The sequence below is a fragment of the Hymenobacter arcticus genome (genome assembly GCF_054779975.1).
In genome coordinates, this window is record NZ_BAAGXF010000007.1 from 113,476 (window position 1) to 170,397 (window position 56,922).

Annotated in this window: 53 protein-coding genes (1 of these 53 only partly in view); 30 read left to right on the forward strand and 23 right to left on the reverse strand. The window is 60.2% G+C overall.

The genetic code is table 11. The features are described from left to right. The 11 genes from secA to amaB form a co-directional block, all read left to right on the forward strand. On the forward strand, positions 1-2,236 hold the 3' portion of the coding sequence (gene secA, locus ACYVGC_RS13575; RefSeq protein ID WP_460584374.1) for a preprotein translocase subunit SecA. The gene continues 1,178 nt to the left of window position 1, outside the view; the window shows 2,236 of its 3,414 coding nt (coding positions 1,179-3,414); its start codon lies beyond the left edge, outside the window; it ends in the stop codon at positions 2,234-2,236. A 164-nt stretch (positions 2,237-2,400) separates the two neighbouring features. Then, positions 2,401-3,939 carry a hypothetical protein gene (locus tag ACYVGC_RS13580; protein ID WP_460584375.1) on the forward strand — a complete coding sequence of 513 codons (1,539 nt, stop codon included), beginning with the start codon at positions 2,401-2,403 and terminating at the stop codon, positions 3,937-3,939. 21 nt (positions 3,940-3,960) lie between these two features. Next, the gene (deoC, locus tag ACYVGC_RS13585) at positions 3,961-4,635 is read left to right on the forward strand and encodes a 2-deoxyribose-5-phosphate aldolase (protein ID WP_460584376.1); all 675 of its coding nucleotides are present in this window, start codon (positions 3,961-3,963) and stop codon (positions 4,633-4,635) included. Beyond that, positions 4,616-5,197, forward strand: coding sequence for a hypothetical protein (locus tag ACYVGC_RS13590; RefSeq protein WP_460584377.1), 582 nt, complete (start codon positions 4,616-4,618; stop codon positions 5,195-5,197). The genes deoC and ACYVGC_RS13590 overlap by 20 nt, the downstream gene beginning before the upstream one ends. A 135-nt stretch (positions 5,198-5,332) precedes the next feature. After that, complete coding sequence (locus ACYVGC_RS13595) at positions 5,333-6,523, forward strand: M20 metallopeptidase family protein (RefSeq protein ID WP_460584378.1); 1,191 nt, start codon at positions 5,333-5,335, stop codon at positions 6,521-6,523. 219 nt (positions 6,524-6,742) lie between these two features. Next, positions 6,743-7,591 (forward strand): hypothetical protein, encoded by an 849-nt coding sequence (locus ACYVGC_RS13600; protein ID WP_460584379.1) that lies wholly within the window; start codon positions 6,743-6,745, stop codon positions 7,589-7,591. Positions 7,592-7,808: 217 nt separating this feature from the next. Continuing rightward, positions 7,809-8,255: an Hsp20/alpha crystallin family protein gene (locus ACYVGC_RS13605; RefSeq protein WP_460584380.1), complete on the forward strand. Its 447-nt coding sequence runs from the start codon at positions 7,809-7,811 to the stop codon at positions 8,253-8,255. A 218-nt stretch (positions 8,256-8,473) separates the two neighbouring features. After that, positions 8,474-9,994: a trypsin-like peptidase domain-containing protein gene (locus ACYVGC_RS13610; protein WP_460584381.1), complete on the forward strand. Its 1,521-nt coding sequence runs from the start codon at positions 8,474-8,476 to the stop codon at positions 9,992-9,994. Between the two features lie 202 nt (positions 9,995-10,196). Further along, complete coding sequence (locus ACYVGC_RS13615; RefSeq protein WP_460584382.1) at positions 10,197-10,625, forward strand: hypothetical protein; 429 nt, start codon at positions 10,197-10,199, stop codon at positions 10,623-10,625. Between the two features lie 90 nt (positions 10,626-10,715). Next, the gene (locus ACYVGC_RS13620; protein WP_460584383.1) at positions 10,716-11,138 is read left to right on the forward strand and encodes a hypothetical protein; all 423 of its coding nucleotides are present in this window, start codon (positions 10,716-10,718) and stop codon (positions 11,136-11,138) included. A gap of 53 nt (positions 11,139-11,191) precedes the next feature. Continuing rightward, positions 11,192-12,793, forward strand: a complete 1,602-nt coding sequence (amaB, locus tag ACYVGC_RS13625; RefSeq protein WP_460584384.1) for an L-piperidine-6-carboxylate dehydrogenase — start codon at positions 11,192-11,194, stop codon at positions 12,791-12,793. 66 nt (positions 12,794-12,859) lie between these two features. Here amaB and ACYVGC_RS13630 read toward each other — a convergent pair whose 3' ends face one another. After that, positions 12,860-13,042, reverse strand: a complete 183-nt coding sequence (locus ACYVGC_RS13630) for a hypothetical protein (protein WP_460584385.1) — start codon at positions 13,040-13,042, stop codon at positions 12,860-12,862. After that, the gene (locus tag ACYVGC_RS13635; RefSeq protein ID WP_460584386.1) at positions 12,999-13,397 is read right to left on the reverse strand and encodes a hypothetical protein; all 399 of its coding nucleotides are present in this window, start codon (positions 13,395-13,397) and stop codon (positions 12,999-13,001) included. Before ACYVGC_RS13635 ends, ACYVGC_RS13630 begins: the two co-directional genes overlap by 44 nt. A gap of 120 nt (positions 13,398-13,517) precedes the next feature. Here ACYVGC_RS13635 and ACYVGC_RS13640 point away from each other — a divergent pair, with 120 nt between their 5' ends. Then, positions 13,518-14,687: a hypothetical protein gene (locus ACYVGC_RS13640; RefSeq protein ID WP_460584387.1), complete on the forward strand. Its 1,170-nt coding sequence runs from the start codon at positions 13,518-13,520 to the stop codon at positions 14,685-14,687. A gap of 18 nt (positions 14,688-14,705) precedes the next feature. Here ACYVGC_RS13640 and ACYVGC_RS13645 read toward each other — a convergent pair whose 3' ends face one another. The 6 genes from ACYVGC_RS13645 to ACYVGC_RS13670 form a co-directional block, all read right to left on the reverse strand. After that, positions 14,706-15,248: a hypothetical protein gene (locus ACYVGC_RS13645; RefSeq protein ID WP_460584388.1), complete on the reverse strand. Its 543-nt coding sequence runs from the start codon at positions 15,246-15,248 to the stop codon at positions 14,706-14,708. Positions 15,249-15,294: 46 nt separating this feature from the next. Beyond that, a complete protein-coding gene (locus tag ACYVGC_RS13650; protein ID WP_460584389.1) occupies positions 15,295-16,029 on the reverse strand; it encodes a glycosyltransferase family 2 protein in 735 nt (244 codons plus the stop codon). Positions 16,030-16,070: 41 nt separating this feature from the next. Continuing rightward, a complete protein-coding gene (locus ACYVGC_RS13655) occupies positions 16,071-17,135 on the reverse strand; it encodes an NAD-dependent epimerase/dehydratase family protein (RefSeq protein WP_460584390.1) in 1,065 nt (354 codons plus the stop codon). A gap of 171 nt (positions 17,136-17,306) precedes the next feature. Next, complete coding sequence (locus ACYVGC_RS13660; RefSeq protein ID WP_460584391.1) at positions 17,307-18,374, reverse strand: Rossmann-fold NAD(P)-binding domain-containing protein; 1,068 nt, start codon at positions 18,372-18,374, stop codon at positions 17,307-17,309. Between the two features lie 221 nt (positions 18,375-18,595). After that, positions 18,596-19,201 carry a DUF4252 domain-containing protein gene (locus ACYVGC_RS13665; RefSeq protein WP_460584392.1) on the reverse strand — a complete coding sequence of 202 codons (606 nt, stop codon included), beginning with the start codon at positions 19,199-19,201 and terminating at the stop codon, positions 18,596-18,598. Positions 19,202-19,212: 11 nt separating this feature from the next. After that, on the reverse strand, positions 19,213-19,455 hold the full coding sequence (locus ACYVGC_RS13670) for a hypothetical protein (protein WP_460584393.1): 243 nt from the start codon (positions 19,453-19,455) through the stop codon (positions 19,213-19,215). Between the two features lie 140 nt (positions 19,456-19,595). On the opposite strand from ACYVGC_RS13670, the gene ACYVGC_RS13675 reads away from it, so the two are divergent. The 8 genes from ACYVGC_RS13675 (at position 19,596) to prfB (ending at position 28,259) form a co-directional block, all read left to right on the forward strand. Then, a complete protein-coding gene (locus ACYVGC_RS13675; RefSeq protein WP_460584394.1) occupies positions 19,596-20,186 on the forward strand; it encodes an NUDIX hydrolase in 591 nt (196 codons plus the stop codon). A 101-nt stretch (positions 20,187-20,287) separates the two neighbouring features. Beyond that, positions 20,288-21,061, forward strand: a complete 774-nt coding sequence (locus tag ACYVGC_RS13680; protein WP_460584395.1) for a lysophospholipid acyltransferase family protein — start codon at positions 20,288-20,290, stop codon at positions 21,059-21,061. A 92-nt stretch (positions 21,062-21,153) separates the two neighbouring features. After that, a complete protein-coding gene (gene gatC, locus ACYVGC_RS13685) occupies positions 21,154-21,435 on the forward strand; it encodes an Asp-tRNA(Asn)/Glu-tRNA(Gln) amidotransferase subunit GatC (RefSeq protein ID WP_460584396.1) in 282 nt (93 codons plus the stop codon). Positions 21,436-21,609: 174 nt separating this feature from the next. Beyond that, the gene (locus ACYVGC_RS13690; RefSeq protein ID WP_460584397.1) at positions 21,610-24,363 is read left to right on the forward strand and encodes a tetratricopeptide repeat protein; all 2,754 of its coding nucleotides are present in this window, start codon (positions 21,610-21,612) and stop codon (positions 24,361-24,363) included. A 15-nt stretch (positions 24,364-24,378) separates the two neighbouring features. Then, complete coding sequence (locus ACYVGC_RS13695) at positions 24,379-25,119, forward strand: ABC transporter ATP-binding protein (RefSeq protein WP_460584398.1); 741 nt, start codon at positions 24,379-24,381, stop codon at positions 25,117-25,119. A 224-nt stretch (positions 25,120-25,343) separates the two neighbouring features. Next, entirely contained in the window at positions 25,344-25,904 is a 561-nt protein-coding gene (locus tag ACYVGC_RS13700) for an ATP:cob(I)alamin adenosyltransferase (RefSeq protein ID WP_460584399.1), read from the forward strand. Between the two features lie 61 nt (positions 25,905-25,965). Beyond that, the gene (locus tag ACYVGC_RS13705; protein ID WP_460584400.1) at positions 25,966-27,033 is read left to right on the forward strand and encodes a branched-chain amino acid transaminase; all 1,068 of its coding nucleotides are present in this window, start codon (positions 25,966-25,968) and stop codon (positions 27,031-27,033) included. 148 nt (positions 27,034-27,181) lie between these two features. Continuing rightward, positions 27,182-28,259, forward strand: a protein-coding gene (gene prfB / locus ACYVGC_RS13710; RefSeq protein WP_460584401.1) for a peptide chain release factor 2 whose coding sequence is annotated in 2 segments (ribosomal slippage) — positions 27,182-27,241 and positions 27,243-28,259 — 1,077 coding nt in all. Because the reading frame shifts where the segments join, the coding sequence is not laid out codon by codon here. Between the two features lie 109 nt (positions 28,260-28,368). Here prfB and ACYVGC_RS13715 read toward each other — a convergent pair. The 5 genes from ACYVGC_RS13715 to ACYVGC_RS13735 form a co-directional block, all read right to left on the reverse strand. Further along, on the reverse strand, positions 28,369-29,964 hold the full coding sequence (locus ACYVGC_RS13715; protein ID WP_460584402.1) for a RagB/SusD family nutrient uptake outer membrane protein: 1,596 nt from the start codon (positions 29,962-29,964) through the stop codon (positions 28,369-28,371). A gap of 11 nt (positions 29,965-29,975) precedes the next feature. Then, positions 29,976-33,257 carry a SusC/RagA family TonB-linked outer membrane protein gene (locus ACYVGC_RS13720; RefSeq protein ID WP_460584403.1) on the reverse strand — a complete coding sequence of 1,094 codons (3,282 nt, stop codon included), beginning with the start codon at positions 33,255-33,257 and terminating at the stop codon, positions 29,976-29,978. A 574-nt stretch (positions 33,258-33,831) separates the two neighbouring features. After that, entirely contained in the window at positions 33,832-34,209 is a 378-nt protein-coding gene (locus tag ACYVGC_RS13725) for a transposase (RefSeq protein WP_460584404.1), read from the reverse strand. Then, positions 34,158-34,628, reverse strand: coding sequence for a hypothetical protein (locus ACYVGC_RS13730; RefSeq protein WP_460584405.1), 471 nt, complete (start codon positions 34,626-34,628; stop codon positions 34,158-34,160). Before ACYVGC_RS13730 ends, ACYVGC_RS13725 begins: the two co-directional genes overlap by 52 nt. A 169-nt stretch (positions 34,629-34,797) precedes the next feature. Further along, entirely contained in the window at positions 34,798-34,935 is a 138-nt protein-coding gene (locus ACYVGC_RS13735) for a transposase (RefSeq protein ID WP_460584406.1), read from the reverse strand. 150 nt (positions 34,936-35,085) lie between these two features. On the opposite strand from ACYVGC_RS13735, the gene ACYVGC_RS13740 reads away from it, so the two are divergent. Next, entirely contained in the window at positions 35,086-35,451 is a 366-nt protein-coding gene (locus ACYVGC_RS13740) for a hypothetical protein (RefSeq protein ID WP_460584407.1), read from the forward strand. 93 nt (positions 35,452-35,544) lie between these two features. Here the strand turns inward: ACYVGC_RS13740 and hslU are convergent, their stop codons facing one another. From hslU to lon, 3 genes are all read right to left on the reverse strand, one after another. Beyond that, positions 35,545-36,984 (reverse strand): ATP-dependent protease ATPase subunit HslU, encoded by a 1,440-nt coding sequence (gene hslU / locus ACYVGC_RS13745; protein WP_460584408.1) that lies wholly within the window; start codon positions 36,982-36,984, stop codon positions 35,545-35,547. A 106-nt stretch (positions 36,985-37,090) separates the two neighbouring features. Beyond that, positions 37,091-38,131 (reverse strand): PorV/PorQ family protein, encoded by a 1,041-nt coding sequence (porQ, locus tag ACYVGC_RS13750; RefSeq protein ID WP_460584409.1) that lies wholly within the window; start codon positions 38,129-38,131, stop codon positions 37,091-37,093. Between the two features lie 142 nt (positions 38,132-38,273). Next, positions 38,274-40,781 carry an endopeptidase La gene (gene lon, locus ACYVGC_RS13755; protein WP_460584410.1) on the reverse strand — a complete coding sequence of 836 codons (2,508 nt, stop codon included), beginning with the start codon at positions 40,779-40,781 and terminating at the stop codon, positions 38,274-38,276. A gap of 311 nt (positions 40,782-41,092) precedes the next feature. Here lon and ACYVGC_RS13760 point away from each other — a divergent pair, with 311 nt between their 5' ends. Beyond that, positions 41,093-43,072, forward strand: coding sequence for an OmpA family protein (locus ACYVGC_RS13760; RefSeq protein WP_460584411.1), 1,980 nt, complete (start codon positions 41,093-41,095; stop codon positions 43,070-43,072). A 26-nt stretch (positions 43,073-43,098) separates the two neighbouring features. After that, positions 43,099-43,398, forward strand: coding sequence for a DUF2695 domain-containing protein (locus tag ACYVGC_RS13765; protein WP_460584412.1), 300 nt, complete (start codon positions 43,099-43,101; stop codon positions 43,396-43,398). Here ACYVGC_RS13765 and ACYVGC_RS13770 read toward each other — a convergent pair whose 3' ends face one another. Both ACYVGC_RS13770 and ACYVGC_RS13775 read right to left on the reverse strand, forming a co-directional pair. Further along, complete coding sequence (locus tag ACYVGC_RS13770; RefSeq protein ID WP_460584413.1) at positions 43,399-44,367, reverse strand: glycosyltransferase family 9 protein; 969 nt, start codon at positions 44,365-44,367, stop codon at positions 43,399-43,401. It abuts the gene before it with no gap. Positions 44,368-44,447: 80 nt separating this feature from the next. Beyond that, positions 44,448-46,163, reverse strand: coding sequence for a helix-hairpin-helix domain-containing protein (locus tag ACYVGC_RS13775; RefSeq protein ID WP_460584414.1), 1,716 nt, complete (start codon positions 46,161-46,163; stop codon positions 44,448-44,450). Positions 46,164-46,375: 212 nt separating this feature from the next. Between ACYVGC_RS13775 and ACYVGC_RS13780 the strand changes: the two genes are divergently transcribed. The 4 genes from ACYVGC_RS13780 to ACYVGC_RS13795 all read left to right on the forward strand — a co-directional run bounded on the left by ACYVGC_RS13780 (position 46,376) and on the right by ACYVGC_RS13795 (position 49,914). Then, positions 46,376-46,843, forward strand: a complete 468-nt coding sequence (locus ACYVGC_RS13780) for a hypothetical protein (protein ID WP_460584415.1) — start codon at positions 46,376-46,378, stop codon at positions 46,841-46,843. Positions 46,844-46,859: 16 nt separating this feature from the next. Then, a complete protein-coding gene (locus ACYVGC_RS13785; protein ID WP_460584416.1) occupies positions 46,860-47,270 on the forward strand; it encodes an EVE domain-containing protein in 411 nt (136 codons plus the stop codon). A gap of 267 nt (positions 47,271-47,537) precedes the next feature. Beyond that, positions 47,538-49,154, forward strand: a complete 1,617-nt coding sequence (locus tag ACYVGC_RS13790) for a hypothetical protein (protein WP_460584417.1) — start codon at positions 47,538-47,540, stop codon at positions 49,152-49,154. A 187-nt stretch (positions 49,155-49,341) separates the two neighbouring features. Beyond that, positions 49,342-49,914 carry a ribonuclease HII gene (locus ACYVGC_RS13795; RefSeq protein ID WP_460584515.1) on the forward strand — a complete coding sequence of 191 codons (573 nt, stop codon included), beginning with the start codon at positions 49,342-49,344 and terminating at the stop codon, positions 49,912-49,914. Positions 49,915-50,029: 115 nt separating this feature from the next. Here the strand turns inward: ACYVGC_RS13795 and ACYVGC_RS13800 are convergent, their stop codons facing one another. The 3 genes from ACYVGC_RS13800 to ACYVGC_RS13810 form a co-directional block, all read right to left on the reverse strand. After that, a complete protein-coding gene (locus ACYVGC_RS13800; RefSeq protein WP_460584418.1) occupies positions 50,030-50,485 on the reverse strand; it encodes a response regulator in 456 nt (151 codons plus the stop codon). Positions 50,486-50,563: 78 nt separating this feature from the next. Next, positions 50,564-52,123 carry a sensor histidine kinase gene (locus tag ACYVGC_RS13805; RefSeq protein WP_460584419.1) on the reverse strand — a complete coding sequence of 520 codons (1,560 nt, stop codon included), beginning with the start codon at positions 52,121-52,123 and terminating at the stop codon, positions 50,564-50,566. Between the two features lie 18 nt (positions 52,124-52,141). After that, entirely contained in the window at positions 52,142-52,513 is a 372-nt protein-coding gene (locus ACYVGC_RS13810) for a CZB domain-containing protein (RefSeq protein ID WP_460584420.1), read from the reverse strand. Between the two features lie 105 nt (positions 52,514-52,618). On the opposite strand from ACYVGC_RS13810, the gene gcvT reads away from it, so the two are divergent. The 3 genes from gcvT to ACYVGC_RS13825 all read left to right on the forward strand — a co-directional run bounded on the left by gcvT (position 52,619) and on the right by ACYVGC_RS13825 (position 55,198). Further along, positions 52,619-53,731: a glycine cleavage system aminomethyltransferase GcvT gene (gene gcvT, locus ACYVGC_RS13815; RefSeq protein WP_460584421.1), complete on the forward strand. Its 1,113-nt coding sequence runs from the start codon at positions 52,619-52,621 to the stop codon at positions 53,729-53,731. Positions 53,732-53,897: 166 nt separating this feature from the next. Further along, complete coding sequence (locus ACYVGC_RS13820) at positions 53,898-54,617, forward strand: 2-phosphosulfolactate phosphatase (protein ID WP_460584422.1); 720 nt, start codon at positions 53,898-53,900, stop codon at positions 54,615-54,617. A 347-nt stretch (positions 54,618-54,964) separates the two neighbouring features. Then, positions 54,965-55,198, forward strand: coding sequence for a 2-phosphosulfolactate phosphatase (locus ACYVGC_RS13825; RefSeq protein WP_460584423.1), 234 nt, complete (start codon positions 54,965-54,967; stop codon positions 55,196-55,198). 38 nt (positions 55,199-55,236) lie between these two features. On the opposite strand, the gene ACYVGC_RS13830 is transcribed toward ACYVGC_RS13825, so the two are convergent. Then, positions 55,237-56,016, reverse strand: a complete 780-nt coding sequence (locus tag ACYVGC_RS13830; protein WP_460584424.1) for a hypothetical protein — start codon at positions 56,014-56,016, stop codon at positions 55,237-55,239. Between the two features lie 419 nt (positions 56,017-56,435). After that, positions 56,436-56,870: a hypothetical protein gene (locus ACYVGC_RS13835; RefSeq protein WP_460584425.1), complete on the reverse strand. Its 435-nt coding sequence runs from the start codon at positions 56,868-56,870 to the stop codon at positions 56,436-56,438. Between the last annotated feature and the right edge of the window lie 52 nt (positions 56,871-56,922).

The following is a 56,922-nucleotide window of genomic DNA, read 5'->3' on the forward strand; positions in this document are numbered from 1 at the left end:
CATCAAGTTCCTGAGTGAGTCGGGGATGCGCGTGATTTTGCAGCAGACCGAGAACCACTACTTGTCCGACAACTCGCGCCAGATGCCGGAGGCCGACAAGCCGTTGTTCTTCACCATTGACGAGAAGAATAACCAGATTGAGCTAACCGAAAAAGGCATTGACTTGATTACGGCGCAGGGCGAGGACCCGCACCTGTTCATCATGCCCGATATCGGCATTGAGATTGCCAACATTGAGAAGGCCGACGCCCTCACCGCCGAAGAAAAGCTGGCTCAGAAAGAGCAGCTGATGAGCGATTACCAGGAAAAGAGCGAGCGGGTACACACGGTGAACCAGCTGCTGAAGGCCTACACGCTGTTTGAGAAAGATGACCAGTACATCCTGAGCCAGGACGGCAAGGTGATGATTGTGGACGAGCAAACCGGCCGCGTAATGGATGGCCGCCGCTACTCCGACGGCCTGCACCAGGCCATCGAGGCCAAGGAAGGCGTGCGCATTGAGGATGCCAGCCAGACCTACGCCACGGTGACCTTGCAGAACTTCTTCCGCATGTACCACAAGCTCTCGGGCATGACCGGTACGGCCGAAACAGAAGCCGGCGAGCTGTGGGAAATCTACAAGCTCGACGTGGTAGCGATTCCGACCAACCGCGTGATTTCGCGCAAAGACGACCACGACAAAGTGTACCGCACGGTGCGCGAGAAGTACAACGCCGTAGCCGAAGAAATCCAGACCCTCGTAACGGCCGGCCGGCCGGTGCTGGTGGGTACTACTTCGGTGGAAATCAGTGAGTTGGTAAGCCGCATGTTGAAGCTGCGCGGCATCAAGCACCAGGTGCTGAACGCCAAGCAAAACCAGCGCGAAGCCGAGATTGTGGCCGCTGCCGGCTACCCCAGCACCGTAACCATCGCCACCAACATGGCCGGCCGCGGCACCGACATCAAGCTGCGCGAAACATCGCGCGAGTCGGGTGGCCTGGCCATCATCGGCACCGAGCGCCACGAAAGCCGCCGCGTCGACCGCCAGCTACGGGGCCGCGCCGGCCGCCAGGGCGACCCGGGCTCGTCGCAGTTCTTTGTATCGTTGGAGGACAACCTGATGCGCCTGTTTGGCTCGGAGCGCATTGCCAAGCTCATGGACAAGATGGGCATGGAAGAGGGCGAAGTGATTCAGCACTCGATGATTACGAGCAGCATTGAGCGCGCCCAGAAGAAGGTGGAAGAGAATAACTTCGGCACCCGCAAGCGCCTGCTGGAGTACGATGACGTGATGAATGCTCAGCGCGAGGTAGTGTACCGCCGCCGCCGCAACGCCCTGTTTGGCGAGCGCCTGGAGCTGGATATTCTCAACCTGATTTATGACGTGAGCGAGGACATCGCGGCCGGCCACAAGCTTACCAACGATTACGAAGATTTCAAGCTGTCCGTCATCAAGGACTTTGGCTACGACACGCACATCACGGCTCAGGAATTCAGCGCCCTGCCCGCCGAGCGCCTCACGCAAAAGCTTTATGATGAGGCCGCTAACTACTACGACAGCAAGAACGAGCACATTGGCCAGAACGCCCTGCCGATGATAAACGACCTGCTAAGCCAGAACACGCCCTACGAGAACATCGCCTTGCCCTTCACTGATGGGCACAAGCACACCCAGGTTATTGCCAACCTGCACAAAGCACAGGCTACCAACGGCTTGGATATCGTACGCCAGATGGAGAAAGGGGCTGTGCTCTCGACCATCGACGAAGCCTGGACCCAGCACCTGCGCCAGATGGACGACCTGAAACAGGTAGTGCAAAACGCGGTGTACGAGCAGAAAGACCCACTTTTGGTGTACAAGTTCGAAGCCTTCGAGCTGTTCAAGCGCATGCTGAGCAAGGTGAACCACAGCACCGGGGCCTTCCTCTTCAAAGCCGACGTGCCGGTGGCCGCCGAAGCCGGCTTTGCCGAGCCGAATTCTTACTATGAGGATGATATCGTGGAGCCCCTGCCCAAGCTCAAAGCCGAGAAAGCCATCTCGGACGTGAGCCTCGGCGCCGGGCAGGAGGACCTGGACCAGGCCGCCGAGTTGGGCCTCGCCCCGCCCATCCGCCAGGAGCCCGCCCGCAGCCAGAAAGTGGCTAATCGCAACGACAAAGTGAGCGTGCAGTACATGGATGGCCGCGTGGTGCGCGACGTGAAGTACAAGACGGTGGAGGAAGACCTCGCCGCTGAGCGCTGCGTACTGGTCGATTAACCTCGGCTAGCTAAGCAAACAAAAAGGCCCGCGCAAGCGGGCCTTTTTGGTATAAAACCAGTAGCTCAAGCGGTGCGGCAATGGTATTGCGGCTTGGCCTACCAATTGAAGGGAAAGACCAATAAGTTTATCTTAACCGCAGAATAGCTGAATTTATGAGCTGCATGAACAACCTCTTTCAAGTATTGCTTGCAGGATTACTATGGGTGGCGGGTAGCAACTTGGCCTGGGCGCAGGCACCGGCTTGGCAAACGCTGGTGGTTGGCAAAGGTGAATGCGGCATAAAATGCTTAGCGTCTGATGCTGCTGGTAATGTGTATATGGCTGGTTCCTTTGACGATACTATGCAGTTGGGCAGCCTGACTTTAACTACGAGCGCTCCGGGTGGTGCGTTGTTTGTGGCAAAGTGGAGCCCGGTCTTGGCCCGCTTCTTATGGGCTCAGCAGGCCAGCGCGCAAAGCCAAGTACTAATATCGCACATGGCGGTGCAGGGAGGCAACGTGTATTTGCTGGGCAGTTTGTGGGGCGATACGCTACAATTGAGCAAGACGGTACTGGTTACTGGAGGAAGTGTTATAAAAGGAAGCAACTTTATAGCAAAGCTGGTGGATGAAGGCACCAGCGCGCATTTTAGTTGGGTTAGTCAGCCAGGTAAACTAGCTGATGACCAAGCTGAGATTAGCGCACTGGCCGTGCATGGAAGTAGCATATTCGTGGCGGGTAATTTCCGGGATTCTACTACCGTTTTTGGTAGTAAGATGCTACATGCTTCGGCAGGTAGGGACTTGTTTGTGGCTAAACTGACCGACGAGAAGGACATGCCTCACTTGCAGTGGGTGCAAGAGGGAGGCCCAACTCCATATAAGTATGCAGGAGCGCTTGCCGTGCAGGGTAAGTTTATTTATGTGGCGGGTAACCTCCCGAAAACGGCTAGTAGCTTCGGGAATAAGCTGGTGGTTCGAGCCGGGCAGCGCAATGCTTACGTTGCGAAGCTGCGCGATGAAAAAGACCACGCGTCTTGGGTATGGGCTCAGCGAATAGGCAGTGCTCAAAACAACCACGTGGATGCACTAGCGGTGCAAGGTGCCTGCATATATGTAGCAGGCAACTACTTCCGCACTGGCAAGGATAAGCCGGTGACTTCAGATTCTACCCAACTGGCGGGTGAGGGCATCTACGTAACTAAGGTAGAAGACTCTGGCTCTGCCAGCCGACTGGTGTGGGCAGCGCAGGCAGGGGGCACAAGGAGCGACTTTGCCGAGGCCTTGGTGGTACGAGGCAAGAATCTATATGTGGCGGGCAGAACCAACAGCGATACCATGCGGCTAGGTTCTATTAAGTTGGTTAATACAGACACTACGCATTATTTTGATAATGCACTGGTAGCCAAACTCACGGATATGGGCGAGCGCGGAATATTTGCGTGGGTTCAGCAGGCCGGTGGTCAGAGTCAGGATGCTGCTACTAGCTTGGCTATAAGCGGTAAGCGATTATACGTAAGCGGGGTATTTTGCGGCGGCCGTATTGGCCGTACCGATGCGCTGCATACAAGCGGATTTTTAGCAGCCTTGACTGATAAGTCGCTGTCACCTACTTCCAAGATTATGTACCGAATCAAGCCTGTTTCAAAAGCTGCCCCAACTTTACCACGTAGCTCTTTGACTGCGCCATCCCAGCCCGTGCTTCGTTTTCCGCGGCCTTAGTTATCGCCTTACCTTTGCCCCATGCCCACGCCCAACCTTGCCGCTACTCTTGACCACACCCTGCTGCGCCCCGACTGCACGGAGGCGCAGATAATTCAGCTTTGCCAGGAGGCGCGCACCCACGGCTTTGCCAGCGCCTGCGTGCCGCCCGGCTACGTGCCGCTGGCCGCCCGCGAGCTGAGCGGCTCGGGCGTGGCCGTGTGCACGGTTATCGGGTTTCCGCTGGGGTATAACAACCCGCGGGTGAAGTTCAAGGAAGCCGAAATAGCCCTGGCCGAAGGTGCTACCGAGCTGGATGTGGTGCTGAATATATCGGCCTTAAAATCAGGCCAATACGATGCCGTGCGGGCCGAGCTGGAAGACCTGGCCGACCTGGCCGACGTGCACGACGCGCTGCTCAAAGTCATTATTGAAACCGCGTTGCTCACCGAGGAGGAAATGGAAACCGCCGCCCGACTCTGCGCCGAAGCCGGCGCGCACTTCGTGAAAACCAGCACCGGCTTTGCCAGCCGGGGCGCGTCGGTGGCCGATGTGGAGCTGCTGCGCCGGGTGCTGCCGGCCGGCATCCGTATCAAGGCCAGCGGTGGCATTCGCACGCGGGCGCAGGCGCTGGCCCTGCTCGCGGCCGGCGCCGACCGGCTGGGTACTTCTAACAGTCTGGCTATTTTGCAAGAAGATGCTACTACGCCTGCGTAACGCCGTGCTACTCCTGAGTTTGCCGCTGCTGGCGGCCTGCGCCGCCACGGCCCCCGCCACCACCCGCGCCCAAACGCCGGCCGATACCACGCGCCGCCCCGTGACCGCCGCCGCGCCCACCGAAGACGTGGCCAAGTACCGGCCCGTATTCGCGCTGCCCGCTGCGGGCGCCGCGGTGCCGCCTACTGCTGCTAAGCCTGCCGCCGCTACGCTACCCGCCAAAACTGCCGCGCCCGCGCCCACCAACCAGGTGAATGCCTTGGTAGAGCAGCGCCTGCGCGACCAGGCTTTCACCAACCAGAACGTCAAGTATATCAGTGGGTTCCGGGTGCGGGCTTACCTGGGGCTAGAGCGCGACCAGGTGATGAGTATTCGCCGCCAGCTTATCAGCCGCTACCCCGACGAAACGGACTACATCACCTTCAAGCAGCCCGTGTACCGCCTCTACATCGGCGACTACGCCACCAAGCTCGATGCCGCGCGCGGCCTGGCCCGGGTGCGCCAGTTTGTGCCCCGCGCCGAGCTGGAGCCCATGCAGGTGCTGCTGAACAAGACACCGTAATCCCTTAAAAAATAGATAAGAACGTCATGCTGAGCTTGCCGAAGCATCTCTACCGCGCCGTTGGGGTTACCAATCCTCACGGCATGGTAGAGATGCTTCGGCAAGCTCAGCATGACAACGATTTAGCGCCGTCCTATGCTTGATACCCTCAAAACCCGCGCCGCTGCCCTGGCCCCTGAGCTCTCCGCTTTGCGCCGCCACCTGCACGCCAACCCCGAGCTTTCCTTCAAGGAAACCCAAACGGCTGCTTTCGTGGCCGGCAAGCTGCGCGAGCTGGGCCTGGAGCCCCACACCGTGGCCGGCACCGGCGTGGTGGCCCTCATTGAGGGGCAGCCGGGCGGCCCGGTGGTGGCCCTGCGCGCCGATATGGACGCGCTACCCATTCAGGAGCTGAGCGATATTCCGTATAAGTCGCGGAATGCCGGCGTAATGCACGCCTGCGGCCACGACGTGCACACCACCTGCCTGCTCGGTGCGGCCCAGCTGCTCACCGAGCAGCGCGCCCATTTCAAGGGCACCGTGAAGCTCCTGTTTCAGCCCGGTGAGGAGCTGCTGCCGGGCGGCGCGTCGCTGATGATTGCCGACGGCGTGCTCGAAAACCCCAAGCCGGCTGAGATTCTGGGGCAGCACGTGTTTCCGCGGCTGCCGGTGGGGCAAATTGGCGTGCGGTCCGGCCGCTACATGGCCAGTACCGACGAGTTGTACCTGACCATCAGAGGGAAAGGCGGCCACGGTGCCATGCCCGAGCTCAACCTCGACCCCGTGCTGGTGGCCGCCCATCTCATCGTGGCCGCCCAGCAAATAGTGAGCCGCCGCGCCAACCCCAAGCTGCCCTCGGTGCTCAGCTTCGGCAAAGTCATTGCCAACGGGGCCACCAATGTCATCCCCGATGAAGTGTACATCGAAGGCACCTTCCGCACCCTCGATGAAGCGTGGCGCAACGAGGCGCACGGCCATCTGCGGCAGCTCTGCGAAGGCCTCGCGGCCAGCATGGGCGCGGTGTGCGAGCTGGAAATTCGCCGGGGCTACCCATGCCTCGACAACAACCCCGCCGTAACGGCCCGCGTGCGCGCCGCCGCCGAGCAGTATTTGGGGGCCGAAAACGTGATTGAGCTCGACCAGTGGCTGGCGGCCGAAGACTTCGCCTATTTCTCGCAGGCCGCGCCGGCTTGCTTCTACCGCCTGGGCACCCGCGCCGTGGATGGCCGCTTTGCCGCCTCGGTGCACACGCCCACCTTTGATATTGATGAGCAGGCCCTTAGCCTCGGGGCGGGCCTCATGGCCTGGCTCACCTTGCAGGAGTTGGCCGGGCCCGCTACGGCGTAGTGGGGAAGTACTGTAGTAATGGGTTGAGTATTTTAGAATTGCCGCAAAAGCAGCTGTCATTGCGAGCGCAACGCAGTGAAGCGCGGCAATCTTTCCTTGCCGTTCGCTTCGTTAGGTTAGTAACCCGCCCGTGAAGGAAAGATTACCGCGCTCCACTGCGTTGCGCTCGCAATGACGGACATTCTGTATGAAGTACACGACTGTTAACTACTTGATAATATGAAATTTATACTAGCTGCGACCTTGCTGCTCGCCACCACGGCCGCCAGCGCCCAAAATGCCCGCGTGGTGCAAAATCTGCGGTTGTGGCCAGAAGTGCAGGGCGAGGTAGCGCTAAAAAATGGCGATTACCTGCTGCTAACCCTGCGCGGCGAGCGTACGCTGGCCGATGCCTCCGGCTACCAGCCCCCGCGCCACTTGGGGTTCGATGCCGGGCAGGTGCGGGTGGGCTACGAGCACTTCTGGAACGCTAACTGGAGCTGGGGGGCTACGGCGCGCTTCAATGGCGGCAGCGGGCAGCTGCAAACCGGGACTATAACCGGCGAAACCCTGACGCCTGAGCTGCTGCTACGCCACCGCGCGCCCATCTTTGGGGGCATCACGTTTGGGCAGCGCCTCGGCATCGAGCGCATATTTCCGACGACCAGCTACGTCGGCAGCTCGGGGCCAAATAGCCAAACCTGGACTCGCCTGCGCGTAGACTTGGAGAAGCTGCTGCCGCTTACCAGTGAGGCCGCGGGCCTGGCCCTGCGCCCCCGCCTAAGCTACGAGGCCGGCACCCACCTGCGCTTTCAAAAGGATGCCAGCGACCCGGATGAGCGTACCATTCAGTACACCAGCCTGCGGGCGGAGGTGGGCGTGCGCCTGTCGCCGGCCATCGACCTCACGCCCTGGTTTGCGTACCAAACGGGGTATTTGGAGACGCTGCCCCAATATGACAGAAACGGGGTACAGACTTCGGGTGGCAAGCTCAATATCGTGTATCCCACGCTGGGGCTGGAAGCGCGGTTTACCATCTTGCCCAGCGGTGGCAAAGCTGACCGCCAACAGTTGCCGACCCAGCACTGATAGCTACTACGTCATTTTGGCTTGTTGCAGAAGTATTTTTAACTACATACCAGTCATGTTATCAGGTAATTGACTCTATTTCATATACTGCCAGGCTAAATTACTAAGGACGCCAGCCAAAATGACTGACTGGTACATTCGGCATAGATTTTAAGGAAAGAAGGTAGCTCCGCCGGGACTGGCGGTCGGCTGATATACTTCCCTAACTTTTCTTATCATGTCTACGCTTTTGTATAATACCCAGCCCGCTGTGCGGCCCGCCCGCGCCTTCAGTTCCTTGTTGAATGAGCTGCTGCACGATGCGCAGCCGGCTGCGCCCCAGCCTTCTGCCACCTTCGTGCCCGCCGCCGATATTTTTGAAACCACCCAGGGCTTTGCGCTGCACCTGGCGCTACCGGGCGTGGCGAAGGATGCCGTGAGTATTGAGTTTGAAAACAACCAGCTGGTAGTGAGCGGCAACCGCCCTGCCCCGGCTACTGAGGGCGACAACGTGCCCCAGCTGCGTCGCGTCGAAACCCGCTTCGGGAAGTTTCGCCGGGCTTTCCGCCTGCCCGAAACAGTGAACGTGAAAAATATCACGGCCGAAATGGCCGATGGCTTACTGCGCGTGACGCTGCCTTTTGACACCGAGAAGGTGACCAGGCAGCATATTGAAGTGCGCTAGCAACCAGTGAAAAAGGCACCCTGGCGGGTGCCTTTTTTGGTCTGGATATTGCCCTGTCACATCCAGGATGCAACTGCTGGGCAATGCCACAACTCTTTTTTGCGTTGCGTTTGCTGAAAGCTAAACTCTTTTCTATTTTCACGGGTAGTTACAGTGCACGGCCCGGTGGGCAGGTGCCCTCCTTACATTACTTTCTTTCCTTCTTTAATTCAACCCCAATGCAAGCTAAAAACATGATGCTCGGCCTGCTGACTTCCGCCGTACTGGGCGGTGGCGTGGCCGTGGGGGGTTATAAGCTACTGGAGACTGCGCCGGGCAACGGCGTGCAGACGACGGTGGCTTCTGACCCGCAGGTTCGTTATACCTCGGCCTTGCGCAGCAGCACCTATGCTGCGCCCGAAGGTCTCAACTTTGTGGCGGCCGCCGCCGCTACCACGCCCGCCGTGGTGCACGTGATGACCGAATACAAGGCGGAGCCGCAGCAGCATTCTTCGCAGATGCAGATGGACCCCTTTCTGCGCCAGTTTTTTGGTGACCAGCTAGAGGGCCAGCTGCACGGCCAGCGCCAGCCGCAGGGCGGAGGCGAAGGCTCGGGCTCGGGCGTGATTATTGCGGCCAACGGCTACATCGTGACCAATAACCACGTGATTGACAAGGCTTCCAAGGTAACGGTGGTGCTCGACGACAAGCGCAAGTTTGACGCCGAGGTGGTGGGCGCTGACCCCAGCACCGACCTGGCCGTGCTGAAGGTAAAGGCTGATAACCTGCCGTTTATCAAGTACGGCAACTCCGACGAGGTGAAGGTGGGCCAGTGGGTGCTGGCCGTGGGCAACCCCTTCAACCTGAACTCGACCGTGACGGCGGGCATCATCTCGGCCAAGGGCCGCAGCATCGGAATCCTGAGCCGCGAGCAGAACAGCATGGGCGTGGAGTCGTTTATCCAAACCGATGCCGTGGTGAACCCCGGTAACTCGGGCGGTGCGCTGGTGAACACCAGCGGCGACCTCATTGGCATCAACTCGGCCATCTCGTCGCACACCGGCTCGTTTGAAGGCTACGCCTTTGCCGTGCCCAGCTCCATTGTGAGCAAGGTGGTAGATGACCTGCTGAAATACAAGGTGGTGCAGCGCGCCCTGCTGGGCGTGCGCATTCAGGAAGTTGATGCCCGCCTGGCTTCGGAGAAGAAGCTGAACACCCTGAACGGCGTGTACGTGCAGGGCCTGGGCGAGAAAAGCTCGGCGGCCGCGGCAGGCCTGAAAATCGGTGACATCATCACCGACATCAACGGTGTGGCCGTGAACACGTCTTCGCAATTGCAGGAGCAGGTGTCGCGCTTCCGCCCCGGCGATAAAATCAAGGTGGGCTACCTGCGCGGCAGCGACAAGCAAGTGGCCACGGCTACGCTCTTCAACGCCTCCAACACCACGGCTGTGGTGCGGGAACTGGCAGTGGCTGACGCCATTACTTACGAGGGTGCCAAGGTGGCCCCGGTGTCGGCGAAGCTTCAGAACCTGCTCGGTATTCAGGGCGGGGCCCAGATTTCGGGTATCAAGAGCAGCAACTTCAAGGAAACCGGCATGGCGGATGGCTTCATCATCACGCGCATCGACAAGAATACCATCAGCAAACCCACCGATGTGCAGGCCCTGCTCGACGAAGCCAAGGATAATTCGGGGGCCCTCATCGAAGGCGTGTACCCCGACGGCCGCAAGGCGTTTTACCCCATCGGCCGCGAATAAGCAACCGCTTTGAAAAATGCAAAAGCCCTCCTCAATTATCGGGGAGGGCTTTCTGTTTTTAAAGCGGTTTTTTGTTGCTTCTAAGTACCTTATTATCAATAAGTTGTAAATAAGGCGTGATTGAGCTAACCAATTGCTAAGCGCCGGCCGCGCGTAGGGTAGGCGTACCTTCAAGGAAATCACCATCTTACTTGCTGCGGCTATGCCTATTTTGCCCCCCGATGTTCTCTCGCTTACCCACGAGGAGCAAGCTGGTCTGCTCGTTTGCCGCTGGCGGCCTGACGCGCCCAGCGAAGAGCTTTCGCTTGTGTTTGATGCACTGCTACAAGCTGCTTTAGGGGCAGATAAATGCCGGTTTTGGCTGTTCGACATGCGGGAGCGGGCCTGGCACCCGCCTGTTCTTGACAAGTGGTTTGAGAGACTGCTCTCGCAGCAGGTAGTGCAGGTATTAGGAAAGCCTGTGTTTCTGGCCTGCGTGGCCACCGAGCAAAACAAGGCCGACATTGAGGGAATAGCCATGCAGGTGCGCCTGCGGGCGCAGGCCCAGCACGAGTTCTACCCCTATTTCTTCGCGGATGAGGCCGCCGCGCGCGAATGGCTGCGCTACTACCAGGGTTTGGAAGGCCGCTAAGCGGAGACCATTCCTGCGTGGTAGCCGCCAGGTTTGGTTACTCCAGGCTCCTGAACGTAGTTTTACTGCCCTTCTCCTGCCCTTGTGCGTATGCCTGCACCCCTTACTTATTCGCCCGATAGCTTCAGCATCGAGTACCGGGCCGAGCAGCACCTGCTCGTTGGCCGCTGGCTACGCCCCGTGCTGCTGGAGGAACTACAGAGCCACTACGAGGCCATGCTTGCCGCCGCCCTGGCCCACGAGAACTGCCGCCATTGGCTGCTCGATGTGCGCCGCCGCCCCTACCGCGACGCGGCCGCCGCGCAGTGGTTTGGCGACAAGTTTGGGCCTCGCCTGCCGCAGGCACTGGGCCAGCCCGTGGTCATTGCCTACTTCGCCATGGTGAGCCAGGAGGTGGCCCGCGAAGATGCCACGCTGTGGTCTAACATGGTGCAGGGTTCGCTGCAAGGCAGCCGCTACTGCTACTTCAACCAGGAAAGCATGGCCCTGGCCTGGCTGGGCCAGCAGCCGTAGCGGGCGTGGCCGGGGCTGCTACCTTTGGGCTACGTACCCACCCCACTCCTCCCATGAAGCAGGCCCTCGAAGAAGCCACGACCCCCGACGTAACCGTGCCGCACCCCCACGCCGACCCCCACGGCATGCGCGACGTGCTGCGCCTGCTCGGCATTCAGCCCGAGAACCCCGCCTACTGCACCGGCCGCACCTGGGGCGGCGCGGGCAACGCGCAGAAAGTAATTGTGTCGCCGGCCGATGGCCAGCGCATTGCGGCCGTAGCCGTGGCCAGCGTGGCTGATTATGAAGTAGTTGTGAAAGCCGCGCAGGCGGCTTTCCCGGTGTGGCGGCTCATGCCCGCCCCCCAGCGCGGCGAGATTGTGCGCCAAATCGGCAACGAATTGCGCCACCACAAGGAGGCGCTGGGCAAGCTGGTGAGCTACGAGATGGGCAAGATATTGCAGGAAGGCCTGGGCGAAGTGCAGGAAATGATTGACATCTGCGACTTTGCCGTGGGTCTCAGCCGGCAGCTGCATGGCTTCACCATGCACTCGGAGCGGCCCGCGCACCGCATGTACGACCAGTACCACCCGCTGGGCGTGGTGGGCATCATCTCGGCCTTCAACTTCCCGGTGGCCGTGTGGGCCTGGAACGCCATGCTGGCCGCCGTGTGCGGCGACGTGAGTATCTGGAAGCCCTCGGAGAAAACCCCGCTGGCCGCCGTGGCCGTGCAGCACATTATCGGTAAAGTGCTGGCTGATAATAATATCCCCGAAGGTGTGTTCAGCCTCGTGCTGGGCGGGCCCGACGTGGGCGCGGCCCTGGCCCACGACGAGCGCGTGCCGCTAGTGTCGGCCACGGGCAGCACCCGTATGGGCCGCGCCGTGGGCGCGGCCGTGGGTCAGCGCCTGGGCCGCGCCCTGCTGGAACTAGGCGGCAACAACGCCATCATCCTCACCCCGCAGGCCGACCTCGACATGGCCATGCGCGCCATCGTGTTTGGGGCGGTGGGCACGGCGGGGCAGCGCTGCACTACCACGCGCCGCCTCATTATTCATGCGTCTATCTATGAGGAAGTTACCCAGCGCCTGCTGGCCGCTTATGCCAAGCTGCCGGTGGGCCACCCGCTGCAAGCCGGCACGCTGGTGGGCCCCCTCATCGACGCCGATGCCGTGACGCTTTTTACCAATGCCCTGGCAAAAGTGCAGGCCGAAGGCGCCACCCTGCTCACCGGTGGCCAGGTGCTGAGCAGCGCCGAGCTGCACGGCGGCCACTACGTGCTGCCCGCCCTGGTAGCGGCCGAAAACCACTACCCCACGGTGCAGGCCGAAACGTTTGCGCCCATCCTCTATCTCATTAAATACCAAGGTGATGTGCAGGAAGCCATTGCCCTGCAAAACGGCGTGCGTCAGGGCCTTTCCTCAGCCATCTTCACCCTCAACCTGCGCGAGGCGGAGGCTTTCCTCGCCGCGCCGGGTTCCGACTGCGGCATTGCCAACGTGAACATCGGCACGAGCGGGGCCGAAATCGGCGGCGCGTTCGGCGGCGAAAAGGAAACCGGCGGCGGCCGCGAGTCGGGCTCCGACGCCTGGAAGGTGTACATGCGCCGCCAAACCAATACCGTTAACTACGGCACTGAACTGCCGCTGGCTCAGGGGATTAAGTTTGATATATAATTCGCTGCTACGCAAGTAAATGGAAGCGACCCGCCGGCCCCGCCGACGGGTCGCTTTTTTTGGTGGCTATGGCGTGAAGCGGATATCGCCGTGGCCTTTATAAAGCAAGCCAGCGGCGTTGGATACGATGTAGTAGAGCCGGTAATTTTGGTCGAAATTGTAGGCCTTTGGGGCAAATACCACGCTGTCGCCCGCCGCCAGATTATCAGCCGCGTAGGTATCGATATCGGTGTAGCGCTTGCTGCGCACTGATGCGTAGACCTGGCATGGGCAGGGGGCCGCCGGGCTCATCTTGAGCCGCCACCGCAGCTGGCCCACCGGGCCGGGTGGGGTAGGCCAGGTTGCTGCGCATGGCCCCGGGCTGCTGCGGGCCGTTGATGTCGAAGGTTGGAAAAGTAAAATAATTGAGCTCTTGCGCGTTCCAGATGCTGTCGGAGGTACAGTCGCTGGCATCCTGGCGGTGGGTGAGGCGGCCTTGGGCGTCGCGGTAGGTGATGCCCGCGCCGGGGCCAAAGTCGATGTCGGGACCTTCGTACTGCTTTTCGCACTGAAAAGCCAGCAGCAGCACCGAACCAATGGCGGCAAACGGTAGAAAGCGCTTCATAAACCTGGTGGCTAAGTTGTTGGTAGTAAGCTAAAGTAGTCGCCCCGTGCTGGTAGGAGCGGAGCCGGGCCAGTGAGGTTGCACGCGAGGCTAGCCCGCCGCCCGGCCCATCTTTGCCGCATGATGCACGCGATGTTTGAGGCGGGTTTTGCGCGGCTGGAGCGGCTGGTGGCGCACCGGCACTGGCGCTGGTGGCTGGCCGGGCTGTGCCTGCTGGTAGCGGCCACGTTCCAGTTGCCAAAAATAAACCACGCGTACGCCCAGCTCTTTGCGCATACCGAACTGCTGGATGAAAAGCTGCGCCGCATTGGCGAGCAGGCCGCCGCGCCCTTCGCGCCGCACGCCGACCACCCCAGCACGCACCTGGCCAAGATGAGCTTCCGGTTGGCGGTGCCGCTGCTGGCGCGGGTGCTGCACCTGTCGCTGGCGCAGCTGCTGGGGTTGCAGGTGCTGGCCGGGTTGGCGGTGTTCTACCGTGCCGCTACCCTGCTCGCCGCCAGCCTGCACGACCGCGTGGCCGCCACTCTGCTCACGCTGGGCCTCAGTTTTACGTACTTCGGCTACGAGTTTACTTATGACCTGACTGGCTACTTCGACGGCCTGGGCTACGCGGCGTTGGTGCTGGCGCTGGGCACGCGGCGCTGGCCCGTCGTTTTTGGGCTGGTGCTGGCCGGCGGCTTCGTCGATGAGCGCGTGCTGGCGGCCTCGGCGCTGCTGGTGTTTTGGTACGGCGTGCGGCAGCACGACTGGCAGGTGCCAGGCCTCGGGCGCTTCTTGTTTACGCGGCCGGCCACGGCCGTGTACGCGGCCTGGGTGGCCTACGCGGGGCTGCGGCTGGCGCTGGCCGCCCGCTACGGCCTGCACACGCCGGGTGGGCTGGTGGGGCCGTCGGCCCTGCTCCACAGCAGTTGGCACGAGCTACTGGCGCTGGGCTTCACCACGGGCCTGTCGAGCTACTGGCTACCGGTGGCGTTGGCCATAGCGCTGCTGCTGTACCAGCGGCGCTACGGGGTGCTGGCGCTGCTGCTGGGCAGCTTCGCGCCCATTTTTGGGGCGGCGTTTGCCGTTACCGATATCACGCGCAGCCTGGCGTTTGGTATGCCGGTGGTCTTCATTGCCCTCGACTTATTGGGGCGCTATACCACGCTGGCCGAGCAGCGCTACCTGGCGGCCGTGGTGGTGTTTTTCGCGCTGCTCATGCCGGCGTATTTCACCACGGGCTACCTGCAATATGCGGGCCCGGTGTGGCTGGTGGCGCTGCGGGCGCTGGCGGCGCACACGTATCGATGAGCAAGCGCTCAGCTCCCGCTACTTGTCGTAGCGAATATCTCCGTGGCCTTTACAAAGCAGGCCCGCGTTATTGTAGAACACGTAATACAGGCGATACCGTTCGCCGGGGTGCAGCCCAAGCTGGGCATAATCGAAGCCCCTGCCGATGTAGCCACTCGGGGCTTCGGCGGCCGGAAAGCGCTGGGCTACTTGAAAATCACCCCGCACAATGACGGCCATCCACGTGAAAGGTGCGTTGCCGCCGGCCGCGTTTTTGCGCGCATTAACCAACCAGCTGCTTTGAGCGGCCGGGTTAGGATACAGCCAGTTAGACTGTGTAAAGTCAGTTGTTTGGGCCGCGTTCAGGTCAAATTTTGCGTCGGCGAAGAGCGCTTTTTCCTGCTCACTCCAGGTCGCATCGGTGGTCCAGTCGGTCGGGTCCTGCGCGCCGGCCGGGTAGTTGCTGCCATCGCGGTAGGAGAAGCCATCGCCCGCCCCAAAATCGAGGCTCGGGCCGTCGTCCGATTTATGGCAGGCGGCCAGTGACGAAAAAAGCGTTGCAAAGAGTACTAATTTGCGCATAGGTCAGGCATTAAAATCTCGACCAAGATACGCGTCGGTTAGCCGCTCAATTCGCCTTCTTGAAATCGCCCCGCGCGAAGTATTTCTCAATCAGGCAATACACCAGGATGAAGAAGTAGCGGCTGCCCATCTCCTTGATTTTCAGCTTCGACTCGCCATACTTGCGGTTGGTCCACGAGTTGGGCAGCACGGCGTAGGAGTAGCCCCGCACAATGGCCTTGAGGGGCAGCTCCAGGGTGAGGTTGAAGTGGGGCGAGAGGAAGGGCTTGAGCCCATCCATGGTGCTGCGGCGGTAGAGTTTGAAGGCGTTGGTGCAGTCGTTGTAGCGCAGCCGGAACGCGGCCCGTACAATGGTGTTGGCCACGCGGTTGAGGGTCTTTTTGTGGGCCGGGTAGTCTACCACGCGGCCGCCCCGTATCCAGCGTGAGCCGAACACGCAGTCGTAGCCCTCCAGCAGCTTGCGGTAAAAGCGCACGAGGTCGGCGGGGTCATCGCTGAGGTCGGCCATCATCACGGCCACGCAGTCACCCTGGTAGCGCTCCAGGCCGTAGCGCACGGCGTAGCCGAAGCCGTTGGGGCCGGGGTTGGTGTACACGGTGAGGGTCGGAATGTCCAGGGCCAGCGCCTCCAGCCGGGCCAGGGTATTGTCCTTGGAGTTGTCGTTGGTAACCACGATTTCGTGGTCTATTCCTTCCGCCACCAGCGCCGCGTACAGCGTATGCAGCGTCTCGCCGATGCTTTCTTCCTCGTTGTAGGCCGGAATAACGACGCTAAGCTTCATGTAATAAGGTAGTTGTAATGCGTTCGCAAGGACGGATGATTTTAGTTTCTAACGCGCAGTTCCTCAAATATTTGCGTGAGCGTACTCACCAGGTCGTATTGCGGCTGCCAGCCGGGGTAATGCAGCGCGAAGCGGCTCACGTCGCTCACGTACCAGATGTGGTCGCCCACCCGGTTTTGGTCGGAATAAGAGTGGCTGATGCGGTTGCCGGTGATGGTTTCGCACAGCGCGATGGCCTCCTGCATCGAGCAATTGGCGAAGCGGCCGCCGCCAGCATTGTACACCTGCCCGCCGGGGCGTGGGGCCTGGTAAAAGTGCCAAAACATGCTCACCAAGTCGTGGGCGTGAATGTTGTCGCGCACCTGCTTGCCCTTGTAGCCAAACACCGTGTAGTGCTGCCCCGTGATGGCGCACTTCATCAAGTATGATAAAAAGCCGTGCAACTGCGCGCCCGTGTGGCGCGGCCCCGTGAGGCAGCCCCCGCGGAAAACGGCCGTTTTCAACCCAAAATACCGGCCGTATTCCTGCACCAGCACATCGGCGGCCACCTTGGAGGCCCCGAATACCGAGTGCGTGGTGTGGTCGATGCTCATTTGCTCGTCAATGCCGAGGGCGTGGTAGTGGTGCACCGGGTCAATTTCCCAGCGGGTTTCTAGCTCTACCAGGGGCAGCAAGTTGGGATTGTCGCCGTACACTTTGTTGGTAGAAGTGAAAATGAACACCGCTTCGGGGCAATGCAAGCGGGTCATCTCCAGTAAGTTGAGCGTGCCAGTGGCGTTGATGCTGAAGTCGGTAAATGGCTCGCGGGCGGCCCAGTCGTGGCTGGGCTGCGCGGCGGTGTGCACCACCAGGGCAATATCGGCGCCGTACTCTCGGAAAATCGTTTCCAGCGCGGGCACGTCGCGGATATCGGCGGCGTGGTGGCGGTAGTTGGCAAAGTCGGCCTGCAGGCGCTGCCGGTTCCAGTCGGTAGAGGCCGCCTCGCCAAAAAAATAGCGCCGCATGTTGTTATCGACGCCCACCACCAAGTCAAACTTATCGCTGAAAAACTCCACGGCCTCGCTGCCAATCAGGCCGCCGGCCCCGGTAATGAGGGCAACTTTCATTCAAACTTATAAAATACCCTCAAAGGTAAAAAGAACGGCGGCCAGCGCGTGCAGCGTGGTGTACCTGCGTGTAGCGTAAGCTTCAGCTTGCGAGTGCGCGCAGCGAGCGTCGTCGTGCGCGCCTCCCGGTGTCCCCTGCTCGCTGCGCGCGCTCGCAAGCTGAAGCTTACGCTACATCCCCAAAATGGGCTTCAAGTCGGCCTCATTGGCTTGTAGCCAAGCGTGCACGTCCTGCACCAACTGGCGCACTGAGCGGCGCGGCACCCAGCCGGTGGCGGCCGTTACGCGGGCATTGTCGGTGAGGTAGAGGGCGATATCGGCCGGCCGCGTTTCGCTTTCGGCGTGGATGGGCACCGTGTGGCCGGTTACTTCCTGGCACAGCGCCGTGAGCTCTTGCAGCGATACGCTGCCGGCGCGGCCACCGCCCACATTGTAAGTTTGGCCGCCGTGGCGGGCCAGGTCGGCCAGCTGAAGCTCCAGCAAGTCGTATAGGTCATCGACGTGCAGCACGTCGCGCACCTGCTTGCCGGTGCCGCCAAAACCGATGTAGCCCAGGCCCTGCTGCCAAAAGTGGCGCGCCACCCACAGCACCACCACGCCCTGGTCCACTTTGCCCATCTGCCAGGGGCCGGCCAGCACCCCGCAGCGGTTGATGATGGTGCGCAGCCCGTAAAAGTGGTGGTACTCCTGAATGAGGTATTCTGAGCACAGCTTGGTAGCGCCGTAGAGCGAGCGGTAGCCCTCCAGGGGGAAATTCTCGGCCAGGCCGGCGGCGCTCATGCCGGGCATGGGCTGCGCGGCGGCTACCTCGAAGCGCGTGGGACCCTCGGTGAGGGCAATCTGCTCAATCTGGTTGATGGGGTACACCCGGCTGGTGGACAAAAACACGAAAGCCGCGCCGTGCCGCCGGGCGTAGTTCAGGCAGTGCACGGTGCCCAGTAAGTTGGTATTCACCAGGTAATCAGGCGCTGACGTGAGGCCGGCCAGTACCGACGGCTCGGCCGAGGCCTCAATTACTACCTCCACGGCCGGGAGGGCGTCGAAGTCTTCCTGGTTGCGCACGTCGCCGTGCACAAACTCGATGCCCGCCTGACGCAGGCGGGGCAAGTTCAGCTCCGAGCCGCGTCGCTTGAGGTTGTCGAACGCAATAATGCGCGCCTCGGGGTGAGCCGCCTTGAAGCGCAGGGCCAGCGTGGCCCCCACAAAACCCGCCCCGCCCGTAATCAAAAAAGAAGTCAAAACAGCCAGCTGCTAAGTAAAACGTAGTGCAAAGTTGCGTCTGCGGGGTGGGAGTTAGGCTTAAAAGGCCAGAGAGTGGCCTCCAAAAAGAACGTCACGCTGAGCTTGCCGAAGCATCTCTACCGCGCCGCTAGGGATACTAATCCTCATGGCGCGGTAGAGATGCTTTGGCAAGCTCAGCATGACGTTCTCTTTGTTGAATACAAACCAAATGCAATAGGCTACTTACCAGCGGTTTGCTGCACCACTTCGGGCAGCACCTTACTGAGCGCGTCGGCCTGGGCGCGGGTGAAGTTGCCCTGTACCTGCACCAGCACAAACGAACCGAGCGCATCGGGCATGGTGCCGGTAGCTACCAACTCGCTCACCTGGTCGCCGTTGGCTTTCACCACGTAAGTATATGGGGCAGCGCCGGCGGCGTTGCTGGCCAGTGGGGTGTAGCGCTCGGCTTGCAGCAGGCCGCTTACTTCGCCGTTGAGGCCCTCGCGCACCAGGTTTTGGGCGCTGCCGCTGGTGGGCAAAAAGCTCATGACCCGCGCCGTGCGAATACCGGTGATGGCGTTGGTCAAGTCGTTGCCGCCGAGTAGCTTACCTACCCGCACCAACGCCATGCGCTGGAGCAAGTCGGCCGACCACTCGGTGGTGCGAAAGCCCGGCCGGTCGCGGTACTTAGAAAAGAAAGCCGCTACCGTGCGGGCCGGCGTGCCGGGCCCGCTGGCCCGGCAGCCACCCAGCAGCACCAGCGCAATGGCGAGGGCGAGCAGCTGCAAGCCCAGGCGGCTGCCCAGGGGGCGGTGGCTGGTGGGGCTGGTATCGAGGAAGTGCATGGGGGCTGTGGTTAGCTGTGCGCGCCGGCCGAGCCGCCTTTTACGAGGTCGTCGTTTTCGCCGCGGCGCTGGCCCTGGCTGTCGCGCGGGCCTTCGGCCTGCGCTATCTCGTCGTCCTCATCCGTCGAGATGTATTCGTTGGTGATGGGGCCAAGGCCGCCGGTTTTCTGAGCCAGGTCGGCTTCGGCCTGGGCAAACTTGAGGTTGAGCAGCGAATCTTCGGTAGGAGCGGGGGTGGGCTTCTTATCAGCCATAAGCGCTGAGCCGGGGGCCGGATGGTGAGTAGCCGCCGAGCTTCGGTACGTAATACGCGCCGGCTTGGCGTGGGGTTGGGGCGGGGCGGCGGCGGGGCGCGGGCTATTTTTGCGGGCACTCCGCTCGCTTTTCTTCGCCTATGACACCCACGCAGCCCCCCGCCGACCTCGATGAAACCCACAATCCCTGGCAAACCCTGAGCTCGGAGCCAAAGTACCAAAACGCCTGGATTCGGGTGCGCGAAGACCAGGTGCTCAACCCCCAGGGCGGGGCGGGCATCTACGGCGTGGTGTCGATGAAAAACAAAGCCATTGGCATTGTTCCGCTTGATAATGAAGGTAATACGTGGCTGGTGGGCCAGTACCGCTACACGCTGAACGAGTACTGCTGGGAAATTCCGATGGGTGGCGGCCCCGTAGAGCTCGACGTGCTGGAGTCGGCCCAGCGCGAGCTGCGCGAGGAAACCGGCCTGCTCGCCGCCCGCTGGACGCACCTAGCCCGGCTGCACACTTCCAACTCCGTTACCGATGAGGAAGGCTTCGTATTTCTGGCCGAAGGCCTAACCCAGGGCGACACCGAGCCCGAAGAAACCGAAGACCTGCGCCTCTGGAAACTGCCCCTCGCCCAGGCCATCGAGCTGGTAATGAGCGACCGCATCACCGATGCCATCAGCGTGGCGGGGCTGCTCAAGGCCGAGAAAGTGCTGGCGGCCCGGATAGTTGGTGAATGAGTGAATGGCGAATGCGTGCATGCGAGAGGTGGCAAATTAACTCACGCATTCACGCATTCGCCATTCACTCATTCACCAACTGCCTACCGTAAATTTGCCCTATGCCTGCTTTTCTGCGCTACCTCGGCCATCGCCTCTACACTACCTGGGCCACGTTCTGGTTTGTGGTGCCGTTTTTCGTGGGCTACCCCGTGCAGTGGGTGCTCATGCGCCGCCCCGAGTGGTTCCGGTACTGGCATGGCTTTAACCGGGGTTGGGCTAAGTTCTCCATTTTTATGTGGGGCGTGCCCCTCGAAATAATCCGCGAAAGCCAGGCACCCGTGCCGCAGCCCTGCATCTACGTGGCCAACCACGGCTCCTACGTGGACATAATGGTGCTTTTTCACACCATTCCGGGCTACCTCAACATAATGGGCAAGGACTCGCTGGCCAAAGTGCCGCTGTGGGGCCCCATGTTTGCCAAAGCCTACATCCCCATCAACCGCCGCAGCGCGGTGGGCCGGGGCCGGGCCATGGCGTTGGCGCGGCAGGGCCTCAAAGAAGGCCGGCCGCTGGCTTTGTTTCCTGAGGGCACCATCGGCCCCAAGCCTGGCGAGGAGCTTCAGCCCTTTCTGGATGGGGCGTTTCAGCTGGCCATTGCGACCGGCGTGCCCATCGTACCCGTGAGTATGCCTCTGAACCACAAATTCATGCCCTCCGTCAAAGGCCTGCGGGTGCGCTACGCGCCGTTGCGCATTATTTTCCACGCGGCCATCGAAACCAAAGGCCTCACCGACGCCGACGTGCCCGCCCTCAAAGCGAAGGTGATGGCCCAAATTGCCGACGACTTCGTGCCCGAAGGCCGCGGCATTCCGGAGGCTAGCACCTGGCGCTGAGCGTAAAGTGTAGGTGAGTAAATTCTCTTTACCAACTCCCACTTGTTGCCTCAGTGTTTCTTACTCAGCTACTTAATCACTCATTTACCCATATGAACACCGAAACCCTACGCGGCCTGGCCCACCTGGCCCGCCTCGAATTTGACCCCGCCCGCGAGGGCCAGATGCTCACCGACCTCAACAAAATTCTGGATTGGGTGGCGCAGCTCGAAAAAGTGGATACCGAAGGCGTGCAGCCCCTGGTGCATTTATCGCACGAAATCAACGTGTTGCGCGACGATGTGGCCAGTAACAGCATCAGCCACCAGGATGGCCTGCGCAACGCCCCGCGCAAGGACTCCGACTACTTCCGCGTGCCCAAGGTGCTGGATTAGCGTAGGAGCAACTCATTACAGAACAGAACAATACAGAACGTCATGCTGAGCTTGCCGAAGCATCTCTACCGCTTCATTGGATTACCAACCCAACGGCGCGAGCGAGATGCTTTGCTGTGCTCAGCATGACGTTCTGCTTGCTGCACAGTTTAATACTTCCTTTTCCCGATTTCCTTGCCTGATTTTACTCACCTGCGCCGCCAGCTAGGGCTGCCCTTGTTGCTGGCGCTGCTGGCCCTGGCCGGCGCAGTGTACTACTACTTTGCGGGCGAAAGCGCCGTGTTGCCCGTGCAGTTGGTGCCGCACTTGGCCCCGGTGCCCCTCACCCTCGACTCGGTGGCGGTAGGCCCGGTGCGGTTGCCGCTGCCCGTGAGCGGCTTCATCACCACGCTTACCCACGACATGGGTGGGCCCTACACCCAGCCGCTGGCCGCCGCGCTGTGGCTGAGCGTGTTGGCGCTGGCGCTGGCCGGTTGGCTGGCAGTGGTGAGCATGCTGCGCCGGCCGGCTTTTCTGGCTGGCATGGTGCCGGTTATCTTCCTGCTATTAGCGCTGAACGCCGATGCGTTGGGCATTTTTTCGAGTAGCCGCCAATACTTCCTCTACTTGAGCCTGGGCGGGCTAGGGGCGGCGGCGCTGGGCCTGCAAGCGTTTGGCGAGCGGGTGCGGGTGGCGTGGCGGGTGGTGATTTTTGGGACGTTGGTGGCGGCGCTGGTGGGCCTTATTGTGTTCAAAACCAAGCTGCCGCTTGCCGAAACCGCGCTGCACCTGGCGGCCTACGCCACGCCGGCCAGCGCCGTGCTGGTGGCCGCGCTGGTGCTGTGGGTGGGCCTCGAAAACGTGCGCGCCCTGCTGTGGTTCAACACCCAGGCCGAGCGGCCCGAAGGCCGGTTTGGCCTGCTGCCCTTTGTGGCCGCCAGCCTGCTCTACGTGGGCGCGCTGGGGCTATACTGGTGGAATGGCGACTCGCTGGCCCTGGCCGGTGGCCTGCACCTCGACCCGCTGGTACTGCTGCTGCCCGCCGTGGTAGTAAGCGGCCTGGGCTTGCGCCAGCGCGAAAACACGTATGGGGGCTGGCTGCCGTTTGTGGCGGCCCGGCCGCTGTACTGGCTGCTGGTGGCGGCTGCTTCGGCAGCGCTGGGCTACGCCCTGGCCACGGCCAATGCGCCGCTGCTGGCGGCGGCCCGCGGCTTTAGCGCGCGGGCGCTGGGGCTGCTGGGGGCGGCGTTTTTGCTGTACGTGGTTATCAACTTTGGGGGACTGTTGCAGCAGCGGCTGCGGGTGCATCGGGTGGTGTTTGAGCCGCGCCGACTGCCGTTTTATACCGTGTATATCATGGCGCTGGCCACGCTGCTGCTGCTGGAGCTGCGCAACGGCTGGCCGCTGGCCGACCTGGTGCAGGCCGGCCAGTACAACCAGTTCGGCGACCTGGCCCGCCAGCAAAGCGAGAGCCAGCCCGACAACCTACCGCTGGCCTTGCTGGCCGAGCGCTACTACGCCGAAAGCGGCGACGTGCTGGCCCGCTTCAACCGCTCGGCGCAGCTGGGCCGGGCAGCGCTCTACCGCTTTCGCGGCCAGCGCCAAAACGAGTTGAATGCCCTGCGCCGCGCTCTGTCGCGCCAGCCCGACGAAAAAATTAGCTTGCGCCTCAACTCCTTACTCAGCGACCCGGCCGACTTTCTGGACGCGCTGGAAGTGCTGCGCCAGGCCCGCCGCGCCACGCCGCGCAGCTTGGCTCTGACGTCCGATTTGGCCCAGTTGTTTACCCGCTCGGCCCTCACCGATTCGGTGGCCATTTACCTTGATAAAGCCGAGCAGCTAAAGCCCAAAAGCTACGTGGGCCGCACCAACCAGCTGGGCTTTTTGCTGAGCCAAGGCCTGGACTCGGCCGCCCAAAAGCTGGCCGCCGGCGCCAAGCCCACCGCCACCGAGCCCGCCCTTCTGGCCAACCAGGAGCTGCTGCAATTGCGCACGGCCACGCCCGCCGCCCCAGCCCCCATTGCAGATGCTGACCTCGATGCCGCTGCCTTCGCCCACGCTTACCAGGCGGCGCTGCTCACCGCGCGGGCCCGGCAGCCCGGCCCGGCCCGGCACCAGGTAACTGGGCTGGCCAAGCTGGCCGAACGCCCTGCCAACGCGCCCTACTACGAGCAATTACTGTTTTTGCAAGCCCTACTGCGCCATGCCGCCGGCCAGGAGCTGGCTGCCCGCCAAACGCTTGCCCCGCTCGCGGTGGGCACCACGGCCACAGCGGGCTACTACCAATATGTGCTGGGAATGTGGCAGTTGCAGCAGCAGCAATACGCCACAGCCGCTACGCAGCTGGCGCAGGCCGCCGCGCTCGGTGCTACCGATGCCCGCCTGCCGCGTGCCTGGGCCCTGGCCCTGGCCGGCCAAGCTGATTCAGCCCAGGTGGCCTACCGCCGGCTGGCCGCCGACAGCACCCAGCGCGCCGCCGCGGCCACGCTGGGTCAATATTTGCAACGTGTTGATTTAGTGAATATTAAGCCAAAAATAGAGCCGACTGGGAGCCAGGAACTGGCCAGTGCCCAACGCGCCGCTGGTAGCGGGCAGCTGCCCGAGGCCACCCGCCGCTACCAGGCGCTGGTGCAGCAGGCACCCTTCAACGAAGCGGCCGTGCTGGCCGCGGCGCGCTTCTTCACGCAGCAAAAAGCCTACACCGAAGCTTATGACGCGCTCAATAAGGGCTTGGCCGAAAACCCCACTTCCCTGGCGCTGTTGCAAGCCTACGCGCTGGCCGCCGCCGATGCTGGCCTAGCCGACCTCGGCCAGTCGGCGCTCGACCAACTGCGGCCGCGCCTTGGCCCCGCGCAGTACGCTACCTTGCTAACGCAATTTGCCCAGCGCCGCGCGGCCCACGCGGCGGCCTCCGCGGCGTTTGACCAGCCGCCTGTACCTGCTCGCTAATTTTCTTCCCTCGCCATGACCCCTGCGACCCTCACGCCCTTCGTTATCCAGACCACCAACATCGCCAAGGAATACGTGATGGGCACCGAGCACATCCACGCGTTGCGCTCGGTGAGTATTGATATCAAACGTGGTGAGTACGTGGCCTTTATGGGCCCGTCGGGCTCGGGCAAGAGTACGCTCATGAACATTGTGGGCTGCCTCGACACGCCCACCCAGGGCCAGTATATCCTCAACGGCCAGGACGTGAGCCGCATGAGCGACAACCAGCTGGCCGAAGTGCGCAACAAGGAAATCGGCTTCGTTTTCCAGACGTTTAACCTGCTGCCGCGCTCTACCTCGCTCGAAAACGTAGCCCTGCCGCTCATTTACGCCGGCCTGGGCAAGCGTGAGCGCAACGAGCGCGCCCTCGAAGCCCTGCGCTCGGTAGGCCTGGCCGACCGCGCCGGTCACCGCCCCAACGAGCTCAGCGGCGGCCAGCGCCAGCGCGTGGCCATCGCCCGCGCCCTCGTCAACACCCCCAGCGTGCTGCTGGCCGACGAACCCACCGGTGCCCTCGACTCTAAAACCAGTTACGAGATAATGGGCTTATTTGAAGCACTTTACGCCAAAGGCAATACCATCATCATGGTAACGCACGAGGAGGATATCGCGCATTACGCCCACCGCATCGTGCGCCTGCGCGACGGTCTCATCGAAACCGACGAGGTAAACCACAACGTTGCCAGCCCAGCCATCAATTCTTTATCAAGCTAATTAGAAGATAAATAACTGCTTGTTTATGAGATGGTTAAGTATATTGTCTGGTAATAGGAAGCGTCTTGTATAAGTAGTGTATCAACCTTCCGGCGATGCAAGCGCGCGGCTTTACTGCGCGCAGCATAACGTTCTAAAGTGCCTATCCCAACAAAAAAAACGCTGCCCAGCTAGCCGTAGCGCGGCGTCAACTGTTGCATCCGTAAAATCAGTAAGAATCTGCAATGAAGATTTACACCAAAACCGGCGACAAAGGCCTCACTTCTCTCATTGGTGGCACGCGGGTGCCCAAATCGAGCTTGCGCATTGATTGCTATGGCACGGTAGATGAGCTAAACTCTTATATTGGGGTGCTACGCGACCAGGAAGTGAACGCGCCGCGCCGCGACTTGCTCAAGGAAATCCAGGACCGCCTGTTTACCATCGGCTCGCACCTGGCCACCGACCCGGCCAAGGACCCGCGCCAGCGCCTGCCCGACCTGCACCCCGAAGACGTGGCCCTGCTCGAAACCGAGATGGACCGCATGGATGAGGTGCTCACGCCGCTGCGTGAGTTTGTGCTGCCCGGCGGGCACCAGGCCGTGTCGTTTGCGCACGTGGCGCGCTGCGTGTGCCGCCGTGCCGAGCGCCTGGTCATTCACTTGGGGGAGGAGGCACCGGTTGAAGACCTGGTGGTGATGTACCTCAACCGGCTATCCGACTACCTATTTGTGCTCAGCCGGGCTATGGCCCAAGACCTGGGCGTGGCCGAAGTGACGTGGAAGCCCCGCGTCGAACGCACCTAGTACCTTTGGGGGCCGGCCGGCGTAAGCTAGCCAGTTCCCAACGTTTTTAGTACCTCATTCTATGTTTGATACCCTCGCCCTCGACGTGCAGCCCACCTCCGCGTCCCGCCTTGCCGAGCTCGACCCCGCCAATATGGAGTTTGGCAAGCTCTTCGCCGACCACATGCTGGCCGTCGAGTTTATTGGCGGCGAGTGGCAGCAGCCACGCATCGTGCCCTACGGCCCACTGGCCGTGAGCCCCGCCAACTCGGCGCTGCACTATGGACAGGCCATTTTTGAGGGCATGAAAGCCTACCGCCAGACCAACGGTCAGGTAGCCATGTTTCGGCCCCTCGACAACTGGCAGCGCCTCAACGCCTCGGCCGAGCGCATGGCCATGCCTACCGTCCCCAAAGACGTATTTATGCACGGCCTGCGCGAGCTCATCAAGCTCGACGATGCGTGGGTGCCCCAGGCCGTTGGCACGGCGCTCTACTTGCGGCCCTTCATGTTTGCTACCGATGGCTTCCTGGGCGTGCGGCCCTCCGAAACCTACCACTTCGGTGTCATCACCTGCCCGGTAGGGGTGTACTACAACAAGCCCCTGCGCGTGCGCTTCGAGCAGAAATACGTGCGCGCCGCCCCCGGCGGAGCTGGCTATGCCAAAAACGCGGGCAACTACGGCGCGGCCATGCTGCCCAGCCGCATTGCCCAGCAGGAAGGCTACAACCAACTCATCTGGACCGATTCCTCGGCCCACCAATTCGTAGAGGAGTCGGGCACGATGAATATTATATTTGTCATTGATAACAAGGTAGTTACGCCTGCCATCTCCACCTCCATCCTCGATGGCATCACGCGCCGCTCGGTGCTCCAACTGGCCCGCGACTGGGGCCTGACCGTGGAGGAGCGCCAGGTATCGAGCCTGGAAGTGCTGGAGGCCCTGGCCGCTGGCCGCCTCCAAGAAGCCTTCGGCGTAGGCACGGCCGCCACTATTGCGCCCATCGCCACCATCGGCTTTGAGGGCCGCGACTACGACCTGCCCGCCGTGGCCGACAACGCCTTCTCGCGCCAAGCCAGCGCCGCCCTCGATGCCATTCGCACCGGCCAGGCCGCCGACCCACACAACTGGATGGTGGTGGTAAGTTAGTACTTGAGTAGATGAGTAAAAAAAGGCGTTGGCCTTTGCTGCGCGTACCACGCAGCAAAGGCCAACGCCTTTTTCATGCCGACCTTTGCCTGGTGAGAGTTGGCCGTTGAGGTAAGCTACTCAGTTACTCACTTACCCATTTACCATTATGACTCAAGACCATATAAAGGACTTGAGGGGCCGCGCAGAGGCCCTGAGGAGGTATCTTTGACTACGATACCCGTAAAGAGCAGGTAGTCAAGGCCGAAGCCGAAACGATGGCGCCCGATTTCTGGGACGATTCCAAGGCGGCTGAGCTAAAGCTCAAGGAAATCAAGAGCATCAAAACCTGGACCGACGACTACGAGGCCGTGCAGCAGGCCATGGCGGATACCGAGGTCCTTTACGATTTCTTCCGTGAGGGCGAGGCCACCGAAGCCGAAATCCAGGTGGAGTACGATGCCACCCAGGCCAAAGTAGAGGCCCTGGAATTCAAGCGTATGCTCTCCGACGAGGAAGACCAGCTAGCGGCCATCATCGACATCAACCCTGGCGCGGGCGGCACCGAAAGCCAGGACTGGGCCGAAATGCTCATGCGCATGTACATCATGTGGGGCGAAAGCAAGGGCTTCACCGTAAAGCAGTTGAGCTACCAGCCCGGCGAAGGGGCCGGCATCAAGTCGGCATCGCTGGAGATTGACGGGCCGTTTGCCTACGGCTACCTCAAAAGCGAGATTGGCGTGCACCGGCTGGTACGTATGTCGCCCTTCGACAGCAGCGGCCGGCGGCACACGTCGTTCGCCTCCGTGTTTGCCTACCCCGTGGTTGACGATACCATTGTCATCGACATCAACCCGGCCGATATTTCCTGGGATACCTTCCGGGCCGGCGGCGCGGGCGGCCAAAACGTGAACAAGGTCGAAACTGCCGTGCGCCTCACCCACGCACCCAGCGGCATCATCATCGCGGTCCAAATTGAGCGCTCGCAGCTGATGAACAAGGAGCACGCCCTGCGCATGCTCAAGTCGCGCCTCTACCAACAGGAAATGGATAAGCGCAACCTGGAGCGCGACAAAGTGGAAGCCACCAAAAAGCGCATCGACTTCGGCTCCCAGATTCGCAACTACGTACTACACCCCTACAAGCTCATCAAAGACCTGCGCACCGGTATAGAGCGCACCGATGTGCAAAACGTGCTGGATGGCGATTTGGACGAGTACATCAAAGGATTCTTGATGCAGAGTTAGGTAGTTAGTGTTAGAAGCTAGGTGAGTTTTGCTTGATAGATTAACACAAAAAATAAGGGCAGCCCAATTGGGCTGCCCTTATTTTTTGTGTTAAATGTTCGCTGATAGCTTAGTCAACCACATCCCAGAAGATGGGTGTAAACTGCGTAACGCCAGCTGGAATGTTAGCAGCGTTAGTGCTCACCTCAGTAAGCGGATACAGCAAGCGAGTAGGCAACTTGTCAGCACGAGACGAGGTCGACTGCGTGGAAGCCATAATCTTCGGCTGCGCAGTACGGCGGTAGTCAGCCCAACCTTCGGTGCTGGTAACTGAGTTCATTGCCAGGTATTTCTGGTAGATGATAACCGCCTGCTTACCTAGTGCGCCGTTTGCCGTTGCGAGGTCGTAATTCACTAAGGGATTAGCAGTATTAGCAGCGATGTACGTATTGTACTCCGTTACTCCAGCCGTAGAGTTGGTAACTGCAATAGTAGCAGGGCGGTAGTAGAACGTGAAAGAAGCTAAGATGCCATTTTGGAAGTCGGTCTTGGCAGCTGCATCACCACCAGTGAATAAGCCACGAGTTTCAGCTTCTGCCTTCGAAAAGAGTTGGTCAGCCAACAGCATAATCGGGGTTGGGGCAGTTGGGCCTTTCAGTAAGCCACCACCAAGGCGGAAGCTTGAAGCAGTTGGTACCGCAGTAAACGAGGCAGGGCTGCGTTCGCCTAAATCAGTGCCGACATACGCCGGGCCGGTAGCCGAAACTCCTAGGCTGTACAGCTGAGAAACGCGGGGGTCGTTGTTGCGAGTATACTGATTCAGAATATAGTTGGTAGGAATCTGGTAGAAGCGCTCCGTAGCCTGAGCTCCTGCTGCCGTTGCGCCAAACCGAGTATAGAAGGGGCTCTGCTGGTTAGTATTTTGGGTATAGCCAGGCTGTGCTACTACGTCAGTCGTGATGAAACCATCAGGAGAATTCTGCAAAGCACTCAATTGCGTTCTAACATAGGCCGTTAGCTCAGCATTGTTGGTTTGCGACTGGCGCAACAGAATGCGAAGTTTTAAGCTGTTAGCGAAACGCTTCCACTGCGTCATGTTGCCACCGAACACAATGTCTTCTCCCCCAACCGTCCGTGAACCGGTTACAGCAGCGGCGGCATTGATGTCGGCAATGGCCCCATCTAACTGCACGATGAAGTCGCGATAGATATCGGCCGCCTTGTCGTAAGTAGGAGTGGTAGAGCCAGCATTCCCTTTCAATGCATTGGTATAGGGAATGTCGCCCCACTCATCTACCAAGAGTTGAAAGTTAAACACCTTCATGATTTGAGCAATAGCCGCGTGGTTAGGATAACCACCAGTTTTGCCCTGCGTCTGAATGATATTGTAGTCATTCAGGTTATCGTACGTGCTGTTCCAAGCGCCTTGGTAAAAGGTATTGGAGTACGTATAGGTAGTTTCCTCTCCGTACCCGTTTACACCACCAGCGCGGCCCCAGTAGTCAGCTGCCCAGCTTGCGTAAGCGTTCAGCGAGTTCTGCGTGCTAGCCGTACTGGATGCGTAAGTTGAGGCAGTGGTAGCTAGCGCCGTTGCCAAAATAAAATTAGGCGTTACAGCAGATGGGGTCAGGCTGTTTGGGTTCGTGTTAACGTCAAGAAACGACGAGCACCCTGTGGATGCGGTAGTGAGCGCCGCCGCCGTAAGTATCTTAAAAGATAATTTCATCGATAGTGTGATTAGAAAGTTGCAGAGAGGCTAGCACCGTAGAACTTTGTAGGTGGCGTTTGCAGGTTGCTGTTGAGGCCAATTGCGTTGCCACCCAATGCGCTGAATTCCGGGTCGGTATACATGTTCTCTTTCGGTACCCACGTAAAAATATTCCGACCGTAAACGTTCAATGCAACGCCCTTAATGAAGCCAGCTTTTGACAACATAGTGGCAGGTACAACGTAGCTGAGGGATACTTCACGAATCTTAAAGAAGGTGCCCGAAGTAACGTAGTTCTCAGCTACCGAACGGTTGTAAGACGTGTTAGCCCAGAATTCCGAACCACCAGGAGTTAAACCAGCAGTGTTGCGTACATAGGTAGCGCCGCCATCATTGGAGATAGCCGAGTTCGGGTAGATGAAGTCTTGGCGACCATACTGAGCGCTACGCTGGGAAGCGCCGGTGAAGTCGAGGTCTTCCCCGATAACGTTGTAAATCACGTAGCCGGTGCGGAGTTCACCCTGGCCAGCCAGCGTCAAGCCTTTGTAAGCAATGCTTGCGTTGAAGCCGTACTTGTACTTGGGCTGCGTATTGCCGAAGTTAATGTTATCGGTAGCTTTCAGTGGTACGTAGCGGGCGGCACCCGTGATGGGGTCGGGCTGGCTTACCATCTTAACCAAGCCATCGCTGGTGCGGTCGTAGTGCGAACCCTGTAGCGTAGGATAAGGCAAGCCAGGGATAGCGTAAAGCTGAGCGTTGCCACCCGTCGAGAGAGCCAACTGGGGCAGGCCATCAGGCAGCGAGACAACCTTGTTGTTGTTGTAGTTGAAGTTGCCACCCAAGGTCACAGTCAAACCATTCTCCAAACGCAAAGGCGTAATGGTCAGGTCAGCTTCAATACCTTGGTTTTGTACCTCACCTGCGTTACGCAGCAAAGAAGTGTAGCCAGTGGTGTTCGAGATGGTCGATTGAATCGTTTGGCCAGTGCTTTTCTGTGAGTAGTACGTAACCCCACCAGCTACCCGACGCTTCAAGAAGCTTAGCTCGATACCAGCTTCGATAGAACGGGTTTCTTCGGGCAGCAAACCAGCTTGCACCAAGGCGTTACCAGCAGTGTAAGAAGCTTGTGTGCCGAAGGGGAAGCCAGTACCAGGGTTGAATACGGACTGCAGTCCATAAGCGCCGTTTGTCTGATACACGCCAAGGTTACCTACGTTAGCAGGTATACCCGCTGCAGAACCGAACGTGTTAGTGGGCAAGTTCACTTGGCTAACTTTGGTGATGCCACCGCGTAGTTTGCCATAGTCTAGGAAAGAAGCATCTTTGAGGGCCGGAATGGCATTGCTGAAGATGAACGAGGCATCAACACCGGGGTAGAAGAAGCTGCGGTTAGCAGGGTCAAGGACGGAGATGTTGTCGTTACGACCCGAACCGTGCACGAAAAGCAGGTCCTTGTAGCCCAGGGTTACGTCAGCGTAGAAGGAGTAGGAACGGGTTTGAGCACGGCCATCAAAAGCAACCGGGTTACCAGTGCGGTTTGAAAGGTTGAACAGGCCAGGAACGGCAAGTGCAGTAGAAGCAGCGAAGTTGTAGCGGCTATCGAACTGCTGCACGTTATTACCCAAGATGGCTTTCACGTTGAAGTCGCCAAACGTCTTGTCCATGCTCACGAAGAAGTCCGAGTTGATGCGGGTCAGGTCGGAACGCAAGTCCTGTACAAAGCCAGGGATAGTAGCGCCATTCTTATTGGTAGGACGACGGCCACCCACTGCCGTAGAGATGTAAGAACTGTAGTCGTACCGGTCCTGCGTAATCAAGCTTGACTGGTTGATGGTCGTCGTACCCAAGCGGTACTGCACCCGCAACCAATCGGCCACTTTGTAAGACAAGTCGATGTTGCCAAGCAGCGTATTGCGACGGTCGTTCTGTCGGTTATTATCGATAACGAAGTATGGGTTCTGGTAGAACGCGTTGTAGTAGCCATTCGGGTTAGCGAAGGGGTCGGTCTGCCAGTTCTTGTAAGAAGTGATGGGAGCCATCACGGTCGTGTTAAACAAGTTCCAGTATACCGAGGTCGATTGGTCGAGGTTAGACGTAGCATCAACCTTTTGCTGGGCATACGAAACGTTGAAGCCCACCGTTAGGCGACCCAACTCGCGCGAAGCATTGAAGCGGAAGGTATTGCGGTCGTACTTGTCTTTGGGGACAATACCATTATTGTGTACGTTTTGGTATGATGCAAAGAACTTAGTCTTTTCATCACCGCCCGAGAACGTAACGCCGTTCTGAGCCTGGTAACCAGTATTGAAAAACTTACGCTTCTCATCGGGGCGGGCTTCATAGGTAAGCAATTGCACGTCACCTGCGGCGTTGATGCGCTCGCCAAAAGGCCTCAAGGAACCATCGAAACGGGGGCCATACTGCTGGTTTTCAAAGCCCTGATATTGGGTGAGATAGCCAGCATCTGGACTGTTGTCAGAAGTGAAAGTCGGCAGGGACGACGTATACGTGTTGGCACCGGGGCCAAATTCGTTCTGGAACTTGGGTAGGAACGATACCGACTCAAACTGGGAAGTTTGCGAGAGCGTGATGACGGGCGTGTTGCTGCCTTTTTTGGTGGTGATAATCAATGCACCGTTCGAAGCCTGTGAGCCATAGAGTGCGGCGGCGTTGGCACCTTTTAGTACCGAAATATTAGAAATATCGTCTGGGTTGAGCGATACCAAAACATCGTTTGTAGAGATGACACCATCCACTACAATCAGCGCCTCGTTGTTACCAGTAAGGGAGCGAGTACCACGCAGAGTTACACGTACACTGGGGTTAATACCTGAGTTGAGTGTCTGAATTTGCAGACCCGAAACCTTGCCGGCCAAGCCGTTGGTCACGTTGTTTACGCGAGCCTGCGTTACCTCCTTGGTATCGAGCGTAGCGGTAGCATAACCAATTTCCTGCGCTTGGCGCTGGATACCCAAGGCACCAGTTACCACTACTTCTCCCAACTGCTTGGAGTCGGTAGCTAGGGCAACCGTGATACTATTGCCATTACCAATAGCTTGCGTAATAGTAGTATAGCCAATAAAACTAAACGTGAGTTCAGTAGCCGAAGCCGGAACGCCAGTCAGCGAGAAGGCACCATCAGCATTGGTAGAAGTGCCAACGGTAGTTCCCTTGGCCAGCACTGTAACGCCGGGCAGGCCCTGCCCGGAGGAGCGGTCCGTCACGCGACCCGAAATAGTTCTGTCTTGTGCTGCAGCCTGATGCCAGAGGCAACTGAGCAAAAAGACCATTAGTAAAGAAAAATGCTTCATACTATGAAGATTGGAAAAGGTGAAAAAAAGACTATCTCACGCAACGGAATGAGGTAAATCCGTCGGCAAGTTATTACATTATTACTAAATCTGAAAAAAGCTGCGATGCTGTCTGGTGTGAAGGGGTTTAGAAGGTAGCAAGAAGTAAGAATAACGTCCCGGTTTAAAACAGGGTAGCAGCACTTATACCTAGCTAAGGTAGGTTAGCAAAAGCCAATTTGCATAATTGGGTCAGAAATAGTGGTGGCTAAAATGAGCTTCTGCTCAAGGATATAGTTGCTAATATGACCCGTCATCCCAACGATGCATGCCTTGCTTGTAAGGGCTGCTAGTGGCCTAATTTATAGTTGCTACTAGCACGGGTGGCAATCCTACCAACCGGCAGAAAGTCTGCCGGACGATGCAAATGCTTCGAAGTGCACCTAAGACTTGCTAGGCGAAAAGGTACTTTTATCCAGAATAGGGAAAGATTATTCATAATTTTAGGGGGATTATGAACGAAGGAGTGTGCTACTCCCAAAAAACTGGGCAGGTTAGCGGGGTTTGTTAAGTAGTATGGTTATGGTTGGATAAATTAGGGCTGTGCGAAAATTTGGGCCGGCGTTTGGCCACTCAGACTTTGGTGAGGCCGGCGGTGATTGTAGTAGGCAAAGTACGCCGGCAATTGCTGGTGCAGGTGGTGGCCATTGTCGGCGGGATTGAGGTAGATGGGCTCCCACTTGACGGTGCGCCAGAGACGCTCGATAAAGGCGTTGTCGGTGGCCCGGCCCTGGCAATCGCGGCTGATGCGGCAGCCCGCATCCAGCAAGGCCTGCTTACAGGCCAGGCTCGTAAACTGGCTGCCCTGGTCGGAGTTGAAGATGTGCGGCGTCGGAGCGACCCGCAGGGCGGCGGCCAGGGCTAGTAGGCAGAAGCCCACGTCGAGCGTGTTGAAGAGCTGCCAGCTGAGCACGTAGCGCGAGTGCCAGTCGCTAGGTAGAGAAAGCCCTTGGCCCTGGGCACGTAGGTGATGTCGGTAATCCAGACCTCGTTGGGCGCGGTGGCCGGGCGTTCGCGCAGCAGGTACGGATAAGGTGTAACGCCTTGACCAGGTACGGTTAAGCGTGGTTTAGGATAAACCGGCTCGTGGCCCATCAAGCGCACTAGGTGGCGCACGCGCTTTTCATTGACCACGTGCCCGGCCAGGCGCGGGTAGTCGCGCAGGCCCAGCACACCCTTGAAACTATGCTGCGTAAATTCCTCGTCGAGCAGCCGCATCAGCGCCAGATTATAGGCGGTTTCTCCGCAGGACTGGTAGTGGAAGTTGCTGCGCGACAGGCCCAGGGCCTGGCAGCGGGCCTGTACCGAACTGGTCGGGTCGGCCTGCGCCACCAAGGTGCGTTGCTGGGCTACTGATATGGCCCCGGCATTTTTTTAGCAGCGCGTTTTCCATGTGCAGCCGGCCAATGGCAGCGTACAGGGGCTCTACGTTCAGCACCGCCGCGACGGGCGCAGGCGCTTCGGCAAAGACTTGGGCGGCTTGCTGGCGCAGGTGCAGCTTCTAGCAACTGATTTGGGCCGGGGCCAATTGGTATTGGGCAGCCAACTCGGCGAGGGGCTGACGCTCAGTGAGCGCAGTCAGCGCCACCTCAGCTTTAAACTTGGCCGTGTAGCGACGGCGGGTATGTTTGAGACTCATGGCGTTGACTAAGATAGCCCGCTTGAACTGTCCAGCTATTGGGGAGTACTACACCCTTACCATATAGTTCTGCTACTTCTGACGATATGGGCGTTGGCAGGCTGCAAAAAAGATTACCCCAGCAACGAGGTTGCACCAAAATTAGTAATCGTGTTTGACGATGCCATTGATAAAGTGACTAGTGATTACAAAATGGGCTCAACCCTGACGTTGAAGGTGGCCACCACCGGCACCGCTAGCATCAATATCACTACCACCTATACAACTGGCACTGCCAGAACCAACAACCTGGGGGCGTTTCCGGTAACCAATGGTGTTGCCACGGTGACTATTCCGGCCAATAGCCTGCGGGCTACCGCCGACGGTAGCCCTGCGGGAACTGGTACGGTATTGCCTACGCCAACAACACCGGCCTCCGCTCTCACGCGGACCAACAACACCTATTCACTCCTCGTTGATGCGACGGATGGCACGAATACTGAACGCCGCGTCTATACGGCAGTCTTGGTGCAATAACTTGTTTGTCAATTGCTTAGTATTGAAAGCAAAAAGAGAGCCCCGGCCAACTTGGCCGGGGCTCTCTTTTTGGTACTTAGCGAAGCGCAAGACTCACAGAATATACTGGCTCATGTCGCGGTTCTTCACCATATCGCGCAGGCGCTCTTCCACCAACTGGGGCGTCACAGTGAGCTGCGCGCCGGGCGCAATCTTATCAGGCACGTCGAAAAGTAGCTCGTTGAGCAGGCGGCTCATCACGGTGTGCAGGCGGCGCGCGCCAATGTTTTCAACTTCGCTGTTGACCTCAAACGCAATTTCGGCAAGTTTGAGCAGGGCTTCGTCCTCGAAGTCGAGCTGCACGTCCTCGGCGGCGAGCAGGGCCTGGTACTGCTTGGTGAGGGCGTTTTTAGGGTCTTTGAGGATGCGGTAGAAGTCGTCCTTGGTGAGGCTTTGCAGCTCCACGCGGATGGGGAAGCGGCCTTGTAGCTCGGGGATGAGGTCGCTGGGCTTACTCACGTGGAAGGCCCCGGCGGCAATGAACAGGATGTGGTCGGTGTTGACGATGCCGTATTTAGTGTTCACAGCCGAGCCTTCCACAATTGGGAGCAGGTCGCGCTGCACGCCCTGGCGGCTCACGTCGGGGCCACCGCTTTTGCCGCTGCTGCTGGTGGCTACTTTGTCGATTTCGTCGATGAAGATGATGCCCGAGTTCTCCGTCTGGCGGATGGCCTCTTCCTTCACCTCGTCCATATCGACGAGCTTGGCGGCTTCTTCGTCTAGCAACACCTTGCGGGCCTCGGCCACGGTCACTTTGCGCTTGCGCGACTTCTTGGGCAGCATATTGCCTAGCATGTCTTGCAGGCCCGACATGGTAGCCTCGTCCATCATGCCCGGCGCGCCCATGATGCCCACATTGGGGCCGCTCTGGGCCACGTTGATTTCGATGTGGCGGTCTTCCAGCTCACCGTTGCGGATTTTCTGGCGAAAGCGCTCGCGGGTGCGCTCGTTCAATTCCTGGTCGGAGCTGGGCATTTCGCCCTCGCCAGCAATGCTGTCGCCGCTGATACCCACGCCAAAGCCCAGGCCACTGCGGCTGGCGTTACCGCCATCTTTACCCGGTGCTTTAAGCGGCGGGATGAGGGCGTCCAGAATGATATCTTCCACGGCCTGAGCCGCTTGCACTTTTACTTCCTCCTGGCGGCGCTGGCGCAGGCGGCTCACGGCCTGCTCGGCCAGGTCGCGCACCATGCTTTCTACGTCGCGGCCCACGTAGCCGACTTCCGTGAATTTGCTGGCCTCTACTTTCACAAAGGGCGCGTCGGCCAGGAAGGCGAGGCGGCGGGCAATCTCGGTTTTGCCCACGCCGGTGGCCCCAATCATGAGGATATTGTTGGGCACAATCTCCTTTTGCATGTCGGCCGGGGCGTGCAGGCGGCGCCAGCGGTTACGCAACGCAATGGCTACGTGGCGTTTAGCTTCGTGTTGCCCAATAATATACTTGTCGAGCTCAGCTACAATCTGGGCCGGGGTGAGGAAGGTGGTATCTAGCATAAGGTAAAAATTCGCGCCGTGGGCAAACGCAGGGCCCCGCAGTGGGTACAGAACAGCCCGGCGGCACCCTGCGTTTGCCCACGGCAAAATATTGCGCGAAAAAAAGCTACTGCGCAGGCAATGAACTGGGGGCCGCCCCGAAGCGGCGGCTTAGCGTAAAGTAATTGCTGCTACCAGCGGCCTGCAGCGTGGCGTACGTGTAATCGAGCTGAAACTGCGAAATGCGCACCATCGCCCCAAAGCTGAAGCCCGCGCCACCGCCCACGTTATCTAATCGCAATTCTCTGGCTTGCAAGTGGTTATATCCAGCGCGCAAACTCAGGCCCTTGCCCAACAGCAGTTCGGCGGCGGCCGTAAAGTGTCGGGCCAGGTTGTCGCCAAAATTGAAGCTGGGTTTCACCTCCACGTTGTTGGCGTCGAGGGTGCCGCGGGCGTTGGGGTCGAGATACTGAATATTCCACTGGTGCAGGTGGTGCGCCGTGAGCGTGATGCGCAGCGGCATGTGCTCGGGCTTGATGGTGGTGCCGAGCTGCACATCGAGCGGCAGCGGCTCGCGGGAAGCGGCGGTGTAGGGCACCAGCATGTAGCCGGCATTTTTCAGCACTAGGCCCACCGTAAAATCCTTAGCAGAAGGCTTATAAAGCAGGCCCACATCGCCGGACAGCCCTACGGCGCGGTTGCCCGCAATGCCCGATACGGCCAGCTTGGCCGTGATACCGGCCGTGAACTTGCCCTTGGTATAGGAGTCGGCAGCGGCTAAGGCGTACTCATTCACTGAAAACGTACCTAGCGAATTGCCGGCCGCGTCGTAGCTCTGGAGGCTGCCATAGCTGAGGTAGGTGAGCCCCAGGCCGAAGCGGCCCCGCTTCTCGGTGTTGAAGGCGTAGGCGGCCGTACTCTGCTTGATATCACTTACATAGCTCACGTAGCTTACGGCGGCCACGCGGTCCATGTCGGCGTTGAGCAGGGCTGGGCTGGCGAAAAACTGCGTGGGGTCGCTGCTGCGGGCCGAGGCTGTCATGCCGCCCAGGGCCGCCACCTGCGCCGAGGGCGGCAGGGAGAGAAATGGGAAGGCCGCGCGGCCCCCGATTTGCGCTTGTGAGGCGAGGGGCAGTAGAAATAGTAGCAGCGCGGAGAAGTGCTTCATAGTTCGAAGGTAACGAGCGACCCGGAACAAAATTTTAGCGCGAGGTTTCGCAAGGTTAAAAGAGGTTTCGCGAAGTCAAAAGTGGTCGTGTAAACACTCTTTTTACCTCGCGAAACCTCTTTCAACCTTGCGAAACCTCGCGCTATTGTACCTCCACGCTGGGGCCGGCGGGTAAGGGAGCTTCGTCGCGCACGGGCAGCTTTTGGGGGCGGGCTACCAGCTCGGGCAGCAGGGCCACGGCCAGCACGTCATCGACGCGCTCAGCATATTTTATCTGCACGCCCTTGAGGTACTCGGCCGGGATTTCCTCCACGTCCTTGCGATTTTTGGGCGAAAGGATAATCATATCAATGCCCGCGCGGCGGGCGGCCAGCAGCTTTTCCTTGATGCCACCCACCGGCAGCACCCGGCCGCGCAGCGTGATTTCGCCGGTCATGGCCATGCGCGGGCGCACCTGGCGCTGGGTGTAGGCTGAGGCGATGCTGGTGAAAATGGCGATGCCCGCACTCGGCCCGTCCTTCGGAATGCCGCCTTCGGGGAAGTGAATGTGCAGGTCGTACTGCTCAAACAAGCGGTAGTCGATGCCCAGCTCATCGGCCCGCGAGCGCAGGTAGGAGAGGGCCGTAATGGCCGATTCCTTCATCACGTCGCCGAGTTGGCCGCTGAGCGTGAGCTTGCCGCGGCCGCGGCTTAAGAGGCTTTCTACAAATAAGATATCACCGCCCACGCTGGTCCAGGCCAGGCCCGTAACTACGCCGGCCGTGTCGTGGTCCTGGTCCTTGTCGCGCTCGAAGCGGGGGGCGCCCAGGATTTTCTGCACGTCGGTAGGTTCTATTTGAGCCGGTAGCGCCTCCTTGCTGGCCTTGCGGCGGGCCAGGTTGCGGGTGAGGGCGGCGAGCTGGCGCTCGAGGCTGCGCACGCCGCTTTCGCGGGTGTAGTCGTCGGCCACGCGGTGCAGCGAAGCGTCGCTGATTTTAACTTCCGTTTCGCCCAGGCCGTGCTCGCGCAACTGCTTGGGCCAGAGGTGTTTCTTGGCAATCTGCACCTTCTCCTCCTGCGTGTAGCCGGTGAGGTCGATGATTTCCATGCGGTCGCGCAGGGCCGGCTGAATGGTTTCGAGCGAGTTGGCGGTGGCGATGAACAGCACCCGGCTGAGGTCGTACTCCACCTCCAGGTAATTATCAGTAAACGTGGAGTTTTGCTCGGGGTCAAGCACCTCCAACAGCGCCGACGATGGGTCGCCCCGGAAGTCGCTGCTCACCTTGTCAATCTCATCGAGAATGATGACCGGGTTGCTCACGCCGGCCTTCTTTATCTGCGAGATGATGCGGCCGGGCATGGCGCCCACATAGGTTTTGCGGTGCCCGCGAATCTCGGCTTCGTCGCGCACGCCGCCCAAGCTCAGGCGCACGTACTTGCGGCCCAGCGCGGTGGCAATGCTGCGGCCCAGGCTGGTTTTGCCCACGCCGGGCGGGCCGTAGAGGCACAGAATCGGCGCTTTCAGGTCCTGCTTCAGCTTGAGTACGGCCAGGTATTCGAGAATGCGCTCCTTTACTTTTTCCAGGCCAAAGTGGTCAGCATCAAGGATTTTCTTGGTGTTCTTGAGGTTGAACTTGTCCTTGGTAGTTTCGCCCCAGGGCAGGTCGAGCAAGAACTCCACGTAGTTGAGCGTCACCGGGTAGTCGGGCGACATTTGGTTGAGACGGCTCAGCTTGCTCAACTCCTTATCGAAGTGCTTGGCGGTGGCTTCCGACCACTTTTTGGACTGCGCCCGCAGCCGCAGCGCGGCCACGTCGCCTTCGGGGCTGCCTTCGCCCTGGCCCAGCTCGTCCTGCAAGGTCTTGAGCTGCTTGCGCAGGAAGTACTCGCGCTGCTCGGCATCAATACCGGTGTGCACCTTAGTGCGGATGTCGTTTTTGATTTCCAGCAGCTCAATCTGGCGCAGCAGGGCTTCGAGCAGCAGGCGGCCCTGGGCTTCGGGGCTGGCTAGCTCCAGCAGCTGCTGCTTGGCGGGCAGTTCCAGCTGCACATTGGACGACAGGAAGTGAATGAGGAAGGCGGGCGACTGGATGCCGTCGAGCATGGCGCGGGCTTCCATCGGGATTTCGGGCGTTAGCTCCAGCACCTTGGCAGCGGCTTCGCGCAGGCTTTGCAGCAACACCAGCTCGCCATCTACCTCGGAGTCAAGGGCTTTTTCCTCAAAATACGTGACGCGGGCGGTGAGCTGGGGGGTGTAGGTGAGCTGCTCGCCCACCTGAAAGCGCACCTGCCCTTGCAGGATGATGGTGACCGTATCGTCGGGCTGGTCGATGAGCTTGAGGATGCGGGCCAGCGTGCCCACGGGGTGCAGGTCGTCGGTGTTGGGCTCGTCGGCGTCGGGGTGGCGCTGGGCCACTACGCCCACCAGCTTTTCGTTTTTGGCGGCCAGCTTGCGTACCAGCCGGATGCTTTTCTTGCGCGTAACGGTCACGGGCAGCACCACGCCGGGGAAGAGCACGGTGTTGCGCACGGGCAGCAGGGCCAGCACATCGGGCGCGTCGGCGGCAGGCAGCAGGTGGTCGGGGTCGGCGGCCATAATGGCAATGGCTTCGGAAGGGGAATCGGGGCCACCCGCGGCCAGATGGCCGGAGCGAGACAAATCAAACGACATGGGCAAAGCAGAAAAGAGGCCAACCAGCGCGGGAGCTAGCTGCCAGAGTGGCAGCCGACTTTCACTCAGCTAAGGTAGGGCTGGGCTACCCCGGCACGGCGGCAAGGGCCGTGCCAGCCCGGCCGGGGCCGCCAAAGCGGCGCACTTCGGCAGAAGCCGACATCGCAATTTGCTACTAATGGCTATTATGTAGGAACTTGCGAACCTACGCTGCTCTCTACTGCCCACCTATGCGCCATCCAGTACTTATTTGCTTGCTTTGCTGGTTGGTTTTAATAGGCGCAACCCGGCCGGCGCAAGCTCAGCGCCCGGTGTCTAAGAAGGCAAAAGCTACGTCGACTCCTGCCGCAACCCCCGCCCGGCCGGCCTACCAGCAGCGGGTGCTGAAAGGCCGCGTGAGCCGCCGCCTACGCGTGCGCAACGATGGTACGCTGGATTTCCCAAACGTCAATAAGCTAGCGTTTTACGAAGATAAAAAAGCGCTCAAAGCTATTCAGAAGGCCGAGCGGCGTATGCAGTACGCCATGGCGCGACGCTTGCTGACGCAGTACGTGGGTCAGTTTGGCATCGAGAACTTCTACCGGAACACCGACCTGCTTTGGCACTTGGGGCAGCTGGTGCAGCGCGATAGCAGTCAGCAAGAATTGGCCAAAGCCTACTTCCGGCTGGCTCTCAAGCACCACCGCACCGACATCAAGCGGGTGCAGCTCTACTACGACTCGCTGGAGGAAAAAACCGCCGACCTCTACGTGCCGCTCAAAGTGTACTACGACGTGGTGGAGTACCGCAAAAGCGTCAACACGTTTCACCCACCCAAAAACGTGTACACCAACATGGGCGATGCCGTGAACTCGAAGTTCCCGGACTACGGCCCCGCCCTAGGCGCGAGCGATACCATGCTGCTCTTCAGCTCGAAGCGGCAGCAGGGCAAAGGCGTACGTGTGAAGTTGAACGAAGATTTGTACGTGTCGCATAAGGAAGGCCCTATTTGGTCTGATGCTCAGCCACTTCCCAAGCCTATCAATTCGCAGTACAACGAGGGCTCGGCGTGCTTTTCGCACGATGGGCGTACGATATTTTTTGCCCGCTGCGAGTGCCCCGTGTGCCACGGCAACTGCGACCTATTCACGGCCACGCTGGGCAAAGACGGCAAGTGGAGCAACCCCAAAAGCCTGGGCGCGCTGGTGAACTCGCCGGCCTGGGACTCGCAGCCCACGCTTTCGCCCAAGGAAGACACGCTGTATTTCGCCTCCGACCGGCTCGGCGGCTTCGGCCTCAGCGACATTTACTACACCGTGAAGGGCAAAAACGGCCAGTGGGGCAAGGCCCTGAATATGGGGCCGGTAGTGAACACCCGTGAGAGCGAGGTGAGTCCGTTTTTTCACCCACTCTACCAGGTGCTGTACTTCAGCTCGCGGGGCCAGCTACTCAATTTTGGCGACTTCGACATTTATAAAACCTACCGCGTGGGCGGCCGCTGGCAGGAGCCGCGCAATATTGGCCCGCTCGTAAATGGCAAAGGGTCAGAGTATTACTTCACCATCGACAGCCAGAGCAGCAACCTCTATTATGCCCGCTCGGAGGCTCAGGACCTGGAAAACCTCGACCTGTTTTCCTTCCCGCTGCCCATGGAGGCCCAGCCGCTGGCCACCACCCAGGTAGCCGGTACGTTGCTCGACTCCGTGAGCAACCGGCCCCTCAAAGGCATGGTCAGCATCATCGACCTCGATAACGGGATTGAGGTGGCCAGCAAGTACTTGCGGCCCGATGGCTCGTTTGATTTTGAATTGATGGAAGGTTCGCACTACGCCATGCTCATTCAAAGCCCCGACGCGTTTTCAGTCGAAAAGAAGTTTGAGCTCAAGGGTGATACCGTGATGACAATGCTCACCAATAGCATTGACTATAAGCTGCCGCTCATCTTCAAGAACATTGAGTTTGAGGCCACTAAGTCGGGTATTCGGCCGGCCATGCTGCCCACGCTCGACCGCATTACGCTGTTTTTGGTGGACCACCCCACGTACCGCCTCAACATCACGGGCCACACCGACGGCCGCGGCGACCCCGAGGTGAACGAGAAGCTTTCGCAAGACCGCGCCGAGGAAATCCGCCGCTACGTGGAGCGCAAGGGCAAGCTGGCTCCCAACCGTATCGAAAGCTTCGGCTACGGCTCCAGTAAGCCCCTCAAAGACGAGCTAACCGAGGCCGACGCGCGCATTAACAGAAGGGTGGAGTTTCGGCTGGTAAAGCCAGAAGGGGAGAAGGGCGCGGGCGGGGCCGACTGGAAGTAGAAGAGTATCTAGCAAACTATTACATCATGCCCTCCGCAGAAGAAAAAGCGCGCCGCAAGCAGCTTGCGCAACAGCTACAATCAAAAAATGCAGAGTCCTTCTTAGCTGGGTTGCCTATACAACTGTCGCTCTTTCAAGGGCTGTTTAATTATCTGGACAAGACGCTCATTAACAACTGTGACGACACATTACGCTCGACCGAACAATTTTCAAAAGAGAACAACATCCAATTTGAATTGCTGAAAACGTGGCTAGGTAAGCAAGGCGGATATTGTGACTGCGAGGTCCTAGCTAATGTGGAAGAGAAATTCGAAGGTTTTCTATAATTACTCTGGCCACTCACGCTGCAAATTCTGCCCGCGCATGCACCTGAAATGCCCCTGCGGGCACTGGGCAAAACCAATTTTGGAGCACGGTCGGCAGCTTAGGCCTAGTACTTCAAGTACTTCAAAGCGAGTGCGATACGGGTACATGCCAAACTGCGGCACCGTGTTGCCCCACACGCTGTAAATCTCCTTTTTGAAGGCCGCGGCAATGTGCATCAGCCCCGTATCGTGGCTCACCACAAACTGCGCCTGCCGTAGCAGCGACGCCGACTGGTGCAGCGAAAACCGCCCGCAGCCATTGAAAATGAGCGACTTGGCGGCCAGCTCAATAACGTGGCCGGTACTCTCATCCTCGGGCCCGCCGAGCAGCACTACCGGGCGCGGGGCCAGGTTCTGCACCAGCTCCATGAGCTTTTCTACGGGCAGGCGCTTGGTGGCGTGCTGCGCGGCGATGGCCACCGCCACGTATTCCCACGGCCGAAAGCCGGCCGGCAAGTCGGCTGTTAAATCGACTTCCTGGCTGGCCGGAATAAAGTAATCGAGCCCCGCGCCATCGTCGCGGATGCCCAGCGGCGCGGCGGCCGCCCGGTAGCGGTCCACGATGTGCACGGGCGGCATTTGGTTGATTTTGAAGCGCACCAATAGGTACTTCTGCCAGTTCAGCTTGTCGAAGGCCTGGCCGGGCACGCCGGGCAACTGCAGGCGGATAAGGCTGGTGCGCAAGTTGTTATGCAAGTCAACGACGAAGTCGAATTGCTCGGCGCGTAGCTCGCGCACCAGCTCGCGCAGGCTGCCGCTGAGCAGGTGCAGCTTATCCACATAAGGGTTGGCCTCGAACAGGCTGCGGTAGGCAGGTTTGGTGGCAAAGTGTACCTGCGCGTCTGGCAGCTGGGTTTTCAGCTGCCGCACCACGGGCGTAGTGAGCACGATATCGCCGATAGAGGAGAAGCGGAGGACGAGAATTTTCATAAGGAGAAAGTGTAAAACGGAGTGGTACTCCGTTTCCGAGCGAACGACTTGTTCAACGGTAAACGGAGTGCCACTCCGTTTTACAAGCGCTGTTTCCGCGCTGCGAAGTACGCCGCCGCCTCGTCCACCGACTTGGTGTTAAACGTCATATCCTTGGTTAACATGCCTTTGCGGCCGGCCAGCACGCCGTAGCGCATGTCGGCGTAGCCGTTGGTGTGGTGGGCGTCGGGGTTGATGCTGAGCTGCACGCCCTGGCCGATGGCGTAGCGCACCCAGCGCCAGTCAAGGTCGAGCCGCCAGGGGTTAGCGTTGATTTCGATGATAACCTGGTGCTCGGCGCAGGCATCAATAACTGCCTTAAAATCAATGGGGTAGCCGGCGCGGCGCAGCAGCAGCCGGCCGGTGGGGTGGCCCAGCATGGTGCAGTGCGGGTTGGTAATGGCGGCCAGCAGGCGCTCGGTGGCGCGCTGCTCGTCCATCTTGAGGTTGGAGTGGATGCTGGCCACGATGAAGTCGAACGAGTCGCGCAGCTCGGCGTCGTAGTCCAGGCTGCCATCGCCCAGAATATCAGCCTCAATTCCCTTAAAAATGCGGAACGGGGCCAGCTCGGCGTTCAGCTCCTCAATTTCGCGCTGCTGCTGGCGCACGCGCTCCGGGCCCAGGCCGTTGGCGTAGTGCGCGGCCTGCGAGTGGTCGCAAATGCCGAGGTACTCGTAGCCTGCATCGCGCAGAAAGGTGGCCATCTGGCGCAGCGAGTGGTTACCGTCCGAGTAGGTGCTGTGGTTGTGCAGTGAGCCGCGCAAGTCGCTGTCTTGCAGCAGTATCGGAATCTTTCGCTCGGCGGCCAGCTCGATTTCGCCCAGGCCCTCGCGCAGCTCGGGCACCACGTATTGCAGGCCGGCTTTCTCATACAGCGCCTCCTCGCTGGCAAATACCTCGCGTTTAGCCCATTGGCGCAGCGTGGCGGGGGTGCCGGGCCCGGCCGAAGGCAAGGCCGCACCGAGGTGAGCCTCGTTGCCAGTAGCCACAAACAATTGATTAACAAAGTCTTCGCTGGCCACGGCGCGCACGGTTATGCCCACACCCGAGTCGGCGGCGGTGCCGCGCCAGGCCCAGGGACCCGAGCGGCGCACGTCGGCGCGCAGGCCGGGCGCCGCGTTGAGCAGTGCGTGCAGCGAGGCGGGGTCGGGCGTGGCCACCAGAATTTCCACGGTTTCCACTATTTCGAGGGCGCGGCGCACTTCGCCGGCGGCGGCGGCCTGGGTCACGCCGGGCACCTGGCGCAGGCGCTCGGTGAGGTCGTTGGCCAGCTGCTCGGCTTGTGAGAATAGCAGCTTGCCGGCGCTTTGGTCGGTGAAAGCTAGGGCTGCCAGAATGCTTTCCTGGGTTTTGGCCCCGAAGCCCTTGAGCTTGGCCACGAGGCCCGCCTCGGCAGCTTCGCGCAGCTGGTCGGGGCTTTCGATGCCAGCATCGCGCCACAGGGCCCGCACTTTCTTGGGGCCGATACCCTTGACATTCAGCAGCTCTACTACGCCGGCGGGCGTGGTGTCGAGCAGCTCTTGCAGCTCTTTGAAGGTGCCGGTGTCGAGCAGCTCGGCTACTTTGGCGGCCTGGGTTTTGCTCAGGCCGGTGCGGTCAGGTAGGCCGGGGCGCTCCACCTCCGCCACCGGAAACTCCAGCTGCTCCAGGGCCGTGACGGTGCCTTCGTAGGCCCTGATTTTGAAGGGGTTTTCGTCGTGCAGCTCCAGCAGCTGGGCCGTGAGCTTGAAGGCTTTGATGAGGGCGCGGTTATCCACTTTTCAGGTATCAGTTTAGCAGGGAACAGTTATCAATTTGGGCAAGCTATTGATTACCAGGCTTTCTGCTTAATAGTTGCTGGAAAGTCGTAATCTGCCCAAAGCATTGGCAGCCAAAGCGGCTGGCCAACGGCGTACTGGTTAACTGGTACGTCAAAAGTACGCCGTAGTAGATAGGCGGGCCGTTCAGAATTCGCGTACTTGCGCATCTCATGCGTTCCTTTTCACCCCTGCGTTGGCTGCTGGCTGGCCTGCTGGCCCTCGCCGCCTGCGGCAGCCCCGGCGCCGACCATCCGGCCCAGCTGCCCCTCGGCACCCTGGCGGCCCTGCGCGGCACGTGGCTGCTCGAGCCCGAAGCCAGCCGCGCCGACACGCTCACCTACCGGCGCAACACCTACCGCTTCCGCTACCGGCCGGGGGGGCGGCCGGGCTTCCGGTTGGGACCGGCGGGCCGCTTTGTGCGCTACGACACCGTGGCCGGCGGCGGCTTGGTGGCCCAGGAAGGCACCTGGATGGAAACCAGCACCGGCCGCCTGCTCATTCACCTGCCCGAGCTGGAGCCCGCCGCCCCCGACTACGAGCTGGAGCTGCTGAGCTACGACAAGCAGGTGCTCCGGCTGCGCCACCTCGGTAAGCGGCCCGCCGTGGAGATAATTCGCAACCAGGGAGCCGGTAATTAGGCTGAACTTTGCAGCCATGAACTATTGGCTCGTTAAATCTGAACCCGAAGCTTACTCCTGGGCCGACTTTGTGCGCGACGGCGGCACCGACTGGACGGGTGTGCGCAACTACCAGGCCCGCAATAACTTGCAAGCCATGCAGCCCGGCGACTTAGCTCTGTTTTACCACAGTGTGAGCGAAAAAGCTGTGGTAGGCGTGGCCCTGGTGCACGCTGCCCACGCCCCCGATGCCACCGCCGAGGCGGGCAGCCCCTGGGTGGCCGTGCACCTGCGGCCCCACGCCCCGCTAACCCGCCCCGTGTCGCTGGCCGCCCTCAAGGCCGAGCCCCGGCTGGCCCAACTGGGCTTGCTGCGCCAGTCGCGCCTCTCCGTCACGCCCGTGCGCCCCGAGGACTTCGACCTCGTGCTGGAACTCAGCGAGCGGTAGGCGGTGAGTAATTGGTAAATTGGTAAGACTACGCAAAAGCCGTTTGTCCTTGCGAGCGCAACGCAGTGGAGCGCGGCAATCACATCAGAACGATACCTGCACATCATCGTTCTGGTATTGTTCTGGGGCGATTGCCGCGCTCCACTGCGTTGCGCTCGTAAGGACAAACGGCTTTTGCGTAAGTCTTACCAATTACCCACTACTCATTACTTATCTTCGTAACAGCCCGTTAACTATTCGCGCCTGGGCGGCGTTGCGAGGCAAGCTATGAAACACTTCTTCACTTTTGGGTGCTGCCTTTGCTTGCTGCCGCTGGGGGTATGGGCGCAGCGCCCCCTGCCGCCACCCCCGCCCGATGCCCCCAAGCAGCAGGCCCGCACTGAGCTGCTGCTCGACCCCAACAACGACGAGGTGCAGGTGCAAGCGCTGCCCGCCGACACGGCCGTAGTACTGCTCATTCGGCACGAAGGTCCCGGCATGGCCCGCAAGCCCCAGTATGTATTTCAGCAGTACGGGGCCGACCTGCACCTGCGCCGCGAGGTGGGCGTAGAGATTCCGCCCGAGTACGAAGTGCAGCGCCTGTGCGCCGAGCCGGGCGTGGTGTACGCCCTGTTTCGGACGCCGGCCACGCCGGGCCGCTTGCTGGCCGTGGCCTACGACGCGCGCGCCGGTCAGGTGCGCGCCCAAACCTTCGATACCAAGCTGAGCCGCGACGTGGTGAGCCTCAAGGCCATGGGCGGCCGGCTGCTGGTCAACGTTACCCTCAGCGACCAGCTGCACCAAACCGTGCTGCTGCTCAACGTGGCCGATGGGCGCTTTCAGTTCCTGTCCTCGCTGTATGAGCCGCTTAACACGGAGCTTACCAGCGTGGCTGACCGCCCCGCCGGCCGCGCCGAGTTTGTGCTCAGCCAAAGTAACGGCCGCAAGCAGCGCCTGCTGCTCAAGCGCCTTTCGGCCGAGCACGGCCAGCTGCTGAACTCGGAGCTGGTGCAAACCGAGAGCGAGCGCAGCCTGCTCACCGCCCAGCTCAGCTCGCCCGAGGATACGACCGCGCGGCTGCTGGCCGGCACCTACGGCCTGCGCGGCTTGCAATACGCGCAGGGTTTGTTTGCCACCGACCTCACCACGCGCACGGCCGCTGCGCCCGACAGCCGGCCCGCGCTGCGCTTTTACGATTTCAAGCGCTTCCGGCACTTTTTCGACTACCTCAACCCGCCCCACGAAGCTCGCCTGCGCGGCCGCGCCGCCCGCCGCGAGGCCCGCGAGGCCAGCCCCTTGCACTGGCACTACCACCTACTATTGCACGAGCTGCTGCGCCAGCCCGACGGCGGCTACACGCTCGTGGCCGAGGTCTACACGCCCCAGTACAACTACTCATCGTACGGCGGCGGCATGCTGAGCCCTTACTCCGTTACGGGCCACAATTCCCTCGGGGCCTTCAACGGCTACAACCCCTATATCAACTACGGGTCCAACCGCACGTTCATTGGCTTTCGGACCACCCATGTGCTGGTGTGTGGCTTCGATGCGAAAGGTAACTTATTGTGGGACAATGCCTTCGTAACCGGCCCCGGCCTGGTGCGCTCCGAGCTGGAAGCCGCCGTGCAGCCCCTGCCCCTGGCCGATGGCCGCCTGGTGCTGGCCTACATGCTGGACAATGAGGTGCACTACAAGCGCATCAATCAGGGTGAGGAAGGCCCCAACGACACCAAGGTAGAGCTGCTCACCGGAGCCGCTGAGCGTGCCGAAAAGGTGCTCGATGTGCGCCAGCCCGACCTGTTTCCCTGGGTTGGTAACAAGTACATTGCCAGTGGTTTTCAAAAGATTAAGGTCGAGCACGGCCTGGAGCGCCAGGTATTCTTTTTGCAGGTGCTGCATTTCTAGCCGCGTAGCTAAGAGAAAGGCGAGCCGACCTTTGCGGGCATGCCCGCCTTTTGCTGTAGGGCGCCGGCTTCTATTACTTTTTGGCAACTCATTGTCTACTAAAACGAAAGCTAACAGCCAGCAGCTACAAGCTAACAGCTTACCACCCACGCTGCCGTTTCTGTCGGCCGAGCCGCTTGCGGCGGGCCTGCTGGCCACCCACACCGGCCACCCCCACGAAGCGGGCCTCGACGAGGCCGGGCGCGGCTGCCTGGCTGGCCCCGTGTTTGCGGCCGCCGTCATTTTGCCGCCCGATTTCAACCCGCCGTTTCTCAACGATTCCAAGCAGCTCACCGCCCGCCGGCGCGATGCCCTGCGCACGCTCATCTGCGCCGAGGCCGTGGCCTGGGCCGTGGGGGAGGCTTCTACGGCCGAGATAACGGCCATCAATATTGCGCAGGCTAGCTACTTAGCTATGCACCGGGCCGTGGCGGCGCTGGCTTTGCCCGCCGCTCACCTGCTGGTCGATGGCAACCGCTTTCGGCCCTACCCAGGCGTGGCGCACACCTGCGCTGTAGGCGGTGACGGCCGCTTTCGCCACATTGCGGCGGCCTCCATCCTTGCCAAAACCTTCCGCGATGAGCACATGCAGGCGCTGGCGCTCGAATACCCGGCCTACGGCTGGGCGCAAAACGCCGGCTACCCCACCGCCGCGCACCGCGCCGCCATCCGTGAGCATGGCCCCACGCCGCACCACCGCATGAGCTTTCGTTTGTTGTAAATAAATGATAGTCAACAAATTAATTACAAAAAAAGTAATTCCGCTGGATTAGTACTACTTGCCGAAGCGTGAGCAGTACCAATCCAGCGGAATTGCTTTTTATATAATCGACTGATTAGTTATTCTTTAACTTCAGTAAATCTAAAAACAAGCTAAAGCCATCTAGGGTGCCGCCCCCTTCGCCGCCAAACGAGTCGAAGGTAAGGGGCTTGATGATGTAGCCACTGATGCCTAGGTCGGTAGCCCCCGAACGGTCCACGTCGAGGTCGGAAGTGGTCATAATGAACACGTTGAGGTCGCTGAACTCGGGGTCGGCGCGTAGGATTTTGAGCAGCTCCAGGCCGTTGAGGCGGGGCATGTTCAGGTCGAGCATCACCAGGCTGGGGCGACTGATTTTGGGTTCGCCATTTTCGCCGCGCAGCATATTGAGAGCTTCGCGGCCGTTGCGGGCGTGCAGCATGGGTACGGCAATGTTTTGCTTGCGAAGCTCCCGCTGCACATTCATGACGTCCATTTGGTCGTCTTCGACAAGAAGAATGCTGGCTGAATCAGGTGAAGAAAGCGGGGACATGGGTAAACGGAAAAGCAACTTTGGCCAGTATAGGCAGCTCGCCATCTAACGAAAAGTAAGCTGGAAAGGATATGCCCGCTACTTGGCCAGTGCCGCTAGCTGCGCGGCCGGCACGGCCTGCGCAGCGCCCGAATTTTGCGTAGCGGCCGGCTTTTTGGGCCAGGTGAACAAGAACGTGGCGCCTTCGCCCTCGGCCGACTCAACCCAGATGCGGCCGCCCTGCCGCTCCACTATCTTCTTCACGATGGCCAGGCCCACGCCGGTGCTTTCGAGGGCATCGCGCTCTACCAGGGTCTGGAAAATGATGAAAATGCGCTCGTGGTACTCGGGCGCAATGCCGGGGCCATCGTCCTGCACCGAGAAGCGGTAGAAGTTGTCGTTCAGGTCTTCGCAGCCAATGCGGATGGTGCCCGCAGTAGGGTTGTCGTGGTACTTTATGGCGTTGGAAATCAGGTTGCTGAACACCTGGTGCAGCTGCGTGCGGTTGGTGGGCAGCGTGGGCAGGAAAAACGGCAACTCCATAATCATACCATCGGGCAGGCCTACGGTATCGGTGATTTCGCGCAGCAGCTGGCGCACAAATACGGCCTCGTTGGCCTCGGCCACCTTGCCCACCCGCGCCAGGGCCAAGATGCCGGTAATGAGGTTTTCCATGCGGTGCACGCGCTGCCGCATCAGGGCCAGAAACTCGCGGATGTGGGGCGGCAGCGTGTCCTTGCCCATGTCCTCCTCAATCCAGCGCGAGGCGCTTTCAATGCCCCGCAGCGGCGCTTTCAGGTCGTGCGATACCACGTAGGCAAACTGGTCGAGCTCCTGGTTGCGGCCTTCTAACTGGCTGATATTCTGGTCGATGGTGCGCGCCATGGTATTGAGGGCGGTGGTCAGTTCCGTTACCTCATCATGCTCGGTATCAACCAGTTGGGTTTTGTAGTTGCCCTCGGCCAGCTCGCGGGCCATCGAAATCATGCTGCGCAGGCGGCGGGCCAGCAGCCGCACAATGTACACGGCCCACAGCAGGCCAAATACCAGGGCCAGGCCGGTTATCAGGCCCGAGAGCCGCTGGGCCCGCGTAATGCTGTCGGTGAGGCGCTGGCGCTGCGTTTGGCGGTTGGCAAACTCGGTGGCATCAAAATTGGCCATCTGAAACCGGATGGCATCCATGAGCTGCTTGCCTGACATGCCCTCGGCCAGCCGGGCGTGGGGCATGCCGTTGAGGCCTTCCAGCTCGGGGTTGCGGGTGCGGGCGGCGCGTTTCTCGCTCACCATCAGGTGCGTATAGGCGGCCCATTGGGTAAATACGTGCTGGGTGGTATCGAGGCGCTGGCGCTGGAGGGGCTCGTCGGCCAGCTCTTCGCGCAGGGTGCTGAAGCGGTGTAGCAGGTCGCGCTCGCCGGCGTAGTAGGGCTCCAGCATCTGCTCGTTGCCCAGCAGCAAATAGCCCCGGAAGCCGGTTTCCATGTCGATGATGCTGCGCAGCAGCGTGGTGCCATCGGCCGAGGTGCGCTGCGAGGCCTCCACCCGCTGCGAATTGCGCAACACCTGGCCCGCCAAGCGGTAATTGATGACTACTACGGCCGAAAATAAACCCAGCAGCAGTAAAAAACCAGCGAAGAGCTTGGTAGTGAGGTTAATTTTCATGAGTAGCCCGGCGTGCTATCACGCCTGGGCAGTACGCAGTTTGGCTTCCATTGTTTGAAGCAGGGCCAAAATGCTGTCAGCCAGCACCTGCACCTCGCCAAAGCCTGAGAGCGCCTCCTCGGGCCGGCCCGAGAGGCGCAGGTCCATGAGCCGGTTGGCCTGCTGGTGAATGAGGTGGTGCTGGCGGTCGAGCTCCGCCATTTCGGGCAGGTGGCGGTACAGGCCCTGGCGGCGGTCGGCTATCCACTGGCCCAGGGCGCACTGGTCGGGGTCGCGGATGGGCCCCTCATCCTTGCTGTTGCCGTGCAAAAAGGAGCGTAGTCGGGCCTTGAACGAGAAGTGCTTGACTAGGGCAGACTCAAAATCCTGTTTAATAGCTTCGGGGCTCATATCAGCAAAGATAGGCCCGCCCACCCGGCGCATTGTGCGGGTGCGAAGTAGCTTTGTAGCCACCCCGCCCGGCCACCTGGCCGCGCGCCCACCCCCGCCTTTTTCATGGAAGATACCCCGCTCAAAACCGTTGCCTTGCACGCCACCCACCAGCAGCTGGGGGCCAAAATTGTCCCGTTTGCGGGCTACGCCATGCCCGTGCGCTACTCCTCCGACCTCGAGGAACACCACACCGTGCGCCGCGCCGTGGGCATGTTCGACGTGTCGCACATGGGCGAGTTTCGGCTGCGCGGCCCGCAGGCTCTCGACCTCATTCAGCGCACCACCAGCAACGACGCCAGCAAGCTCGTGCCCGGCAAGGCCCAGTACGCTTGCCTGCCCAACGCCACCGGCGGCATCGTGGACGACCTGCTCGTGTACATGCTGGCCGAGGACGATTACTTCTTGGTAGTCAACGCTTCCAACATCGACAAGGACTGGAACTGGCTGCAACAGCACAACACCCAGGGCGTGGAAATGGAGAACGTCTCCGACCGCCTCAGCCTCTTTGCCGTGCAGGGGCCCAAGGCCGCCGCGGCCCTGCGCACCCTCACCAATGTGGACCTCACGGCCATTCCGTACTACAGCTTTGTGCAGGGCGAATTTGCCGGCGCGCCGGGCGTCATCATCTCAGCCACCGGCTACACCGGGGCAGGCGGCTTCGAGCTGTACGTGCCCAACGAGCACGCCGCCCACGTGTGGGAGCAGATTATGACGGCCGGTAAGGAGTTCGGCATCAAGCCGATAGGCCTGGGCGCGCGCGATACCTTGCGCCTCGAAATGGGCTATTGCCTCTACGGCAACGACATCGACGACACCACCTCGCCCCTCGAAGCCGGCCTGGGCTGGATTACCAAGTTCACCAAAGACTTCACCAACAGCGAAGCCCTGAAAGCCCAAAAAGCCGCCGGCGTAACCCGCAAGCTGGTGGGCTTCGTGATGGACGGCCCCGGCGGCCTGCCCCGCAGCCACTACCCGCTGGTAGACGCCGCCGGCGAGCGCATCGGCGAAGTCACCAGCGGCGGTCAGTCGCCCAGCCTCAGCAAGGGCGTGGGCCTGGGCTACGTGAAAACCGAGCTGGCCACCCCCGGCACCCAGATTTTTGTGCAAGTGCGCGGCAAAAACCTGCCCGCTACCGTGGCCAAGCTGCCGTTGGTGCCCGGCACCGAGGAAGCATAGGGCGGCTTGTTTTTGACAGAAAATACCTGAAAATACAGAACGTCATGCTGAGCTTGTCGAAGCATCTCTACCACGCCGCTGGGGTTAGTAACCAAGCGGCGTGGTAGAGATGCTTCGACAAGCTCAGCATGACGTTTTTTTATAAATATCTACTAAACAGTACATTATGAAGCTCGACGTTTGCTTTTCGCCCGACTTATTACCGCTCTATGACCTGCGCGGCCGCGTGGCCGTTATCGTGGATGTGCTGCGCGCCACCAGCACCATCGTGACGGCCCTGGCGCAGGGCGTAACCGAGGTGTTTCCCACCGCCACCCTCGACGAGTGCGCCGCCCTGGGCCGCGACACGGGCTGCATCACGGCCGCCGAGCGCGACGGCATTGCCGCCGCCGGCTTCGACCTCGGCAACTCGCCCTTTGGCTTTCTGGATGGCAAAATTGCGGTGCAGGGCCGCGCCCTGGCCATCAGCACCACCAACGGCACCATGGCGCTGCGCCGCTCGCTGGCCGCCCAGGCCATTGTGTGCGGGGCCTTTCTCAACCTGAGTGCCGTGGCCGACTTCTGCGTGGCGCAGGGCCGCGACGTGCTGGTGGTGTGCGCCGGCTGGAAAGGTAGCTTCTGCCTGGAAGACAGCCTCTTTGGCGGCGCGCTGGCCGAGCGCCTAGCCCCGCTGGGTTTCGACATTGCCTCCTCCGATGCGGCGCTGGCCGCCCTGCACCTCTGGCAAGACGCCAAGCCCACCTGGCCCGAGTACCTGCTGCAATCGGCCGCCGTGCGTCGCCTCAACGCCCTGGAGGCCCACGACGACTTCACGTTTTGCATGCACGTCGATACCCATCCCGAGATACTACCGCTGTGGGACGGCGAGAAGCTGGTGAAGGGGTAGGGGGCAACGCTTTTTCAACGCGGCGCGTTATATTTGTAACACGAGCAAAAAGAAAGGCACCGGCCTCCCGGCCGGTGCCCATCCCAACTACCGGAGGAAATGAGCGATGAGGTAGAAGCCGATAGCTTTTGCCGCACCTTTCAAAATCTCCAGCAAAACTGGCTTACACCATTTTTGCAGTAGTTTGTTCGCGTTGTCCCGTGTCATGAGTATGATGTTGGGTTGTGTCCGAACCCCGCATCGAAACCCCGGCCGCGCCAACGGTCGGGGTTTCCTCTTTTCAGAGGCTACCGCCTGGCCATTGGGGACTACCTAAACGCGCTTAGCGTAAAGGTAGATGGTGGCTATTGACGCGCCTGGCCCCATTGGGCTTCGACATTGCCTCTTCCGATGCGGTGCTGGCCGCCCTGCACCTCTGGCAAGACGCCAAGCCCACCTGGCCCGAGTACCTGCTGCAATCGGCCGCCGTGCGCCGCCTCAACGCCCTGGAGGCCCACGACGACTTCACGTTTTGCATGCACGTCGATACCCATCCCGAGATACTACCGCTGTGGGACGGCGAGAAGCTGGTGAAGGGGTAGGACGTTTTACGTGTTGTAAATGGCCGCTCAAGCAAGCTCTAAAACGTGATATTAAATTGCCCTTGGCTAATCACTATGGCACGTATTCCTTCAACTCGGAAAGCAAAGGTGCCCGCCGCTATCCCGGCTTGCTTATCGAACTGCGTAAGGGTAATATCCCCAATGGGCACTGCCGAAACGGGAGTTAAATAGCGGTCGAAATCGCCTGATAAGAAGCCGCCTCTAAAGTAACGGTATACGCCAACCGGGCCGTATGCCCACGGTCCGACCGGATAAATACCTGCTCCCATAAATGGTGCTGCGAGTGGGTCAACGGTAGGAACGCCCAATTGCATTTCGCTCACATCCTTAGGGGCCGCGGCCGGTATAGCATTTCCTCTTAAGTAAAAGCCGTCGCTAAAGTTGCCACTGAATTGCGTCGCTACTTGTTTTTCTCCCTGAAGCACCCATGTCATGGTACCGCGAACAGTGCCATCATGGGTTAGGCGTGGCAGCTTGGCCTGGGTACTTTGGCCCGCTACGACCGTCACAGGTACAATCAACGGATTAAAAGAGGCGGGTATTAAGTCAAACGTAAGATTATAAGAGCCAGCTGGTATGGTTGCGAAAGAGACAAGGCCAGTAGTGGGGTCTGGTGTGGCAGTGTAGCTATGGCCGTCTGTTGCGGTGGCAGTCACGAGTTTCGCAATACCGAGCGGAATAATTGTCGTTGTCAGTGTACCGTATGGTGCTACCTCACGTCCACAGCCACTAACCAAAAGGCCGACAACAAAGCCCAAGGCTACGAAGAATGAACGAGTATGTAAAATAGCATTCATTGGCATGTGAGCAAAAGATGGAAGAGTAACTGTTATTGCAAATAACAATATGGCCTTGCAAGATAACGCTACAAGCTATTTTCAGGTCTAGTTTAATCGCCGAATAGACTTCGCTTTTCTTCCGCTGCTGCGCAATGCGCATGGCAGTTTCCAGCATATGCGGCTCCCAGGTTTCCAGCTGCCACTCGGTAGCAGCCAGGGCCGAGGCGCGGAGCTGCCGCTGCGCTTCCGCAAAGGAGGGGGCGCTTGGTTACCGGCCCGCCCGGCAGCCGCAGTATTTTGTGCGGGGCGGGCGCTTGGCGGCGGGCTTATGGAGGCGGCAGGCGGCCAGGGTGACCCCGGCTAGCGGGCGGCGTGAGAAAAACCTGGTGTATTCTGTCGTAATAATTTGCTAAGTAATAACTTAACCGGATGATGCGTTATTCCCACTCATCGGCTTGCAGGTTGAGGCGGGCGGCGTCACCCTCGTACATGAAGTAGGAAGGAATGGGCAGGTCGGGGCCGCTGGCGGCGGTCCAGCAGGCCGTAAACCAGTCGTCGAGCAGGTCGCGCACGGCTTCGTCTTCCCGAAACGCGCTTTGTAGCCGGGTGCCGTGCTGCTGGTCGTGGGCGGCCAGCTCGCGCAGGTAGTCGCCAAAGCCCTCGAATAGTAGCGAGTCGCCGGGGGCCAGCTCGGTATCGTCGGCCCGGCGGGCGTAGCGCATCAGGGCGTGGTCGAGGCCAAAGAGGTACTCGAACAGGAAGTGGTCGGCGGCCGGGTAGGCGGCAAAAAAGGTGCGGAGCCGCGCCGTCACCTCGTCGCGCTGGGCAGCCAGTCGGGTATTCACTACTTCTTTAAAATCAGCTTGTTGCATACTAAATTGGGGTTGGATGCTACCAGGGCGACCCGGCAGAATGAGGGAAGGT

Excerpts from the sequence above, each read along its gene's own strand:
- ACYVGC_RS13805 (WP_460584419.1), bottom strand. The coding sequence starts at position 52,123 with ATGAAAATTAACCTCACTACCAAGCTCTTCGCTGGTTTTTTACTGCTG.
- ACYVGC_RS13605 (WP_460584380.1), top strand. The coding sequence starts at position 7,809 with ATGTCTACGCTTTTGTATAATACCCAGCCCGCTGTGCGGCCCGCCCGC.
- ACYVGC_RS13835 (WP_460584425.1), bottom strand. The coding sequence starts at position 56,870 with ATGCAACAAGCTGATTTTAAAGAAGTAGTGAATACCCGACTGGCTGCC.
- ACYVGC_RS13700 (WP_460584399.1), top strand. The coding sequence starts at position 25,344 with ATGAAGATTTACACCAAAACCGGCGACAAAGGCCTCACTTCTCTCATT.
- ACYVGC_RS13595 (WP_460584378.1), top strand. The coding sequence starts at position 5,333 with ATGCTTGATACCCTCAAAACCCGCGCCGCTGCCCTGGCCCCTGAGCTC.
- ACYVGC_RS13580 (WP_460584375.1), top strand. The coding sequence starts at position 2,401 with ATGAACAACCTCTTTCAAGTATTGCTTGCAGGATTACTATGGGTGGCG.
- ACYVGC_RS13610 (WP_460584381.1), top strand. The coding sequence starts at position 8,474 with ATGCAAGCTAAAAACATGATGCTCGGCCTGCTGACTTCCGCCGTACTG.
- ACYVGC_RS13655 (WP_460584390.1), bottom strand. The coding sequence starts at position 17,135 with ATGAAAGTTGCCCTCATTACCGGGGCCGGCGGCCTGATTGGCAGCGAG.
- ACYVGC_RS13665 (WP_460584392.1), bottom strand. The coding sequence starts at position 19,201 with ATGCACTTCCTCGATACCAGCCCCACCAGCCACCGCCCCCTGGGCAGC.
- hslU (WP_460584408.1), bottom strand. The coding sequence starts at position 36,984 with ATGCTAGATACCACCTTCCTCACCCCGGCCCAGATTGTAGCTGAGCTC.
- ACYVGC_RS13715 (WP_460584402.1), bottom strand. The coding sequence starts at position 29,964 with ATGAAATTATCTTTTAAGATACTTACGGCGGCGGCGCTCACTACCGCA.
- ACYVGC_RS13695 (WP_460584398.1), top strand. The coding sequence starts at position 24,379 with ATGACCCCTGCGACCCTCACGCCCTTCGTTATCCAGACCACCAACATC.
- ACYVGC_RS13765 (WP_460584412.1), top strand. The coding sequence starts at position 43,099 with ATGCCCTCCGCAGAAGAAAAAGCGCGCCGCAAGCAGCTTGCGCAACAG.
- amaB (WP_460584384.1), top strand. The coding sequence starts at position 11,192 with ATGAAGCAGGCCCTCGAAGAAGCCACGACCCCCGACGTAACCGTGCCG.
- ACYVGC_RS13810 (WP_460584420.1), bottom strand. The coding sequence starts at position 52,513 with ATGAGCCCCGAAGCTATTAAACAGGATTTTGAGTCTGCCCTAGTCAAG.
- ACYVGC_RS13705 (WP_460584400.1), top strand. The coding sequence starts at position 25,966 with ATGTTTGATACCCTCGCCCTCGACGTGCAGCCCACCTCCGCGTCCCGC.
- ACYVGC_RS13800 (WP_460584418.1), bottom strand. The coding sequence starts at position 50,485 with ATGTCCCCGCTTTCTTCACCTGATTCAGCCAGCATTCTTCTTGTCGAA.
- ACYVGC_RS13600 (WP_460584379.1), top strand. The coding sequence starts at position 6,743 with ATGAAATTTATACTAGCTGCGACCTTGCTGCTCGCCACCACGGCCGCC.
- gcvT (WP_460584421.1), top strand. The coding sequence starts at position 52,619 with ATGGAAGATACCCCGCTCAAAACCGTTGCCTTGCACGCCACCCACCAG.
- ACYVGC_RS13790 (WP_460584417.1), top strand. The coding sequence starts at position 47,538 with ATGAAACACTTCTTCACTTTTGGGTGCTGCCTTTGCTTGCTGCCGCTG.
- ACYVGC_RS13645 (WP_460584388.1), bottom strand. The coding sequence starts at position 15,248 with ATGCGCAAATTAGTACTCTTTGCAACGCTTTTTTCGTCACTGGCCGCC.
- gatC (WP_460584396.1), top strand. The coding sequence starts at position 21,154 with ATGAACACCGAAACCCTACGCGGCCTGGCCCACCTGGCCCGCCTCGAA.
- ACYVGC_RS13770 (WP_460584413.1), bottom strand. The coding sequence starts at position 44,367 with ATGAAAATTCTCGTCCTCCGCTTCTCCTCTATCGGCGATATCGTGCTC.
- ACYVGC_RS13640 (WP_460584387.1), top strand. The coding sequence starts at position 13,518 with ATGATGCACGCGATGTTTGAGGCGGGTTTTGCGCGGCTGGAGCGGCTG.
- deoC (WP_460584376.1), top strand. The coding sequence starts at position 3,961 with ATGCCCACGCCCAACCTTGCCGCTACTCTTGACCACACCCTGCTGCGC.
- porQ (WP_460584409.1), bottom strand. The coding sequence starts at position 38,131 with ATGAAGCACTTCTCCGCGCTGCTACTATTTCTACTGCCCCTCGCCTCA.
- ACYVGC_RS13735 (WP_460584406.1), bottom strand. The coding sequence starts at position 34,935 with ATGAGTCTCAAACATACCCGCCGTCGCTACACGGCCAAGTTTAAAGCT.
- ACYVGC_RS13620 (WP_460584383.1), top strand. The coding sequence starts at position 10,716 with ATGCCTGCACCCCTTACTTATTCGCCCGATAGCTTCAGCATCGAGTAC.
- lon (WP_460584410.1), bottom strand. The coding sequence starts at position 40,781 with ATGTCGTTTGATTTGTCTCGCTCCGGCCATCTGGCCGCGGGTGGCCCC.
- ACYVGC_RS13650 (WP_460584389.1), bottom strand. The coding sequence starts at position 16,029 with ATGAAGCTTAGCGTCGTTATTCCGGCCTACAACGAGGAAGAAAGCATC.
- ACYVGC_RS13675 (WP_460584394.1), top strand. The coding sequence starts at position 19,596 with ATGACACCCACGCAGCCCCCCGCCGACCTCGATGAAACCCACAATCCC.
- ACYVGC_RS13680 (WP_460584395.1), top strand. The coding sequence starts at position 20,288 with ATGCCTGCTTTTCTGCGCTACCTCGGCCATCGCCTCTACACTACCTGG.
- ACYVGC_RS13590 (WP_460584377.1), top strand. The coding sequence starts at position 4,616 with ATGCTACTACGCCTGCGTAACGCCGTGCTACTCCTGAGTTTGCCGCTG.
- ACYVGC_RS13830 (WP_460584424.1), bottom strand. The coding sequence starts at position 56,016 with ATGAATGCTATTTTACATACTCGTTCATTCTTCGTAGCCTTGGGCTTT.
- ACYVGC_RS13785 (WP_460584416.1), top strand. The coding sequence starts at position 46,860 with ATGAACTATTGGCTCGTTAAATCTGAACCCGAAGCTTACTCCTGGGCC.
- ACYVGC_RS13670 (WP_460584393.1), bottom strand. The coding sequence starts at position 19,455 with ATGGCTGATAAGAAGCCCACCCCCGCTCCTACCGAAGATTCGCTGCTC.
- ACYVGC_RS13820 (WP_460584422.1), top strand. The coding sequence starts at position 53,898 with ATGAAGCTCGACGTTTGCTTTTCGCCCGACTTATTACCGCTCTATGAC.
- ACYVGC_RS13780 (WP_460584415.1), top strand. The coding sequence starts at position 46,376 with ATGCGTTCCTTTTCACCCCTGCGTTGGCTGCTGGCTGGCCTGCTGGCC.
- ACYVGC_RS13720 (WP_460584403.1), bottom strand. The coding sequence starts at position 33,257 with ATGAAGCATTTTTCTTTACTAATGGTCTTTTTGCTCAGTTGCCTCTGG.
- ACYVGC_RS13635 (WP_460584386.1), bottom strand. The coding sequence starts at position 13,397 with ATGAAGCGCTTTCTACCGTTTGCCGCCATTGGTTCGGTGCTGCTGCTG.
- ACYVGC_RS13615 (WP_460584382.1), top strand. The coding sequence starts at position 10,197 with ATGCCTATTTTGCCCCCCGATGTTCTCTCGCTTACCCACGAGGAGCAA.